The following is a 56,670-nucleotide window of genomic DNA, read 5'->3' on the forward strand; positions in this document are numbered from 1 at the left end:
CGAACTACAGGCTCGCCATGTCATCGCGGGCGATGAGGGTTCGTCAACCCCCGCGGCCGCAGCGGCACGGGTTGGGTAGCGCATGGATCCAAGTAGCGCGGCACAAATTCTCGCGTGCAGTGCTTATGGGTGACGAGCGGGCATTGACAGCTTTGTTCCTCTCCGCGTAGCGTGCGCAAGGACACACTCTCGATCAAAGGTTCGTATATGCGAACACGATGAGGTAGGGCCAAGCCCGAGTCGTATGCCATCTTCATATCTGCGTTCGCCGGGGTGTCCGAGTGCTGGCAGCCTTGTCCGCCCCGCGGCCACAACACATCACAGGAGTGATTTCGGTTGATCGTCAAGGATCAGATCTTCATCAACGGTAAGTGGGTCCCTTCGGCGGGCGCCGACGTCATTCCCGTCATCAGTGCGATCTCGGAGGAGACGATCGCGACCATTCCGGCAGGCACTGCGGAGGACGTCGATCTCGCCGCGCAGGCGGCGGCGGACGCGTTTCCGGCCTGGTCCCAGACGTCGATCGACGAGCGCGCCGAGATGCTGCACAAGATCGCGCGCGGCATGGAGGCGCGGGTCGACGAGATCACCGAGACCATCGTCTCCGAGCTCGGATATCCCGCCAAGATGGCGGAGGCCGCGCATGCACGTGCGGCGATCAAGGACTTCGAGATCGCCGCGGACAGCCTCCGCGACATCGTCTGGTCGGAGCAGGTCGGCGACACGACGGTGTGCCGTGCGGCCGCGGGTGTCGTCGGCGCCATCACGCCGTGGAACGGTCCGATGCGGATGGTGAGCCTCAAGGCCGGGGCGGCGCTCGCCGCCGGGTGCACCGTGGTGCTGAAGGGGACGGAGCTGGCTCCGCTGAGCTCGTTCCTGTTCGCGGAGATCGCCGAGGAGGCGGGGCTTCCCGACGGCGTGTTCAACCTGGTGTCGGGAACCGGTCCGGTGGTCGGTGAGGCGCTCGTGACGCACCCGCTGGTCGACATGGTGTCGCTGACGGGGTCGGTTCGCGCCGGTCGCCGGGTGATGGAGTTGGCGTCGCGGTCGGTCAAGAAGGTCTGCCTGGAACTCGGCGGCAAGTCGGCGAACATCATCCTCGAGGACGCCGACCTCGAGACTGCGGTCACCCGCGGAATCGAGGACTCCTTCCGTAACACGGGGCAGGCCTGCGGCGCACTCACTCGGATCCTGGTGCCGCGATCGCGACTGGCGGAGGCCGAGCAGCTTGCGGTCCGTGCGGCGGAGAGCTTCGTTCTGGGAGATCCCTACGACCCCAGCACGACGCTCGGTCCGGTTGCGAACGCGGCGCAGCGCCAGCGTGTCCGTGACTACATCCAGCTGGGAATCGACGAGGGCGCGCGTCTGCTGACGGGCGGTCCCGAGGCACCCGAGGGCATCGAGCGTGGATTCTTCGTGCGCCCCACCGTCTTCTCCGGCGACAACTCGCTTCGAGTCGCCCGGGAGGAGATCTTCGGGCCCGTCGTCGTCATCATCCCGTTCGACAGTGAGGAAGAGGCCTTCCAGATCGCGAACGACTCCGTGTACGGGCTTGCCGGGGCGATCTGGGCCGGCGACGCCGATCGGGCGAAGAAGCTGGCGAGCAAGCTGCGCGCCGGACGCATCCGCATCAACGGTTCGCCCGTGAATCTGAAGGCACCGCACGGAGGGTTCAGGCTGTCCGGAATCGGTCGCGAATCGGGCCGCTTCGGGGTCGAGGAGTACCTCGAGTACAAGTCCATCGGATAACTGCTTCAATCCGGCACGCGAACGGAGCAGCTGTTCGTAGCTCTCGATCCGGGCCGCTGGAGAAGCGACTGTGACGGCATCACGACAATCCGGATCATAAGCACCTTTAATCGTTCGACACTGCACGTCCTGCACTCCCGATCGAAGGCGACTTGCCGAACTACGGCCGACCGGCATCGAGGAGCTTCTCCGGTACAAGTTCATCGGCTTGTCGGCAAAGGGGGCGACTTCTTTGTCTGGCAGAGGATTACGCCCGAGGTCGAGGCTTTGACCGTCGAGATCGGGAGCCCAGGACGGGTGGAAAGGCCGTTTCGCAGACGACGACGACGAAGTGGGTCATCGATGCCGTGAAGCTCGGTGAGCTCCGCGACATCCCTGCCGAGAAGATCTACCTCGAGGACCATTCTCATCGCGGCCTTCGGCACGTTCGGTGTGGCGTTCGTCGACCGTCCCATCGGGGCGTGGATCTTCGGTCACTTCGGTGACCGGCTCGGACGCAAGCGAATACTGGTCACGACCCAGCTGCTGATGGGATGCGCAACGGTCATGGTCGGCGCCACGCCGACGGCAGACCAGATCGGGATCGCAGCCCCGATCCTGATCGTGCTCCTGCGTATCGTCCAAGGCATCGCCGCCGGAGGCGAGCTGGCGGGGGCGGCGCTTTTCGGCACGGAGAGCGCGCCAGCTGGGAAGCGCGGCTTCTGGACCATGTTCACGTCGCTGGGCGGAGGATTCTCGATCGTTCTCGCGAACGCGACTCTGCTCGCGGTTGGCGTCGGCCTCTCTGATGAACAATTCGTCTCGTTCGGGTCCCGTTCCTCGCGAGTGGCCTGCTCATAGCCGTCGGCCTGTACATCCGCCTGAAGATCGACGAGAGTCCCGTGTTCGAGGCGGAGGCCGAGTCGAGCCGCAACGACGAACGATCGAAGTTGCCGTTCGTCCGAAGCGTGGCGGTGCCAGCCGCGCCAGATGTTCCTCGTCGCAGGAATCTCGATCATGCAGGCGGCCTTCACCTATCTTGGCGCGACCTACTTTGCGAACATCGGCACGGCGCAACTCGGTCTGACCCGGAACACCGTCCTCGCCGCCGGCATTGCGGGCGGCCTGTGCTGGGCTCTGGGCGTGGTAGACGGGGCGACGGCGTCGGACCGAGTGGGACGGCGCCCGGTCCTCCTCGTGGCGACGCACCCGCGCCGACCCCCAGTTGAAGGCGCCTCGGCCGCGGTCGTTTGGGCACTGCTCGTCTTCACTATCTTGGAGTCGGCCTCAGGCGGCGAGTACCTGTTGCTCCTGGGCATGACGATGTTCATCGCGGGGCTCGAGATCGGTCCGATCAACGTCATGCTGTCCGAACTGTTCGACACACGGTACCGCTACACGGCTTCCGCGTTCGCCTACAACATGGGACTCGTCCTCGGTGGGGCCACGCCCCCGGTCATCGGTGGCGCGATCACGGCCGCCTATGGTGCTGTTGTGTTCGGTGTCGTCGTGGCCGTTCTGTGTCTGATCAGCCTGCTCAGCGCGATCGGTCTGCCTGAGACGCGCAATCGGGACCTGTGCGACGTCCTTGCCTCAGAGCGCTGATCCATGCCCATCCGAAAGAGGCATGGCCGGTGCGCGGAACGACCGAGCGTTGCATGAGAGGATCGCCGGTCGGTTCGTCATGTCGGAACCGCAAATCCGGGTCCGCGAGTATGTCGCGGGTTTGGTTACGGGTCTGGACCGTAAGGACGGGTAGACGCTGGCCGAGTGTGCCGGTGAGGTGAGCCCGGACGGGATACAGCGTTGCTGCGGCGGGCAGACTGGGACGTAGAGGGTGCGCGACTACGTGGTCGAGCGCCTTGGCGATCCGGCCGGGGTGTTGGTCGTCGACGACACCGGTTTCTTGAAGAAGGGCAGCAGGGACGCGCCCTGCGCACCGAGACCACCATCAACGACACCCGCGATCTCCACCTTGGTAGACGATTGACACATCTACCCACCCTGCGGGAGATCGGCTTTCACGCCAAACCGACACCTGGCTGCGCGTCCAACGATTCAGCCACGACCCGATCACCGGCGCCAACGCCCTCGCCGACCACGTCCCAGGCTTTCGATTCGCCGACCAGCGCAGCCACGCCCTGCTCTCCGCGGTGCTGGTCTTCCGCTGCGCCCGAACGGCTTCACCAACACGGACCTGCGCACCCTCGCCGTCGAGCTGCGCTGACTGGACTCGGACACGTTGTCCGCCGGGCAGATGACCTACGACCTGCGCCGGCTGAACCCCGCGACCTCATCGTCCGGATCGAGGGCACCCACCGCTACTGCAACCGCGGACTCGACACGGCGAAATTCCTCACCTGGGCACACGACCGGGTCCTGCGCACCGGCCTGACCGAACTCGCCACCCCGACAACCACTCCCGGTCGCCTGTGAGCGGCCGCCATACGCGTACCTTACCGCCGTTGGTGCCCTCATCGGCACAGCGCAGCTCGTGGCGCGAAACATCAAGCAAGCAAACACGATCCGAACACCACAAAATTGGTCCCGAAATCCGGCTACCCATCGGTAGCTACCTAGGTTTTGCGTGAGTCCGAGCGAACGACCGGGGAGAGGCATTGACAGGTTTGTCCGAATCCGCGTAGCGTGCTCAAGGTCACACTCTCGATCAAAGGTTCGTATATGCGAACACGATGAGGTAGGGCCAAGCCCGAGTCGTATGCCATCTTCATATCTGCGTTCGCCGGGGTGTCCGAGTGCTGGCAGCCTTGTCCGCCCCGCGGCCACAACACATCACAGGAGTGATTTCGGTTGATCGTCAAGGATCAGATCTTCATCAACGGTAAGTGGGTCCCTTCGGCGGGCGCCGACGTCATTCCCGTCATCAGTGCGATCTCGGAGGAGACGATCGCGACCATTCCGGCAGGCACTGCGGAGGACGTCGATCTCGCCGCGCAGGCGGCGGCGGACGCGTTTCCGGCCTGGTCCCAGACGTCGATCGACGAGCGCGCCGAGATGCTGCACAAGATCGCGCGCGGCATGGAGGCGCGGGTCGACGAGATCACCGAGACCATCGTCTCCGAGCTCGGATATCCCGCCAAGATGGCGGAGGCCGCGCATGCACGTGCGGCGATCAAGGACTTCGAGATCGCCGCGGACAGCCTCCGCGACATCGTCTGGTCGGAGCAGGTCGGCGACACGACGGTGTGCCGTGCGGCCGCGGGTGTCGTCGGCGCCATCACGCCGTGGAACGGTCCGATGCGGATGGTGAGCCTCAAGGCCGGGGCGGCGCTCGCCGCCGGGTGCACCGTGGTGCTGAAGGGGACGGAGCTGGCTCCGCTGAGCTCGTTCCTGTTCGCGGAGATCGCCGAGGAGGCGGGGCTTCCCGACGGCGTGTTCAACCTGGTGTCGGGAACCGGTCCGGTGGTCGGTGAGGCGCTCGTGACGCACCCGCTGGTCGACATGGTGTCGCTGACGGGGTCGGTTCGCGCCGGTCGCCGGGTGATGGAGTTGGCGTCGCGGTCGGTCAAGAAGGTCTGCCTGGAACTCGGCGGCAAGTCGGCGAACATCATCCTCGAGGACGCCGACCTCGAGACTGCGGTCACCCGCGGAATCGAGGACTCCTTCCGTAACACGGGGCAGGCCTGCGGCGCACTCACTCGGATCCTGGTGCCGCGATCGCGACTGGCGGAGGCCGAGCAGCTTGCGGTCCGTGCGGCGGAGAGCTTCGTTCTGGGAGATCCCTACGACCCCAGCACGACGCTCGGTCCGGTTGCGAACGCGGCGCAGCGCCAGCGTGTCCGTGACTACATCCAGCTGGGAATCGACGAGGGCGCGCGTCTGCTGACGGGCGGTCCCGAGGCACCCGAGGGCATCGAGCGTGGATTCTTCGTGCGCCCCACCGTCTTCTCCGGCGACAACTCGCTTCGAGTCGCCCGGGAGGAGATCTTCGGGCCCGTCGTCGTCATCATCCCGTTCGACAGTGAGGAAGAGGCCTTCCAGATCGCGAACGACTCCGTGTACGGGCTTGCCGGGGCGATCTGGGCCGGCGACGCCGATCGGGCGAAGAAGCTGGCGAGCAAGCTGCGCGCCGGACGCATCCGCATCAACGGTTCGCCCGTGAATCTGAAGGCACCGCACGGAGGGTTCAGGCTGTCCGGAATCGGTCGCGAATCGGGCCGCTTCGGGGTCGAGGAGTACCTCGAGTACAAGTCGATCGGATAGCAGTTGCGACAACAATGTCAACGCCATCCGGTCTCGCGCCCAGCGGTCGTTGCACACCACCGAATCAATACGAGGAATGAACAATGATGTTTCGCCGACTGGCCATGGTGGCCATTCCTGCACTCGCGGTTGCATTGACGGCCTGCGGCGCTCAGTCCGGGCCACTGAAGGCCGACGAAGCTGGCGTGACGACCGTCCGAGTCACAAGCAGCCAGTCGTTCAACACGGCGCCCGCAGCACTCTTGACTCAAGGTGATTTCACGCAGGACGGTCTGAACTTCGAACAAGTGAACATCGCTGGATCGGGAAGCTCGAACCAGATCGCAGCGATCCTCTCCGGCGATGCCGACATCGCAATCGCAGGCTCCAACGCGTTCGTCGATGCCGTGATCGGCGGAGCGGATCTTCAGATCATCGCAGGTACCAGCGACATCATCCAGAGCCTGGTCGTCTCGAACAGCGCGATCGAGAGGTTCAACGTCGACGTCAATGCCGGCCCGGACGAGCGAGTGCAGGCACTTCGCGGAATGACGATCGGCGCAGGAGTGACCGGCTCGGCCGGCAATTCCGCGCTGCGCGTCGTGCTGACCCACGCAGGGCTTGACCCCGACCGCGACGTCAAGCTCGTTCCCCTCGCAGACACCACGACTGCAGTAGGAGCAGGCCTCGAGCAGGGTACCTACGATGCAACGTGGGCTGCTGCCGGTTCTGGCGAGGTTGCCGTGGCGAGAGGTACTGCCACCACGCTCATCTCGGTGCCGGCCGGCGAAGCACCGGCACTGGACGGCTACGTCTGCAATGTGGTTTTCGCCCCCACCCGCTTCATCGAGCAGAACCCCGAGCTCGTCGACCGCATCCGCGAGGCACTCGCCGAAACCACCCGGATGACGAAGCAAGAGCCGGAGAAGACGGGGCAGATCCTGAAGAACTCCATCTACTCCGGTATGGATCAGCAGGTGTTCGACCTCGCGTGGACCGAAGCCGTCAAGGCGTACTACGAGGGCAACCTGTTCACTCGAGAGGACTGGAACACCTTCGTCCGAATCTTCGATCCTCTCTCCGAACATGACTATTCCGAACTGGAATACGAGACAGTCGTCAACCCGGTGGCGCGCGGAGAGAACTGACGGAGCTCGAGTCAACGCCTACCCCGAGCTATACCTCTAGGAGCCTGATCATGTCGAAGTTAGCCCACCATGCAAGACGAGCCGCCGCGAAATCAGCTACCAGCCCCGCATCCGGGCCGATCTTTGAGGTACGCAACCTAGCGATAGGTTTCGACGAACGTGAAGACGTTCTCCACAATGTGACAATGCAGGTCGAACCTGGCGAGTTCGTCGTCCTGCTCGGACCGAGCGGATGCGGAAAGACCACCATCCTCAACCTCGCCGCCGGACTGCTGAGCCCGCGCAGCGGATACGTCCGTTTCGACGGCGCCGAGATCAACGGTGTCAACACCAATGTCGGCTACATGACTCAGGACGACACCCTCCTGCCCTGGATGTCCGTCCAAGCGAATGTCGGTCTGCCTCTGCGCATGCGAGGAGTGAGCAAGTCCGAAACCAAGGCGCAGGTCGAGCACTACCTCTCGCTTCTGGATCTCTCGGAAGCCGGAAGTCTGTTTCCGAGCCAGCTCAGTGGTGGCATGCGCCGCCGCGCACTCCTCGCACGAAGCATGATCTACGATCCCCGCCTGCTCCTGATGGACGAGCCGTTCGCGGCCCTCGACGCCCAGCTTCGCCACCAGATGCATGTCGAGCTACGACGAACAGTGAAGAAACTGAACCAAACGGTCGTCTTCGTCACTCACGATATCGCCGAGGCAGCAAAGCTGGCCGACCGAGTGCTGATCGTCGGCGGAGGGCGACCCGGCCGCTTGGTCGCCGAGTTCCAAGTTCCCTACGGTGACGACAGGGACCTCGAAACCATCGTCTACACAGACGAGTACGCCCGGTTCGAGCGCGAGTTGAATGAAGGGCTCCGTGGCGCGCGTGACCCGAACATGCCAGCCGTTTGAGCGTGACGAATCCATCGAGCATCAACCCCTGACGAAGACAGGTGAAATATTATGTCCACACAAGTCCTCAGCGCACCGGCGGGTCCGGCGTCCCCGTCGGTGAAGCGGCGCAGTACGGTCTCACACACTCGTAGGATGCACCGTGCGAAAATCGCCCTCGCACAGATCGCGATCATCGCATTCCTGGTCACTACCTGGGAGCTCGTCTCGGGTCGGCTGATCAACGACATCATGATCAGCGCGCCATCGAAGGTGTTCCCGCTCTTCTGGGAATGGCTGCTCGACGGAACCGTCTTCGACGCCGCTCTCCAGACGTTCAGCAACGCCGCCCTCGGTCTGGTGCTCGGTGGAACCGCCGGCATCGCGGTCGGAGTAATCCTGGGTCAGTCACGGCTATTGGGCGACACCTTCGAACCATTCATCACCGCGCTTTACACCATGCCGAAGTTCGCCCTGATCCCGCTCTTCATCATGTGGGTCGGAATCGGATCAGCACTGGGAATCCTCACCGCGTCGGTCGTCGCATTCTTTCTCATCTTCTTCAACACCTTCTTCGGCATCCGGGAAGTGAAGCAATCGCTGATCAGCTCCGTCCGCATCATGGGCGGATCGACCCTGGACGTACTGTGGCGCGTCCGGCTTCCCTCGGCGCTGGTGTGGGTCTTCGCAGGACTCAAGCTCGCGGTGCCGCAGGCGATCGTCGGAGTCGTCGTCGCCGAGATGCTCGCCGGCGACCAGGGCCTCGGTCACCTCGTCGCACGTAACGCGTCGTCGTTCAACTCCGCGGGCACGTACGCGGCGCTGATCGCGCTCCTGCTTGCCGGATTCCTGATCGACAGGGTCATGACCGCGCTGACGAAGAAGCCGCTCGAATGGAAGAACTCCGGCAGCGCGATGTGATGCCGAGTCAGCCGCGACGCCGCGTCGCCGAAAGCCCCAGCGCCGCGTCGGACCCGGTATCCCGGCACCGACAGGAAAAATCGCGGTCGGCTGCGACCCGACGAGACCGGTAGCGGTCCGGTCCGGTCCGCGTAGCCCAAGGGCTGTGCGATCTGAAGGTCGACGGCATCGACCGATGGAACTCAACGAGGCGTTCGCCCCCCTGGCGGTGTCGCGATTGACATCGTCACGACGAAGATACGGAAAAGAATGCTCAAGCAACATGAAGTCGCCGCAGACACCCTGGTCGGCAGTGCCGCTTATGCATTGGCGAGCTACGCCACTGCCACCCAGTACGAAACACTGCCCGGGGAGGTGGCCGATCGTGCGAAGCTCATCGTGTTCGACCAGCTCGCCTGCGGGTTCGTAGGCGCCGAGCTCCCGGCAGGCCGGATCATCGGACGCTACGTCGCCGATATGGGCGGCAAACCGCAGTCAGTGGTGCTCGGAGCACCCGACCGAAGTTCAGCGCCCCTAGCTGCCCTCGCCAACGGCACCTCCGGCCACGCCGATGAGTTCGACAGCGTCCATGCAACGTCGGACTTCCTCGGCACCGGTCATCCGGCCGCGATCATTGTCCCGGCGGCGGCTGCACTGGCCGAACGCCAGTTCTGCACCGGCCGCGATCTGGTGAACGCAGTGACCCTCGGTTACGACGTCGGCGCACGAGTCATCTCGGTGACAGGTGGCCTTGCGCCCATGATGGGCAACCATGGGATCGATCCGGGTTCACTGCATTCGCTGGGTGCGGCATTCGCATGTGCGCGGCTGCTCGGTTTGGACGAGAGCCGTCACCTGTTCGCCGCCGCTTTGGCGGTCCAGCAAAGCGTTGCGCTCAACGCGCCCTACGGGGAACGCAGGCACATGAGTAAAGCGTTCGTCACCGGCCAGGCGGCATACGCGGGCGTCACCGGCGCGGTGCTGGCGGCAACGGGTTTCGAGGCCAGCGATAACATTTTCGAGGCACCGGGCGGGATCATCGACACTTGGGCCGAACAGGGCCGTGAGGGACAGCTGGCGAAGGATCTCGGCGCCGACTATGCGGTGATGGGCGCGAATTTCAAGTTCTATTCCGCTGGCTACCCCATCCATTCCCCGGTTGAAGCCGCCCTCGGATTGAAGAGTGAGCACGGCTTCGAGCTCGACGACATCGAGCGGATCACCGTTCGTATGCCGTCTCATCCCGCCAGCGTTGTCGACAACCGGTCGATGCCGACCATCTGTCTACAGCACATGGTTGCGGCCGCTCTGGTCGCTGGCAACCTTGGATTCGACGAAGCACACTCGGCGACGTTGCTCAACGACCCGAAGGTGCTGCACCTGAAGTCGCTCGTCCACCTGATCCGCGACGCGGAATTCGATCGCGTTCAGCCGCAAGGGCGAGGCGCCGAAGTGACGATCGAGTTCGCCGGTGGCTCGGTTTCGCGCAGGGTCGAGCACCCCCGTGGGCATCGATTCAGGACCCCAGCCCCGACCTGGGACGATCTGCGGGCGAAATGGGAAGACCTGCTGGTACGTCGGGTCGGACAGAGTCGTTTCGATCAGTTCTTCCAGGCGTGCGCATCCCTCGAATCGGTAGACGACGTCAATGAGGTGAGTAGCCTGCTCGCTGTAGGACCTGTGTCGTGACGTCTACACAACCCGACCTGTCCAATCCAGCTGAATCCTCGTCCGGTGCCGCGTCGAAAGGAGCAGTACAGGTCGTCGACGGTGGGATGCTCACCCTTGTCGAGCTTGATTCGTTGGCGCTCGGCGGTGACTGGCTGCAGCACGCCCACGACCCCACTCCGTGGACCGTAGTCACCAGCACCAGCACCAGCACCAGCACCAGCACCGAACCGTTGATCTCGATGGACGGAGTTCTCGGGCGAGCTACGACCGGACAGGCGTGTCGACGTTCACAGGCATTGCGGACGAGGACATGACAGAACAGCGGAACGAACCCGCCCAGGATACAGAGGAATCCGGATGGCCGCTCGTACTGTCCGACCAAGGCTGCTTCTATGTCGGTGGCCGGTACAACGATGACACGGACACCATGACGGGCCAGGTATTCGTGCAATACCAGCGACCCGCGGACCTGCGTTACCCGTTTCCAGTGATAATGATTCATGGAGGCGGACAGACCGGCACCGGCTTCCTATCGACGCCCGATGGGCGACGTGGCTGGGCCGACAACTTCGTTGCGCACGGATTCGCCGTGTACGTCGTCGACGCGCCAGGCCGAGGTCGAGCCCAAGGTCACGACCAGGTGGGCGCAGTACGCCCGGCAACCGCGGTAGCGGGCCGGGTGTGCGCCGACGGGTCGGCACCGGCCTGGCCGCAGGCGCACCTGCACTCCCAGTGGCCAGGGGAAGGAAATCGAGGAGATCCGACCTTCGACCAGTTCTACGCGTCACAGGTATCGAGTTCGGTCGACGCAGCGTCGGTGGAGCGTGCCATGCGCGACGCCGGCGCCGCGTTGCTCGACAAGATCGGTCCCGCTGTTCTACTCACCCATTCCCTGGGCGCCCCCTTCGGTTGGCAGATCGGCGACGCACGTCCCGATTTAACACGCGCAATCGTGGCGATCGAACCGAACGGTCCGCCGGTCTACGATGTACGTTTCACTCCGGAGCCGGACTGGTTCGACGATGCTGATCTCGCCCGGCCATGGGGAGTAACGCGGGCGCCGATCACGTACTCGCCGCCTGCCGAATCGGCGGACGAGCTGTCGTTCGAGCGTCAGGAAAGGGCGGACGGACCCGGATTCGTGCGGTACTGGCGTCAGGCAGAGCCTGCGCGCAGGCTGCCGAATTTGGCTCGTCTCCGAATTCTGATCGTGTCCGGCGAGGCTTCGTATCACGCGCCGTACGACCACGCGACGTCGGCGTACTTCGCCCAAGCTGGTGTCGAGCACGATTTCATTCGACTCGCCGAGCGAGGTATTCACGGCAACGGGCACATGATGATGTTGGAGAAGAACAGCGCCGACATCGCGCGCTTACTCCGCGAGTGGATCCTCGCCACTTCTGCATAAGGTGCAGCGAGTAAGTGGGAGCAGTCGGGTTTACCCAATGATAGTCGGCGCAAGGTAATTGGCAGCTGAGACCGTCTGTGTTGGGGAAGGATCGGACAACGATTGTCAGTCGGTGCAATTGGCTATGACCGACCTCGGGGCTCTGGTCACACTCCTTGGCCGGGTGGATCAGTGCTTCACTGATCGTCGGAACAGCCATTTAACTTCTGGTCACGGTGCCCGCCCACTCTGGGCGGGCACCGATGAGTTAGTGGCAGCCTCTCCGAAGGGCTTGTGCGACATCGGCACGAGGCAGATCTCATGTCAACGAACAACTTTAGGAAACAGGTGACGCCGTCGGCGGCGATGATGGCGCTCGCTGAAAATTCGCCGAGTGTCATCAGCGATACGTCTGGAGGGGGATCGAGGAGCCAGTCGCGCCGGCCGGCGACAACGTCCGGCTGCTCGTCCCTGTCGTCGAGGGCACGAACAATCCGGCGGCAGCGTCCTCTACGGGCTACTAGTAACCCGGCCAAAGGATCGGCAAGATCACCGCCTACAGTCCGAATATTCACCCGTCCCGCAAAGCGACAGGAAGGGTGGCGAACAAGCACCGCTCAGGTTCCGACCAACCAGGTGCCTGCTTGATCCAGTCTGATGGAGGGTAATCCGTCATAATGAGGAACTGAGAACATCGCCGAGTAGGGCCTCTAGACGCATCTCGCCCTCTCGCGTCGCACCACCGATGGCGAGGAATCGCTCCACGTTCGCCAAGGACTCAGACGAGGCCATGAGACGTTGGAGTCTGAAGTTCTCTTGTCGCAGGCCATCCTCGATGGGCCCGTCTGCCAGGGCGATGACTTCCTTCGTGAGACGAACAGCCTCCGCAGGGCAGGAGGCAATGCGTCGCGCGGCGCTGGAGACGAAGTCGTCGATCTCCGTAGGCGGAAGTGCGCGGTTGAGGTAACCCCAGCGTTCGGCTGTCAGCGCATCCAGATCGAGCCCTCCCATGATGAGTTCAATCGCACGCGACCGTCCGACGAGGCGTGGAAGGTATTGCGATGCACCGCCGCCCGGAACGCTGCCGATGGGAACCGACATCGTGTTGAAGACGGCTTTGCCGATGGCGCCGAACTTCATGTCACATGCCATCACCATGGCCGCGCCGCCGCCGCTCGCTCGGCCTTCTACCTGTGCAATCGTGATCTTGTTCATCGTCCTCAGGCGCTCGCAGATTTCGTGCATGTGGTTGAGGCCGACCTCACCTACTGACGCGGGGATTTCTGGTGGCTGCATACGGTAGAGATTTGCGAAGTCGTTGTGAGTGATAAAGATGTCGGGATCCCGACTCTTCAAGACGACGACCAGCGCATCGGGGTCGGCCGAGACGTGCCGGGTAAATGTGTCGAGGTCTTCTACCAGGTGGCGTGTCAAGAGGTGCAACGGTGGGTTGTCCACAGTCGCGATGACTATTCGCCCCAGGTCCTCTACCGTCAACGTGGTGAATGAGTCGTACTGCGGGCGGGTCATGATGTTCCCTAGGGCTGTCGGGTGTGGGATCGGGTGCAGTGAGATGCCCAGAACGCCGGTCGCGTCGCACATTCTCGTGCGCGGTGGGGCAGGCAATGTGACGGTCAGGCTGTCGCGCGATACTAGAAGGTTCCGGTCACGCCCAATGACGTGCGGACCGCCGACTCGGCGGGGTACGGATATACGCTCGCTAAAATGCGTATCTCACTTGGGAGACAGTTCGATTCAGGGATGACCTGCCACAATCGCTCGATGAACCGGCGCATTGTCATTCCGAACTGCACAAGGATTTCCTCCTCGGTTGCGCCCCCGAATGGTGCCCACTTGCTGGCAAACTCGATGAGACACTCCGCATCGGTGTCGGAATGAATCCGTTGACGGTTGACTTCGATCCAGGCGGCGCGACGCCGTTGGCGCCACTGGCGATACTCACGAGAGTTCATGCGAATTCAATCCAATAATAGGGACAGCCGTAGCCTTGGAAGTGTGGGGATCCTCGCCGCAGCGAGGGAAATACGCAGAGTGCCAGACGCTCTCGACTGTCACATCAGGCCTCGTTGAGAACCTTCGTACCTGATACTCCGACCCCGTGGTAGGACGATCAGGTCGATGTCGATCGTGACGAAGGGGCAGAGGCGGCCAACGACGGGACAGGCAGTTTTGACGATGCATGGCAAGGAGCGCCTTGACAACAGTCCACGGTCGCGATGGTTTGTTCTACTGGGTCAGTCCCACAGTCCCTCGCCGTCGCCGTCGGATGGCACCGGACGGCGACGGCGTGCGAGCGCTGGGTCGATGAGGGTTCGCGGATTATGCCGAAGCCATCGTGCTGATGTCGATGACGAAGCGGTACTTGACATCACCCGCAGCGACGCGATCGTAGGCCCGATCGATCTCGTCGGCGCCGATCACCTCCACCTCGGCAGCGATTCCGTGGGTGGCGCAGAAATCGAGCATCTCCTGCGTCTCCTCGATTCCACCGACCAGCGTTCCCGCGATCGACCGGCGGTTGTGCAGCAGGGAGAACACGTCGAAGCTGATCGGACGCTTCGGGACACCGAGATTGACGAAAGTTCCGTCGAGCGCGAGCATCTGAAGGAAGGCGTCGTAGTCGAGGTTCGCCGGCACGGTCGACACGATCAGGTCGAAGGTGTCGGCATAGTCGGTGTAGACCGTCGGATCCGTCGTCAGCCGATAGGCATCGGCGCCGCGTCGCAGAGCGTCGGCTTCCTTGTCCATGGTCAGATCCAGCACGGTGGTGTGAGCACCGAGAGCCTTGGAGATCGACACACCGACGTGTCCGAGGCCGCCGAATCCCACGATCGCGACCCTGCTGCCGGGGCCGGCCTTCCAGTGGCGGAGGGGTGTGTACGTCGTGATTCCGGCGCACAGGAGGGGTGCCGCCTCGTGCAGCGGGAGACTGTCCGGGATCCGGAGAACGTACGCCTCGTCCACCACGATCTTCTCGCTGTATCCACCCTGGGTGACCTTCCCGTCGCGGCCGACGGCGTTGTAGGTCCGGATGTGTTCCACCCGGCAGTACGACTCGAGGCCCGCTTTGCAGTGGTCGCACTCGCGACACGAATCGACGAAACACCCGATCCCGACGCGGTCACCCACAGAGAATTTACTCACCTCTCCGCCGACGGCGGACACGGTTCCGGCAATCTCGTGTCCAGGGACGAGTGGATAATTCGTCTTGCCGAATTCGCTGCGCGCGCGGCTGACATCGGTGTGGCAGATGCCGGCGTACGCAATGTCGATCAGTACATCCGTCGGGCCGACGTCCCGTCTCTCGATCTTGGTCGCTTCGAACGGCGCACCGGGTGCAGCCGTGGAGCGGGCGTTGACAAGCATCACTTGACCTTTCTATTCGCCATCGCCGACCACTGTGTGGCCGAGGCGGATCGGATATGAATCTGTTCAGGTCGGTCAGAAGACGAAAACGCCTTTGCCTGCGTCCTGTTTGTCGAACTTCGTATACGCCTCTTCTGCTTGGTCCAAGGACCAGCGATCGCTGAACAGGTCGTCGACCGGCAGCCCGTGACGATCGATGAAATCGGCACACTCCAGCTGCTGAACGCTCGACAGCGACCAGGACGTCATGACGGTCAGCTGCCGTGAGAGGTTCTGCCGCACATCGAGTTCGACGGTGCCACCCAAACCCACCACACACAGACGACCCCACGGCGCCAGAGCCGCCACGGCCGACCTGGCTGCTGCGGTGGCACCGGAGGTCTCCACGACGGTCGGGGCGCCCACGCCGCGGGTCAGATCCTTGAGCGCCTGGACGGCGTCGACGGACCCGGCGTCGACGGTGTCGGCAGCGCCGAATCGAGTCGACTGCGCCAACCGCTTGGGTTCGAGGTCGACTGCGATGACGCGGGCACCGCGCGCCGCGGCGAGCATGGTCGCGGAGAGACCGACCGGTCCTTGCCCGAACACCACGACATCGGTGCCACCGATGTCGCCGAGTCGTTCCAGGGCGCCCCACGCGGTACCCGTCCCGCACCCGATGGCCGCGCCGGCCTCGAAGGAGAGGGAGTCGGGAAGCCTCAGCGCCGACCTGGCCGCAACCTGCATGAACGGGGAGTGGGCGCCGTGCGCGTTCTTGCCGTATACGAGGGGAGCGCTGGTGGTGCACATCTGCGTCCACCCGGATCGGCATGCGACACAGCGTCCGCAGCCCGCGTAGTGATGAATCATCACACGATCGCCGATGGCCACGCTGTCGTCGGCGCCCTGTCCCAGCTCCTCGACGATTCCGGCCGGCTCGTGGCCGCCGATGCAGACGTCCGTCGCGTCGGGCGTCGTGTCGGCGGTTGCACGGTAGTAGTGCAGATCGCTTCCGCACATACCCGATGCGGTTACCCGAATGACGATTTCACCCTCGCCCGGCTTCGGGTCTGGAAATGGGCGCAGTGAAACCCGCCGATCTCCGTCGAACACCAGACCCTGCATTACTACCTCCTGTTACAGATGATTTTACGGGTGCCGACTACCCTCAGATGGCCCCAGCCGAGCGCAGTCTCTCGATCTCCTCGGCCGACATACCCAGCTCCTCGAGCAGGATCTGGTCGGTGTCGGCACCCAGACCGGGAGCCCTGGTCGGCTCCACGATCGGTGAGTCGGAGAGGAACAATGGGCTGCCGAGTGTCATCCACGAGCCCTTGTCGTCGGACATCCGGCGCAGGACGCCACGCTCGGCGATGTGGGGATCCACCATCAATTCGGCAAGGTCGATGACGGGGGCGGTGGGGATGCCGGTGTTCTGCAACAGGTCGGCCACCTCTTGCTTGGTGTGTGTGCTCGTCCACCGTTCGACGATCATGTCGACGTCGTCGACGTGATCGCATCGGCCCCCCATCGAATCGAAGCGGGGATCCTTCGCCTCGGGGTCACCCATGATGTCGCACAGCCGATCCCAGTGCGTCTGAGTGGGGCACAGCACGGTCACCCAACCGTCGCGTGCCCGGTACGCGTTGTACGGCACGACGGCCATGCCGCCGTGACGGTTCCCGGTCCGCTCCGGCATCGAGTTCTCGCTGTGGGCCATGCCCGCGATGTTCGAGGTGAGCGACGGCAGGATCGCGTCCTGAAGCGCCACTTCCACGTGTTGGCCTCGACCGGTGTGCTCGCGCTGATAGAGCGCCGCGAGGACGCCGCCGACGAGATGGGCTCCTCCCATGAAGTCGACCACCGAGGGGCCGGTGCGAGTCGGGGGCCCTTCCATGAATCCGGTTGTGCTCATGACTGCCGTGCGGGCCTGGATGGTCAGGTCCATCGCGGGTTGTCCCGCGTAGGGCCCGAACGAGCCGAATCCGCTGCCGGAAGCGACGATCAGTTGTGGATTGATCTTCGCCAACTCTTCGTAGCCCAGGCCGTAACGGTCCATTGCGCCCGGCGCGAGATTCTGGATGAGAACGTCGGCGGTTTCGGCGAGTCGCCGAAGCACGGCCTGTCCGTCGGGGTTCTTCAGGTCCAACCGCATGGCGCGCTTCCCGGAGTTCAACATGCTGAACTGGACTGACGAGCCGTCCTCGGCGGCGGTGGCCAACCTGCGATAGGGGTCGCCTGCGGGCGCCTCGATCTTGATGACGTCCGCGCCGAGCCGCGCGAGCAACATCGAGCAGTAGGGCGCGAAATAGAACTGCCCGACGCAGATGACCTTCACACCGTTGAGTGCGGGCATACCCACCCCTTCGTGATCGTAATTACGGACAAAAGTTTGTTACTGCGAAACGATAGGCGTGCCCCAGGGAGGTGTCAATGAACGAAAATGGGGCCGAGGCGGCAGTGTCGCGACCTCGCGCCGGCGGTCGGGGCGAGCCCTTGACTCGTGACGGGCGCCACAGTTATCGTCAAATGGATTGTTATTAGGAACACTCGTACTTATATACGAACTCTGTATCGAGGTGCGGGGCCGCGGCGATTCGGCTTCACGTCGGATCGCCCCACCATCAAGGAGAAGACCGGATGTCGCTGCAAGAGCAGCCGGTGGGAGTGGATTCCCCCGCTTCGCCCCCGAGTACGAACAAGATGCGCAAGGTGGCCCTCGCGAGCTTCATGGGCACTGTCATCGAGTTCTACGACTTCATCATCTACGGCACCGCCGCGGCGTTGGTGTTCTCCGACGTGTTCTTCCCAGCCCTGGGGAATCAGGCCGGCACCGTCGTCTCGTTCGCCACGCTGGGTGTGGCGTTCGTGGCGCGACCGTTCGGGGCGATCTTCTTCGGACACTTCGGAGACCGGCTCGGGCGAAAGCGCACGCTGATCGCCACCATGCTGACCATGGGTGTTGCAACCGTTCTCATCGGTGTACTTCCCACTGCTGAAACGATCGGTGTCCTCGCACCGGTCTTCCTTATTCTCTTGCGCGTTGCGCAGGGGCTGGCAGCGGGCGGTGAATGGGCCGGTGCCGCGCTCTTCACCACGGAGAATGCGCCGAAGGACAAGCGTGGTTTCTGGGCGATGTTCACCAACCTGGGCGGCGCTGCCGCCAATATGCTGGCCGCAACGACCTTCCTGCTGACCAGTGTGTTCATGACCGACGAGACGTTCGTGTCCTACGGCTGGCGGATCCCCTTCCTGCTGAGCGCGCTCCTGGTGGTCTTCGGCCTCTATGTCCGCCTCAAGCTCGATGACACGCCGGTGTTCACCAAGCAGATCAAGGGCGAGGGAGCCAGCTCACTTCCGTTCGCGGACGCGTTCCGCAACCAGGGCAGGCAGATCCTGCTCGGCGCCGGCACACTGCTGATGGCCTTCGCTCTCAACTACATGGGCGCGTCCTACCTGACCAACTACGGCACCGCAACGCTCGATCTGGATCGCTCACAGGTCCTCGGAGCCGGCGTGTTCGGTGGTGTGATGCTCGGAATCGGCATCATCTCAGGCGGAACCCGTTCCGACCGCGTAGGCCGGAGAAGGATTCTGCTGGTCACGAACATTGTTGCGATCCCCTGGGCGCTGGTGCTGTTCCCGCTGCTCGACACGAAATCGCTGGCCGCGTTCTGGATCGGTCTTGCGGTGAGCTTCCTCGTTGCCGGTCATGCCTTCGGTGTCGCGGGGTCCTTCCTGTCGGAGCTGTTCCACACCAGGTACCGCTACACCGCCGCGGGTCTGTCCTACAGCCTCGCCGGAATCTTCGGTGGTGCACTTCCCCCACTGATCGCCGCGAGCGTCATCTCGACGTGGGGAGGTCTCGCCTTCGGCGTCCTACTGGCCGGCATCGGCCTGGTCTCCATCGCGTGCACGCTGAGGTTGAGGGAAACGCGGGACTTCGAGTTGGACGACATTCCGGACGCCCCACGAGCCGCCTGATCCGTCGGTGCTCGACCTGGTACGAGACTGTGCCGGTACCCGTACGGGTACCGGCACAGTGCTGGCCCCAATTCAGGAAGAGGTCTGATCGGCGATCGGCAACCAGATCAGCGGACTGCCTTCCTGCCTTTCCATCCGTGCTTCGCGTTCCAGTCGCACGAGGTGGGACATGGTTTCGCCCAGGGCGGCGCGGGCGCCGCGCGGATTCAGCGAATCGAATGGGCGCGCCCACTTCACCGCATTCGCGACGTCCCAGGCCGTGCGGTGACCGTCTGCGACCGCATTCCAGATTTCGTCCAACCGCGCGAGGTGGTGCACTTCCACGTCGCGTACTCGTCGATCGACGCCGGTGAAGGTCCACTCGTGCCCGGGTGCGGCCATGGCGTCGCCGAATGGTCCTAACCTCGTGAGTGAGGCACGGTAGTCGCCGAGGGGGTCCTCTCCTGATGTCGGGCGCTGTGAGATGTTGGCCGACACGCGGGGCAGCAGGTGGTCGCCGGTGAAGAGAATGTTCCGGCCGCGATCGTGAAACACCATGTGACCTGGTGTGTGTCCGGGTGTGTGCACCGCAAGAAGTTGGCCGTCGGTGTCGGGGACCGTGGCTCCGTCGACAAGTTCGCGGTCCGGCCACTGCGACGACATTTCGAGCATGAGCTGGTCACGGTCGGCGAGGAGATCGGCGGACCTGTTGGGAGGCACTCCGACACGATCGAGCCACGACGTGATTTCGGCGAGGCGCCGGCGACGGTCCGCGGTGGTGCGCGCTATCTGGGGGTATTCGGCGGGGTGAAGCGCAATCCACGCCCCGGTGGACCGGTGGACTCGTGCTGCCAGGCCGTAGTGGTCGGGATGGCCGTGAGTCACCACCACACCCGTCAGGTCGTCCAGCGTTCCACCCGCGCGCTCGAGTCCATCGGTGAACGCCGTCCAGCCCTCGTCGCTGTCCCACCCCAGATCGACTGCAACATAACCGCGATCGGACTGCAGTAGATAGGCGAAGGAATGCCGCAACGGACTCGGAAACGGCATGGCGATCTGCCACAGGCCGGGAGCGATCAACGAACATCCTGAGGCGTCGGAATCGCTCATCGGACGGTATTCCGCTCGGTGAGTGAACTTGCGACTGGTAGAAGACTATTCGACTGTGTTCGCCGGACCATAGTGACGATGACCTCTCCGATGGTGATGAACCAGTGATGTTGCGCGCAACAAGATGGCGACTGGAAACCGCCCCAGGGCAACGACACTGGGTGAGTGGTGCAGACGCTACGCCATGGCTGTCACGACGTCCACGGTAGGCGTGCGGGGTCAACGGGGCGTTCGGGCAGGGTGTTCGTGGACCGATGAGCCGAGTCGCTATTGACGGGGGTTGTGAGGCGGGATACATTTTAGTTCACAAATGGAGCCGATAGTTCGTATATACGCACGAATGTGTTTCGGCTGCACTAGGTGCCGCCGCGGGGCCGCAACCGCCCGCTGCGCTCACTACTTCGAAGGCATTGAGGAGTTCTCGCGTGACCGACTACCTCCCCCCTCCGGCGCAGGACTCTCCAGTTGCCGAGCGCCCGACGGGGGCCGCCGATCCTTCCACGGCCAAGACGAACAAGATGCCGAAGGTGGCGTTCGCCAGCTTCATGGGAACCGTCATCGAGTTCTACGACTTCGGCATCTTCGGTACAGCAGCTGCTCTGGTGTTCGCCCATGCCTTCTTTCCGGCCCTGGGAACCTACGCAGGAACGGTCGTGGCATTCGCGACTCTCGGCGTAGCGTTCGTAGCCCGCCCGTTCGGCAGCATCCTGTTCGGACACTTCGGGGACCGTCTCGGCCGCAAGCGCACACTCATCTCCACGATGTGCCTGATGGGTACCGCCACGGTCATCATCGGTCTGCTGCCCACCGCAGCGACCGCAGGGGTCGTCGCACCGATCCTGCTCATCGTGCTCCGCGTAGCCCAAGGGCTGGCCGCGGGCGGTGAATGGGCAGGCGCTGCACTGTTCACGTCCGAGAACGCTCCCAGCGACCGCCGCGGCTTCTGGTCGATGTTCACCAACCTCGGCGGAGCGGTGGCCAACATCCTCGCGCTGTCGACCTTTTTCGTGACCGGCCTCTTCATGAGCAACGAGGCATTCATCGCCTGGGGCTGGCGTGTTCCGTTCCTCCTCAGCATCGTTCTCGTCACAGTCGGCCTCTACGCCCGGTTCAAGCTCGAGGAGAGCCCGATCTTCGCGAACGAGGTCAAGCGGCGCGGGCGAAGCAGTCTCCCGTTCAAGGATGCCTTGGCCAACCAATGGAGGGAGATCCTCCTCGGTGCCGGGGCGCTCGTGTCATCGTTCGCCTTCGGCTACATCGGGATCGCGTATCTGATCAACTACGGAACCGCGACGCTGCACCTGAGCCAGCACGGGGTGCTCGCGGCCGGGATCTTCGGGAACGTCGTGAACGGTCTCGCGATGATTTCCGGTGCGATCCTGTCCGACAGAATCGGCCGTCGACCTGTTCTGCTGATCGTCAACATGATTGGCATACCCTGGGCGCTGGTCCTCTTCCCCCTGCTCGACACCGAGTCACCGGTCGCGTTCTGGATCGGCATCACCGTGAGCTTCCTCATCGCCGGCCACGGCTGGGGAGTCTGCGGGTCGTTCCTCTCCGAGCTGTTTCACACGCGCTACCGCTTCACCGCCGCCGGTCTCGCCTACAGCCTCGCTGCCATCCTCGGTGGTGGCGTCCCGCCGCTGGTCGCAGCAAGCATCATCGGCAGCCACGGCGGCTTCGTCTTCGGGATCTTCCTGGCGGGCTACTGCCTGGTGGGCCTTGCGTGCACCGTCGTCCTTCGAGAAACCCGCAGCAGGGCACTGGACGAACTCCCTCCCGACATCGGATTCGCACGAGCCGACAACAACTAGACAACTACATCGGAGTGGTCCCATGAGCCTGACGATCAGAGCATTCTCTGTCGGCCGAGTATTCGGCCTCCCGAAGCCCTCGTTCACCTATCTGCGGGGATGGGGCGACACCATGGACCTCCCGCTCATCATGTTCGTGATCGAAGGCGGGGACGCGCCCGTGGTCGTCGACACCGGGGCCGACCTCAGCCGAGCCTGGGACACCCACCGCATCAAGATGGAACAAACTGTCGAGGAACGACCGGAGGTGGCGCTGCGGTCCGCCGGCATCGATCCGGACGACGTGCGCCTCGTCGTCAACACACACCTGCATTGGGATCACAGCTCGAACAACCATCTGTTCCCCAACGCACGCGTCGTCGTCCAGCAACGTGAACTCGACTTCGCCCGACAGCCCGTGCCCTGGCACTGTCGGCAATTCGAAGCACTGCCAGATATGGACCCCGCCTGGCAGCGAGCCGAGGACAAGATCGTTCCCGTCGACGGTGACACCGAGTTGGCTCCGGGAATCACACTGGTCGCGTTGCCAGGGCACACGCCAGGCTCGCAGGGCGTTCTCGTCGAGGCAGACACCACCCGCTACCTCATCGCCGGCGACTGCGTCTACCTGTACGACAACTGGGAGGGCGACGCCGAAGCCGACCACATTCCCGTCGGACTCTTCACCGATCTCGTCGCCTATCACGAGAGTCTGCTGAAGATCGAAGCCCTTGACTGCGAGGTCATCCCGAGCCATGACTTCCGTGTCCTCGAACGGTCGATTTTCAAGTGATCCCGCCGATTCTCGAGGGCGCCGAACCCCGGCTCCCTGCTGAACATCATCGCCTCACTCCGGAAGGAACCCAGTGACACGAGAAGCCGTCGTCGTCTCCACGGCACGAACCCCGATCGGCAAGGCCTACCGCGGCGCCTTCAACAACACCCAGCCGCAGCACCTCGCCGCCCACGCGATCACCGCCGCGGTCGAGCGGGCCTCGATCGACCCTGCCGAGATCGACGACGTCGTCCTCGGCTGCGCCATGCAGGAAGGCGCCTCCGGACTCAACATCGCCCGCCAGGCGTCGCTGCGCGCCTCGCTGCCGGTCACCGTGCCGGGTATGACCATCGACCGCCAGTGCGCATCCGGGCTGATGGCAATCGCCACCGCCGCGAAACAGATCATTGCCGACGGCATGACCGTCACGGTCGGCGGCGGCGTCGAATCGATTTCGCTGGTGCAGAATGATCACGCGAACCGCTACCGGGCCCGTGACCCGTGGCTGGTGGAGAACCTGCCGCAGACGTACATGCCGATGCTCGAGACGGCCGAGATCGTCGCCGAACGCTACGGCGTCTCCCGCGATCGCCAGGACGCCTTCGCGCTTCTGTCCCAGCACCGCACCGCCGCCGCTCAGCAGGCGGGGCTGTTCGATGCCGAGATCGTTCCCCTCACCACCACCAAGGCGGTCACCGACCGCTCCACCGGGGAGGCCGGCGTCGAGACGGTCACCGTGACCCAGGACGAAGGCAACCGCCCACAGACCGATCTCGCCGGACTCGCCGGGCTGCGCACCGTCCTCGAGAACGGGCACGTCACCGAGAAGGCCACCGTCACCGCAGGCAACGCCTCCCAGCTCTCCGACGGCGCCTCGGCCGCCGTGCTCATGGAAGGCCGGGAGGCGGCCCGCCGCGGCCTCGATGTCCTCGGCACCTACCGAGGGATGGCCGTCGCCGGCAGCCACCCGGACGAGATGGGCATCGGCCCCGTCCACGCCATCCCGAAACTGCTCCGCCAACACGACCTGAAGATCGACGACATCGACCTGTGGGAACTCAACGAAGCCTTCGCCTCCCAGGCGGTGTACTGCCGCGACCACCTCGGCATCGACCCCGATCGCTACAACGTCAACGGCGGCGCCATCTCCATCGGCCACCCCTACGGCATGAGCGGCGCCCGCCTCGTCGGACACGCACTACTCGAAGGGCGTCGCCGCGGAGCCCGATACGTCGTGGTCACCATGTGCATCGGCGGCGGCATGGGCGCCGCTGGGCTATTCGAAATCTGAACCACATGAACACCATGTGAAGCGTGCGCCGATCATCTCGGGGTGCTCGGAGGGCCGACTTCAACGGGTGATGGTGACGGCATCGGAAACGTCGCGATGTATGCGCACGCCGGTCTCGGCCAACGGACGACCGGCACCGCCCCACCGTGACGCGACGACCTCGGCCACGATCGATACCGCCGTTTCCTCGGGTGTGCGTGCGCCCAGATCCAAACCGATCGGACTGCGCAGCCGCGACAGTACGGTGTCGGTCAGGCCCGCTTGCCGCAGCCGCCGCAGCCGATCGGTATGAGTGCTTCGCGATCCCATCGCACCGACATAACCGACCCGGGGCAGCCGCAACGCGATGTCGAGGACCGGAACATCGAACCTCGGGTCGTGGGTGAGCACACAGATCACCGTGGTGGCATCGATCGCACCGTCGTCGGCTTGGGCCGCGAGGTAGCGGTGGGGCCACTCCACGACGACTTCGTCGGCGGCGGGGAACCGGGCGGGAGTCGCGAAGACCGGGCGGGCATCGCACACGGTGACCCGATAACCCAGCAGCGATCCTTGCTGTGCCAGGGCGGCGGCGAAGTCGACCGCACCGAAGATCAGCATCCGCGGCGGCGGCGCATGGCTGGCGACGAAGACCTCCATCCCGTCGCCTTGCCGCTCTCCCTCCGGCCCGTACGAGAGCACGGTGCTGCGGCCGACAGCGAGCAGACCACGCGCGTCGTCGCGCACCGCAGCGTCGGTGCGCGCCGATCCGAGCGTGCCGGCAACCGTGTCGTTCTCGATCACCAGCCTGGCCCCGACCCGGTTGTCGTCGGGGTGGGCGATGATGGTTGCCACCGCGGTCGGTCGGTGAGCGGCAAGGTTGTCGGCCACGGTCTGAAGCTGAGGAAAGGTGCGCTGCGACACCGCCTCGACGAAGATGTCGAGCTCCCCGCCACAGGTGAGGCCGACGTCGAACGAGTCATCGCTGCTGACGCCGTAGCGCCGCAGTGTCGGTCGCTGAGTGTCGGCGACTTCGCGCGCGAGTTCGTACACCGCCGCCTCGACGCAGCCTCCCGACACAGATCCTGCGACCACGCCGTCCGGGGCCACGGTCATCGTGGCGCCCGGCAGCCGTGGCGCCGACCTCAGAGTTCGCACCACGGTGGCGACACCCGCCGTGCCGCCTGCCCGCCAGACCGCCATCACATCCGCCAGCACTTCACGCATGCGGACCTCCCCGCCGACGAGCCGTCACAACAGTGTGTCCAGGGTGATGGGAAGGCTGGTAACCCGTTTTCCGGTCGCGTTGAACACTGCGTTCGCAACTGCTGCGGGCACGCCGACTATCACCACCTCGGCGAGCCCCTTCACTCCGAGCGGGTCGGCGATCATGTCCTCGGCGGGCAGGAATTCCGCGTCGAGGGCGGTGATGTCGGCGTTGACGGGGACCAGGTAGTCGGCCAGGTTGGCGTTGACGATCTTACCGTCGCGGTAGTCGAGGTGCGTGCCTTCCAGCAACGCCATCCCGATCCCGCCGACCATGCCGCCGATGGCTTGGCTATGGGCGAGTTTCGGGTTGATGATCCGCCCGGAGTCGTAGCAGGCGTGCATACGCCGGACCCGGACCGTGCCGAGCAGTTCGTCGACGACGACCTCGGCGAACACCGCACCGTAGGCCCACATCGAATACCGTTCGGCGGCGTCGCCGGCATCCCAGTCCTGCTGGGAATCCAGGGTGTTCCAGCCGCGGCGCCGCAGCAGGTCCTGGTACGTCTCGCCGCGGGCCTGGTCATCTGTCTGGAACATGCGGCCGTCGGCGACACCGACCTGGTCCGGGCGCAGACCGTTCAGCGGGGAACCTGGATCGACGACGGAGGTACGAATGAACCTGTCACGCAGCATGTTTCCCGCGATGTGCACGGCCGACCCGACGCTGGCCATCGTCATCGAGCCACCGTGCAGGGGCGCGGGAGGGAAGGTGCTGTCGCCGAGCACGAATCGCACCCGTGACATCGGCACGCCCAGTGCGTCGGCGGCCACCTGGGTCATGGACGTGTACGTACCCGGCCCCATGTCGATCGTGGCGCTGCGGACCTCGAAGGTGCCGTCGGCGTTGGCCTGAGCCACCGCGGAGGAGTCGGCGGTCAGTGTGTGATAGGCCGCAGCCGCGGTGCCGTATCCGATCAGGAGGTTGCCCTCGCGCCTGACTCCGGGCACCTGATTGCGACGCGACCAGCCGAAGACGTCGGCGCCGCGGCGAAAGCACTCGGTGACCCGCCGGGTGGAGAAGGGCAGTCCTTCGGACTGGTCGACCACCGGTTCGTTGCGCAACCGCAAGTCGATGGGATCCATGCCGAGCCGGTGCGCCAGGTCGTCCATCGCGCACTCCATGGAGTACGCGCCGGTGACGGTCCCCGGTCCCCGCATGGGCGCGGCCGGGTTGATGTCGAGCGGCACCAGGCGCGCGGTGGAGCGCATGTTGGGAGAGTTGTACATGAACCGCGCGTACGGCGCGTTGCCTTCCAGATACTGGTCGTAGCGCGAGGTCTCGATGGACACCTCGTGGATGATCGAGGTGATCGTTCCCGCCCGGTCGGCGCCGACGGCCAGGCGCTGGCTGCTGGCCGGGCGGAACCCGACCACGCTGTAGAGCTGTTTGCGAGTCAGGACCAGCTTGACCGGGCGAGCGAGTGTGCGTGCGGCGAAACACGTGATGAGTTCATGCGGCCACACCTTGAGCGCGTTGCCGAACGCGCCGCCGACGAACGGGCAGATCACCCGCACATTCTCGACCGGGATGCCGAAGGCCTTGGCCAAGCTCGCCTGCGACTGCGGAACGCCCTGCACCTTGTCGCGCACGGTGAGCCGATCGCCGTCCCACCGGGCGACGGTCGCGGGTAATTCGATGGGGTTGTGATTGTTGCGCGCGATGTCGTAATGCAGATCGCTGACCACTGCCGCCGACGCGAGGGCGCCTTCAGGGTCGCCTCGGCTGTAGTCGGGGGTGCGGGTGTTGGGTTCGGCCGGCGCCGTGGGGTCGTGCATGTCGGTGATCTGCGGTGCCTCGGTGTAGCGCGCGGTGACTAACCTTGCGCCGTGGATCGCGGCTTCCGATGTGGAGGCGAGGACCACTGCGATCGGCTGTCCGTAGGAGCGCACCTGCTTCGGGTCGAACGGCAGCGTGACGCCGGTGAAGTCGGTGATCACCTCCAGCACGCCGGAATGCTGTTGTGCAGCACTGGTATCTATGGAGTCGACCGTGCCGCGCGCGACCGTGCTGTCCACGAGTACGGCGTAGACCAGGCCGGGTTCGATATTGTCGGCGGTGTAGGTGGCCTTGCCGGTGACCTTGAGTGGTCCGTCGACGCGGGAGATGGGCCGGCCGCTCGCGAGGGTCATGGCAGTGCTCCGATGGTCGAGAGCTGACGTTGGACGGTCCGCGTGATCAATTCGACTTTGAAACCGTTCTCCGACAATGGTTGCGCACCGTCGGCTGCGGTGGCGGCCGCGGTGCGCCACAGTTCGGCGCTCGGCGCCTGCCCGACGAGAGCGCGCTCCACCGACGGCAGCCGCCACGGCACGGTACCGACCCCACCGACGGCAACCCGCGCGGTGCGGATCCTGCCGCCGGCGATGTCGAGGGCAACCGCCGCCGAGGTCAGCGCGAATTCGTACGACTCGCGGTCGCGGACCTTGAGGTAGCCGGACCGGCGTGCTTCCGGACCGACGGTGACCTCGACGGCGGTGATCAGTTCGCCCGGGCGCAGCGTGTTCTCGCGGTCCGGCGTCGTACCCGGCCGAAGATAGAACTCGCTGAGCGGAATTCGACGTTCCCCGTTGCTGTCTCGCGCGATGACGGTCGCGTCGAGGGCGGTCAGAGCCACTGCGACATCCGAGGCGTGGGTGGCGGCACAGCTGTCGCTGGTGCCCAGGATCGCATGGGTGCGGTTGCGGCCCCCGATCGCCGCGCACCCCGCGCCCGGTGTGCGGCGGTTACAGGCCGCGGTGACGTCGCGGAAATACAGGCACCGGGTCCGTTGCAGGAGATTGCCGCCGATGGACGCACTGTTTCGCAGCTGAGCTGACGCACTCAGTTCCAGAGCCTGCACGATCATCGGGAACTGTTCGCGCACCCCGGGATGTGCGGCGATCTCCGCCATCCGTACCAGCGAACCCACACGCAACCGGCCGGGTTGCACATCGATGTCGCGGTAGGGCAGCGCATTGATGTCGACGACCGCCTCGGGTCGCTCCACGGTTTCGCGCATGAGGTCGACCAGGGTGGTGCCGCCGGCGACGTAGCGTGCGCCCGACGCGGCGGCGCTGAGCGCGGCTTGCTCGTCGGAAGCCTTGCTGAATCGGAAGGGGAACATGCGGTCAGCTCTCCTTGGCGGCGGTGCCGATTGCGGCCGCGATGTTGGTGTAGGCCCCGCAGCGGCAGATGTTGCCGCTCATCCATTCCCGGATCTCGGCCGGTGATCCGGTGTGGCCCTCGCGGATGCAGCCGAGGCCGGACATGATCTGGCCCGGGGTGCAGGCGCCGCACTGGAAGGCGTCTTCGTCGATGAACGCCTGCTGCAACGGATGCAGTCGGTCGCCGTCCGCGACTCCCTCGATGGTGGTGATCTCGGCGCCGTCGTGCATCACCGCCAACGTCAGACAGGAGTTGACGCGCTGCCCACCCACGAGGATGGTGCAGGCACCGCACGCACCCTGATCGCAGCCCTTCTTCGTACCGGTCAGCTCGGCGCGCTCACGCAGCATGTCCAGCAGCGACGTGCGGTTGTCGACGGCCAGTTCACGTTCTTCGCCGTTGATCCGCATCCGCACCACCGATGTCTGTGCCTCGCTCGCCGCGTTCTCGGAGTCACCGCAGGCGGCGAGCAGCGGTGCCGCCACTACCGCACCACCGACCGCCAGCGAGGATCCGACGAAGGTCCTGCGATTGATTTCCTTCCGCCAGGGGGCGTTGCTACCGTCCAGCGCGCTCATAGGCGTTACCTCCTCGATTCGGGACAACTCACCGGCGGGCTTCGAAAATCTCTTTGAAGACCGGCATCGCGGTGAACACATACGGCCAGCCCGCGTAGAACGCGACCTGGGTGAGCACCTCGGAGGCCTGGTCCTGGGTCAGGCCGCTGTCCATCGCGCGGGTCAGGTGCGAGCGGATCTGCCCGGTGAGACCGGTCGCGACGAGCGCGCTGACCGTGACCAGGCTGCGGTCGCGGGGCGCCAGACCGGGGCGCAGCCACACATCCTGGAACAGCACGTCCGTGGTGAACCCGAGCACGCCGGGTGCCACCCGGCCGAAATCGCCGTCGACCCGGTTGCGGCGTGCGGTCTCCCACTCCTGGTCGACCGGCAGGAGTTCGGGTGAGACGTCCGGCAGCTGCGCGGCGTCGATACCGCGGGCATCGAAGACGGGTTCGGCGGCTTCGACGGCACTCATCGCGTTGGGCCAACCCGAGTAGAAGGCCAGGTGGGTGATGATCTCCGATACCTCGGCCGGGGTGACGCCGTTGTCGAGCGCTCGGTCGAGGTAGAAGGGAAGTTCCACGCTCTGGTTGCGGGCGATCAGGGCAGCGAGGGTCACGATGCTGCGGTCGCGGGCGGACAGCTCGGTCCGCTGCCACAGCTGGTCTTCGAGGACTTCGTCGCCGTAGCGTTGCAGCGCCGGGGAGACCGAATCGACAGACTCCACCTTCGCCGCGGGTGAAGGCGAGGACTCAGGGTTGTTCTCCGAGCATGCGGTGGCCAGCACCGACAGCGACACGATCGTTGCCGGGACAGCGAACCATCTGGTCAGTTTCATCAGAAGTTGCTTCTCTCAGAGGTAGTACTGTTCGGGGCCGACTTGCTCCATCCAGGTGACACGGCTGCCGTCGACTGCCTCGGCCACGGCGATATGCGTCATCGCGTCCACGGCGGTCGCCCCGTGCCAGTGCTTGACGTCCGGCGGAATCGTCACCACGTCGCCAACCGTCATCACCTGCTTGGGGCCGCCCCATTCCTGCACCCACCCGGTACCCTCGGTCACGATCAACGTCTGACCTGCGGGATGGGTGTGCCAGGCGGTCCGGGCGTGCGGCTCGAAACTGACCTCACCGCCCGAGGCTTCGAGGTGATCGGTGGCGCCGAACAGCGACCTGCTCTGCACCTGACCGGTGAAATTCTCCGGCGAACCGGGAGCCGCAGGCCGGGAAATCTCGGGGGAGACCCCGATCCGAGGGCTTCCGGCGTGGGCGGGCGCCGCGATGATCACGGCGCCCAGCACAGCTGACGTCGACAGCAGGGCGGCCTTGGAGGACAAACGCACGATGTATCGCCTTTCGCAAAGGGGAGTTCGGCTACTTGCCGTCGAGTTGCTTGTCGGCGAGGAATTTCGAGACTTCGTCGGCGATTTGGGTGTTGTTGAGGTCGGAGAACGGGAAGTGGGTGTTGCCGGTGATGCCGATCTCGGGCAGGTGGACGACGGTGGCGTCGCCGCCGTGGCGGTTGACTGCATCGGCCCACAGCCGTGCCATCTCGAGCCGGGCCCGCCAGCTGTCCTGATTCGGCTGATCGGTGGGCTCGCTGGGGATGTTGTCGCCGTAGTAGATGACGATCGGAATCTTCGTCAGCGCGGTGAACTGGTCCATCGGAACGGTTTCCGGGCTGAGGGTGTCGAAACCGTTCGGGATCGGTTGTGGTGCTTCCCCTTCGGGGAAGACGAACCCGCTCCCGGGCTCGAACGCGACGATACCCTTCACGCCGGGATTCTTCATCGCGGTCTGCCAGCCGGGCCCGCCACCTTGGGAGTGGGTGAAGAGGATCCCTTCGCCGATCCGGTCGAACAGGGCTGACAAGCTGTCGGAGATGACCCCGGCGTCGAAGGGACCGGTGTTGGGTGTCATCGAACGGTAGAACTGGTCCAGGGCCGCGGGGTCGCTCGAGAACTGCACCCCGGGGAACATGTCCGGCCAGGTCCCGAGGCGGAACTGGTTGAACCACAGTTGCTCGTCCGGGGTCGGGGTGATGGTGGTGCCGACCATGCCGCGGCCCGCGTCACCGCGCCGCGGCTGGTCGACGAGGTAGGTGGAGAACTGTTTGCGCAGGAACAGGTTTTGGAAACCTTCCCGGCCATCGGCGGTGGTCTCCCAGGTCTTGGAGAACTGGCCGGCGCCGTGCAGCATCACGATCGGCAGGTTCCGGGCGTCTTCGGGCACCTGGTAGTGGGTGTAGGCGTGGTCGCCGCGGTAGGTCTGTCCCTGTGGATCGGCGGGACGGCGAGGATCGAACTGACCGGGCGCGGTTGTCATGGTGCCGCCGACGGTGAAGCTGCCCTGCTCGGCGATGGTGAGTCCGGTAGCAGGTGAGTCACTTCCGCTGTCGCCGGAACTGCAGGCGGTGAGCGCAGCGGCGACGGCCACCGCGAGGGCGGCCATCCGTGTCCGCGTGCCGATCGTTGTGGTGTGCATATCGTCCGTTCTCCCGACTAGAGCGTGTTCTGCGAAATATTGGCGGGTCGACGTCTCCCGGTGGTGCGTGCCGGCGAGATATCCGATGCCCCGGGGCCTGCGGTCGACGGGGCCGCTGGGCGAGATCGGACCTCGCGGAAGACATCCCGAATCCCTGTCCCGCACCCCGGGGAGGTGTCACACCACGCATGCCGCATGACGATAGAGAAACTGTCGATGCGTTCTGTGTGAAAAGATGTGAGCTTCCTATGAAGTGCCCGAGAACCAGTCCACCCAGTGCGGTGCGGGTGCTCTGGATCGCCGTCAGCCGAGCTGGCCGGCGGGGCGGAGCAGGATCTCGTTGATGGCCAGGTGACGGGGTCGGGCGAGGGTGAAGGCGATGACCTCGGCGATCTCCTCGGGCTTGACCGTCGCCGCGTCGTAGCCCTGCTGCACGGCCTGCCTGGTGGCCTCGTGGGTGATGTGGGTGGGCAGCTCGGTGTCGACGACACCCGGTTCGATCAGCGTGACGCGGACGTCGGGCAGCAGCTCCTGGCGGAGGGATTCGGACCATCCGTTGACGCCCCACTTGGTGGCTGCGTAGACCCCGTTGGTTGCCCTGGCCGTGCGTCCGGCGACGGAGGAGATGTTGATGAGGTCGCCGCCGCCGTCCCTGAGCTGGTCGAGGAAGACCTCGGTGGCGGTGATCGCGCCGAGCAGGTTGACCTCGATCATGTTGCGGTAGTCGGCGCGCTGTTCGGAGGAGAACGGGCCCAGGAGCATGGTTCCGGCGTTGTTGACCAGCACGTCGGCCCCGCCGAGCTCGTCCTGCACCCGCTGGGCTGCGGCCACGAGTGCGTCGCGGTCGGTCACGTCGGCCTGGATCGCGATCGCCCCGTCACCGAGCTCGGCGGCGAGAGCCTCGATGCGGCCGAGGCGGCGTGCCAGGAGCGCGACGCGGTAACCGTCGGCATGGAGGGCGCGTGCGGTGGCCGCGCCGATCCCGGACGATGCGCCGGTGATGACCGCAACACGGGGAAGATTCTGGGAGTCAGTCATGTGATTGGGTTTCCTTCTGATTGGTCGGAGGGATCTCGCAGTGGCAGCGACCCGACATATGGAGCGATGCTCGCCCTGCTGCCTTTCCAGCACACCATGGTGACGCCGAATGCGGGAGTAACCGGCTATCGGTGTACTGGTATTACTCCTTACCGCCGTCGGTCGGGCGTGACGTACGCGAGCGGGCGCGTTGTCCGTGCCGCTTTCTCAGACGAGGTTGTTGGCGCTGAGCCACGTGTCGAGGTCCGGGGCCGCTTCTGCGACGGTCTCGCCCTGAATGGCCAGCCCGTCACGGACCTCGCTGTCGGGAAGGGCATCGCGGTAGTCGTCGTCGATGCCGCTCATGCCGCTGACGGCGTAGGTGACGAACGGCAGGATCGTCTTCCCTGCGAGGTCGAGGCCTTCGATGAAGGTGGACATGATCATCGGGGTGCGCATGTTCCACACGGGGCTGCCCAGGAGCACGATGTCGTAGCCGCTGACATCGGGAAGCGGATTCGCGATCGCGGGTCGGGCGTCGTCTCGTTGCTCTCGGCGGTTGCGCTCGACCGTCGGGTCGTACGCATCCGGATAGGGGTCGGCGGCGTCGATTTCGTAGGTGACACAGTCGATCCGGTCGGAGATCATCCCAGCGAGGACTTCGGTGTTGCCGACCTCCAGGTCCCGACGGCCCCGGTAGTAGTAGTTCTCGCCGGCGCGGGAGAAGTAGACGAGTAGCACTCGCGTGCCGGGGGCGGTGGTTCTCTCGGGATCGGGTGTCCTCGGGGTTCGCTCTCCGGTGGCCGGGCTCTCTTGCGGGCGCTGCTCGGTGGTGCAGCCGGTGAGGACCGCGGCAACGGCCGTGATCCCGGTGAGCCCCGCGGTCAGGAGTGTTCTGCGGCTGAGGGATTCGTTCATGATGCTGTCAGGTGCGGGTCGGCGGCGGCGCTCACGATGCTGCATCGGTGCTGCGGCTGAGTTGCTCGAACCGATCGACGTCGCGGGCAGCGTCGTCGGCGGCTGCACGAAAACCGCCGAGCGCGTCGCTACCGAGAACGAGCAACTTCGGTGGTTCGGCATCCTCGGCGGCCTGCAGGATCGCGGCCGCCGCTTTCTCCGGTGCGCCACGCTGCGGGCTGAGCGCCGAGTCGCCTGTCCGTCCGAGTATCTGGTCGTACGCCTCGATCTGGACGCTGGACCGGTCGGCGGAGCGTCCGCGGAAGTCGGTGCGGAACGATCCGGGTTCGACGACCATCACGCGGAGCCCCAACGGCTCGACCTCCTTGCGGAGCGACCCGGACAGTCCCTCGAGGCCTGCCTTCGCGGCGGAGTAGTAGCCACCGCCTGGAATGGTGATGCGCGCGCCCACCGAAGAAATGTTGACGATCAGGCCGTTCCCGCGGCGGCGCATACCGGGCAGGGCCGCCTTGATCAGCGCAACGGGACCGAAGAAGTTCGTCGCGAACAGGCGAGCCACAGCCTCGTCCTCGCCTTCCTCGACCGCGGCGGTGTACCCGTAACCGGCGTTGTTCACCAGCACGTCGATACCGGTCCAGCGCTCCTCGACCCTCGCTACGGTGGCATCGATGGAGGACGAGTCGGTGACGTCCAGAGACGTGATCAACGCGGTTTCCGGATAAGCCGTCCGGAGGTCGTCGAGGGCGTCCGTGTTCCTCGCGGTTGCGACGACCTGATGCCCGGCAGCGAGGACACGCTCGGCGAGCGCGCGGCCGAGTCCGCTCGATGCTCCGGTGATCAACCACGTCGTCATTCGTCGTCCTTCTCGATGGCGAAGTCGGTGGTGGCACTGACGTGCGCCCACTCGTCGATTTCGTCGATGCGTCCCTGGAGCTCCTCGCGGACGATCTGAATGGCGTCGGTCCCGAGCAGCAGGCGGAACGGGGCGTCCGTGCCTTCGACGGTGGCGACGATGACCTGCGCCGCGCGATCGGGGTCACCCTGCTGGGTGCCGTGGGTGTGGTCGTTCTCCTTGCGGCGCTTTCCAGCGGTGTCGGCGTAGTCGTCGATCACGGTGCTGGACTGGTTCAGGGAGCGACCGGAGAAGTCGGTCCGGAACGCGCCCGGCTCGAGCACCATCACCCGGATCCCGAGCGGCGCGACCTCGCGGTTCAACGCGTCGGACATGCCCTCCAACGCTGCCTTCGTCGCGGTGTAGTAGCCGGAGGCGGGGTTCGATCGGGGCGCGCCGATCGAGGAGACGTTCACGATGGTGCCCGACCTGCGGGAACGCATCTGCGGCAGCACCTGCTTGATCAGATCGACGGGGCCGAAGAAATTCGTGGCGAACAGCTCGTCCACCTCGTCCACAGCTGCTTCCTCGACCGCGGCCCGGTACCCGTGCCCGGCGTTGTTCACCAGCACATCGACGCCCCCGAACCGGTCGGTCCCGGCGCTGACCGCGGCGACTACCTGGGCGTGGTCGGTGACGTCCAGCGGCACCGCCAGCGCATTGTTCGGGTGCGCGGCGACGAGGTCCTGTACGTGGTCGGCGTTGCGGGCGGTGATCACCGCGTTGTCGCCGTGCTCGAGGACGGCCCGTGCCAGTGCGGCTCCCAGGCCGCTCGAAGCCCCCGTGATGAACCAGGTGGTCATGTTCGTCTCCTTTGTCGTGCGTAGTGCGTCCGGCGATCGCGCCGGGCCGCCGGGCAAGGAGGCTGTCCGGGCGCGGAAGCAGAAGCCGTATGCCCATTCCATCGCACCGTGCGCGCGCGTGGGAGTCACGTCTTATCCGTGTACTGGCAGTTCCTCCCACAGCACGGCCGCTGACGTTAGCGTTGAAGATATGGATCATCGAGCAGAAGTGGCCGAGTTCCTGCGGACCCGCAGGGACCGGATCACGCCGGACCAGGCGGGCATCATCGGCGGGGGACGCCGCCGCGTGCCCGGGCTGCGCCGCGAAGAGGTCGCCATGCTCGCCGGGGTCAGTGTCGAGTACTACGCGCGGATGGAACGCGGCGACCTCACCGGCGTCTCCCCCGAAATACTCGACAGCATCGCCAGAGCTCTCCAGTTCGACGACGCCGAGTGCGACCACCTGGCGGATCTCGCCCGAGCCGCCGGTCCACCGCCGCCGCGGCGACGCAAACGACCCGCCGAGCAGACCGTCAAGCCCACGTTGCAGCGGTTCCTGGACGCCGTGACCGGCGCGCCGATGTGGGTGCGGGATCGGCGTATGGACTTCATCGCCGCCAACCCACTGGGGCGGGCGCTCTACGCGCCCATGCTGGAAGATCCGGCGAACCGAGGGAATACGGCCCGGTTCACGTTCCTCAATCCCGCCGCGCAGATCTTCTTCCCGGACTGGGAACAGAACGCCGATAACATCGTCGCGACCCTGCGCACCTACGCCGGTCAGAATCCGCTCGACAAGCCGCTCACCGATTTGATCGGGGAGCTCGTCACCCGTAGCGACACCTTCCGGCACCGGTGGGCAGCACACAACGTCCGTCATCATCGCGGTGGGATCAAACGCATCCACCACCCCGCCGTCGGCGACCTCGAATTCTCTTACGAAGCAATGGATCTGCCGGCAAATCCGGAATGGTTCATGTTCGCCTATACCGCCGAGCCCGGCAGCCCCACCGAGGAACGCCTGAAGCTCCTCGGCAGCCTCGCCGCCACCGGCCAGACAACCAGCGACGCCCGCGCGCATCGCTCATTCTGATCGGCCCCGCCCATCTGTGGGGCGGGGATCCACACCGCCGAGTCCGGCAGCCGACCGCGAAGGGTGTACTCCCAGTTACTCCCTCATCTGACACCGAGTGTCTAACGTCAAGGAATATGAGTATGAACGTGACTTTGAACAATGGCGTCGAGATGCCCGCGTTGGGCTTCGGCGTCTTCCAGACCCCGCCCGAAACCACTTCCGCTTCCGTCGCCGAGGCCCTCCGGGTGGGCTACCGGCTGATCGACACGGCCGCCTCCTATTTCAACGAGCGCGAAGTCGGCGAGGGCATCCGCCGGTCCGGGCTCGACCGTTCCGAGGTGTTCGTGGAGACGAAGATCTGGATCAGCGACTACGGCTACGACAAGACCCTGCACGCCTTCGACAAGAGCGCGGGCAAGCTGGGCGTCGACCAGATCGACCTGCTCCTGCTGCATCAGCCCGTGCCCACGCAGTTCGACAAGACCGTCGAGGCCTACAAGGCGCTGGAGACGCTGTTAGACGACGGCAAGGTCCGCGCGATCGGTGTCAGCAACTTCATGCCCGACGTCCTCGCGAAACTGCTGGAGCAGACCGATGTCGTGCCCGCGGTGAATCAGGTCGAGGTGCATCCGTACTTCACCCAGGCGGACGTGCAGGCCGCGGACACGGAGCACGGGGTTCTGACTCAGGCGTGGTCGCCGATGGGCGGCATCACCAGCTACCGTGGCGACGGCGCTCGGTCGACCTTCGACGATCCGGTGATCGGCGAGATTGCCGCCGCCCACGGCAAGACGCCCGCCCAGGTCATGCTGCGCTGGCACCTGCAGGAGGGACGCTCGGCGATCCCGAAGTCCGTCAACCCCGAGCGCATCGCCGCCAACTTCGACGTGTTCGACTTCGAGCTCACCACAGACCAACTGGGCGCGATCGACGCACTCGATACCGGTGTCCGCGGCGGACCCGATCCCGTGACCGTCACCCCCGAGCTGTTCGCCCGCGATATCCCGGAAGCGTGAACCGCAGGTCAGAGGTGACCGGATGAGCGCCCATGTGCGAACGGATGGCCAACCGGTGAACCTCGAGGCCACATTCCGGTTCCAGGCGATCGGTACCAATTGGGAGATCGACACCGAACAGCCAATCCCCGAGCAGGTACGGCACAGAATCCGCTCCGTCACCGAGGACTTCGATCACGTCTGGTCCCGGTTCCGTGCGGATTCACTGGTCACGCGGATCGCGCGCGCCGAGGGCGGGGGACGGTTCGAGTTCCCCGCCCGGGACCTCGCCCTGTTCGAACTCTACGACCGCCTCGTCGCCGCAACCGAAGGGGCGGTCGACCCGCTCATCGGAAGGGACCTCGAACTGCTCGGCTACGACGCCCGGTATTCCCTCGTCCCCGACACTGCCGCGCTCGTGCACCGCCGTCGCGACCGCTGGCTCTCCGACATCCACCGTGACGGAACCACAATCGCCTCGGATCGTCCGACCGTGATCGACGTCGGCGCAGCCGGAAAGGGGTATTTGGTCGACCTCGTCAGCCATACGCTGACCGAGGAGGGAATCGACCGGTTCTTCGTCGACGCCAGCGGCGACATGCGGCATCGTGGAGCCGAGGCCGTCAGGGTGGGACTGGAACACCCCAGGGCTCCCGGCCGAGTGATCGGCACGGTGAACCTCCGAGACGGTTCGCTGTGCGCTTCGGCGACGACCCGACGAACGTGGGGTGCTGGACTGCACCACGTGCTCGACGGCCGAACCCGGCGGCGCCCGGTCGCGGACGTCGTTGCGACCTGGGTGCTCGCCGCCGACGCCGCCACCGCGGACGGGCTGGCGACCGCCTTGTTCGTAAGCGAACCAGCGAGCCTCAGGTCGTTCGAGTTCAGCTGGGTGCGCATGCTGGCTGATGGAAGAGTCCAGTGGTCCGATAACTTCGACGGGCATCTCTTCATCTGACCGGCGCTCCGATCGCACGCAGTCGTCCCCTCGCCGAAACCTTCGAATTCCGAAGGATGTTCGGTTCCGAAGGAGGAACCGCGGAGGGGTGTATCAGCAGTTCCTCCCTCCCTGCTCGAGCCGACCGTAACGTTGAATATATGAAGAAGCAACCTCACAAAAGACCGGGCGACACGCGTCCGTCCGCGAACCCGGTGCTCATCGTCGGCGCATCGGGAAGTATCGGCCGACTGGCGGTCGACGAAGCCTTGCGCGAGGGGTTCGAGACCAGGGCACTCGTTCGCGACCGCAATCAGTCTTCCTCGTTCCCTGAGGGCACCCGCGTCGTCGTCGGCGACTTCACTCAGCCGGACTCACTCACCGAGGCACTCGAAGGGGTGACCGGGGTGGTATTCACCCACGGCACCTATGGCGGTGCCGACGAAGCGGAACGGGTCAACTACGGCGCCGTCCGCAACGTGCTGAACGCGCTGAAGAAGCCCGCCCGGATCGCGTTGATGACGACGATCGGCGTCACCAAGCCCACGCCCGGCCACGACTGGAAGCGGCGCGGTGAACGCCTTGTCAGAGCCAGCGGGCTGCCCTACACGATTGTCCGTCCCGGCTGGTTCGACTACAACGAGCCGGATCAGCACCACCTCGTGATGATGCAGGGCGACACCAGGTGGGCGAGCGATCCGTCGGACGGTGTGATCGCACGCCGGCAGATCGCGGAAGTCCTCATCGGCAGCCTGAGCTCGGACGCGGCCGAGCACAAGACCCTGGAACTGGTGGCCGAGAAGGGCGGGGCTCAATCCGATCTGACGCCGCTGTTCGCCGCGTTGAAGACCGATCCCGTGCAGTCGTTCGACGCCGTCCTGGATCGAGACAATCTGCCGATCGCCGGCGAACCGGCCCGTGTGGTGAGCGACCTCGACGCGGTACGGGGACGGTTCTGAAAGCGGAGAGCGACGCGTTCACCCCGGGTGAGCCGACTTGCACACGACGAACCCCGGAGAGCCGGCGAACGCGTGCAGCCCAAGTCAGTTGCCGTCGGTCGAGCGCGCTTGCTCGCGGATCTGCTCGATGGCGTCGTTGAAGCCATCTGGGCAGGTGCTCGCGCCCGCCAGCTTCCCGACCTCGGCCTCGTCGAGGCTTTTCCCGATCACCTCATCGGGGACGGCGGCCGCGAACCTTTCCTGATATCCGAGGGACGTCTCGTTCTCCGCCATTGCCCCGACCGTGACATCGGCGATGACCTCGTCGCTGATGGTGACGGTGACGTCCAGGTAGGAGGGTCCGCCGCCGTACACACCGATCGCGTTGTAGGTCCCGTCCTCATACCCGGTCGCCGACCCTGTGCTGCTCTCCGGCGGCCGGGTCGACTCAGTGGCAGGAACAGATTCCGAAGGGGATGGCCCGCCGCCGAGATCGGAGCATCCTGCCAGCGGCACGAGAGCAACGGCGGAGGCAACGGTCGCCAGCGCGGCCAGTGTCAAGGTGTCGGTTCTCATCCTTCAAACGTAGAAGGCACCAGGCTCTTTCGGGAGGAACTGGCGGTACACCCCTGGCACATAGGAAACACTTATCTTTTCAAAGGGGACACATCGAATTGGGCATTATCCTCACGTGCCATGCGGCTTGCAGCGCCAAGCGAAACCGGCTCCAGACTCCCAACCGGACGGATCGACCTGTGACAAGACCAACTGCCCTACGGCCCACCCTTGCGGAACCGACAGCTCGGATCGCCGTGGGCGCGCTCTGCGCGATTGCAGCCTCCGCTGCGGTGTTTCTCCTGCTCGACCTGTATGCCGTAGTAGCGATGCGAAGCCGACTCGAATCAGCCATCAGCGCATATGGTGTCGGCAGCGGCCGTTGGATCTTTACCCTAGCCATCCTCTTCCTTGCTGCGGGATCCGCTGCGCTACTCGTAGCAGTTGTAGACCAACAGCTCACGAGGTGGAGATCCGGCGCTACCGTCGCTCTGACACTGTGGGTTCTCGGACTCCTCGCCATCGCAATCTTTCCCAAACAGGACTGGTCTCAACCCCCGAGTATCAGTGGCAGTATTCACCTCACCGCGAGCGGGATTGCTTTTGTCAGTCTTCCCATCGCGGCCGTTCTCCTCGCCAAGCCGTGGCTTCGGCATCGAACCCATGGTGTGCACGCCCGACGGACTCGGCTCTTCGCCTGGCTGGCGATCGCAAGTTTTTCGCCACTCCTATACGCGTTTGTCGTTGCTGCGGTGACCGGCGTTGCGTGGTGGGAGGTCGTGACCTTCGGTCATTCCGAGCGCCTACTGGCAGTGAGCGAAGTGGCGACATTGGCAGTGATCGGCACCTGGGTCCTGACGAGGAAGTGAAGTACAGAAGTTACGTGGGTGCTGCGTCCAGATAGGTTGTGACAACCAGGATCAGGAAGACTATCGCGAAGATGATCGCCCCCTTCCGGGTGATCATCGGTTCGAACTCGTGAGTTTCGTCGTCTATCTCGTTGCGTGAGTCCATGTACCGATCACTGTCCGTTCGATAGGCAGGCCGTTCCGGCAGCCCGAGTCGTACCTGTCAGTCCACACCTTGTCCCGCACCCGAAGAGGTTTGTCACACCACGCATGACGCATGACGATAAAGAACCTGTCGGTGTGTTCTGTGTGAAAAGATGTGAGGTTTCTATGAAGTGCCCGTGCATCCTTTGATCACGAGAGTCGATCAGGAATAATGGTCGCAGTGTCATCAACTCGTCCGGATATTCATGCTGCCGACTCGGGACGTCGCCGCGCCGTTCTGGCGCAACTGCCCCGGATGTATCGAGCGGACGGGTCGACGATTCGCGTGCTACTCGTCGACGACGAGCCGACTCTGACCGACCTGGTGGGCCTCGCCCTCGGGTACGAGGGTTGGGCCGTCGAGGTGGCGCACGACGGTTCGACCGCTCTGCAGAAATTTCGTGAGCAGCAATTCGACGTGGTGGTTCTGGACATCATGCTGCCCGACATCGACGGGCTGAGTGTGCTCCAGCACATACGGGGCTCGGGCGGGGGAGTGCCGGTCCTCTTCCTCACTGCGCGGGATTCGGTCGACGACCGGGTGATCGGACTGACCGCCGGCGGCGACGACTACATGACCAAGCCCTTCAGCCTGGAAGAACTCGTTGCACGACTGAGGGGTCTGCTACGGCGGGCGGCCGATTCGATCTCGGAGAACGATGCGGTACTGACCGTGGGCGATCTTTCGCTGGACGAGGGCAGCTACGAGGTGAAACGGGGCGGCGACAGTATTGCGTTGACCGCCACCGAGTTCGAACTGCTCCGCTACTTCATGCACAATCCCAGACTCGCGCTCAGCCGGGCGCAGATTCTCGACCGCGTATGGAATTACGACTTCGCCGGCAAGGCGAGCATTGTCGACCTGTACGTGTCGTACCTGCGGCGAAAGATCGACGCGGGTCGGGAGCCGATGATTCACACCGTTCGCGGCGTCGGATACATTCTCAGGCCCGCAGAATGACATTGCCGGGCCGTTTCCTCGCTCGGGGACCGTGGAGTTTGCAACGGAAATTGGTTGCAGCACTGACCACGGTGATCGCAGTTGTTCTGCTCGTCGTCGGAGTGGTCGGTGTGGTGACGCTGCGCGCGTCGGTCACCACTGTCGTCGACAAGCAATTGACCGGATCGATGTCCGTATTCAGTCACTCGGTCGACAAGTATCGTGACGGAAGCCCGGTCGCCACTCCCGGCGTCGACCCGAACTACGTGAAGCCGTTGACCGAGTTCGGCGGGCAGGCTCCGGGCACCGTGATCGTGCTCCTTGACGACGGAGTGGTCACCGACTCCGCGGTGTTCTCGGACTCGGAACCGGTCCCGCTCAGTTCCGAGGCAATCGCGCAGATCGAGAACAAGGAGTGGGCAGACAATCGCCGGCAGGACTTCGACGTGGCGGGTCTCGGCGATATGCGGATGGAAAGCCTTGCACACGATGAAGATTTGACTCTCGTCGCCGGAATATCGTTGACAGCGGCAAACGAGGCTGTGGTCCGCGAAACCGTTGTGCTGTCGATTCTCGCCCTTGCGGCACTCGTCGCGACGGTGATCTGCACGGTGCTCGTAGTTCGGGTCGCCTTCAGACCGTTGAGTCGCGTGGTTGCCACGGCGAAGAAGGTCACCGATCTTCCGCTCGGTACCGGTGAGGCGGCGCTCACGGTGCGGGTCGCGGACCCCGACACGGATCCTCGGACCGAAGTCGGCAAGGTCGGGGAAGCACTGAACCATCTGCTCAGTCACGTCGACGACGCACTCGCGGTCCGCGTGGCGGCGGATCGGAGGATGAAGCAGTTCGTCACGGATGCGAGCCACGAATTGCGGACGCCGCTGGCCGCTATCCAGGGCTACGCCGAGTTGACTCGACAGGACAGCGACCAGCTCCCCGAGATGACCGAGTACGCCCTTGCCCGGATCGAATCGGAAGCCAAGCGGATGGGCGCGCTTGTCGCCGATCTCTTGTTACTCGCCCGTCTGGACGAGGGCCAAGACCTGCACACGACCTGCGTCGATCTCGCCGACCTGCTGGTCAATGCGGTGAACGATGCTCGGGTCTCGGCGCCTCTGCACCGCTGGTCGGTGGTCGTGCCCGAGTCCGCGGTCATGGTGAATGGTGACAACGAGCGCCTGCATCAGCTCGTCGCGAACCTTCTGTCGAATGCGCGGGTACACACCCCGCCGGGTACCGCAGTGGTCGCAACGTTGACAACAATGACCGACGACCGGGATGTGGTGACGGCCGAATTGACGATCACCGACAACGGGCCTGGAATCGCGCCGGATCTGCTGAAGACTCTGTTTCAGCGTTTCGTTCGGGGCGACAAGGCCCGGTCCCGCGAGACCGACAGCACCGGCCTCGGGCTGGCAATCGTCTCGTCGATCGTCGACGCGCATCACGGTCAGGCGAGTGTCGAGTCGACTCAGGCCGGGACGACGTTCCGCGTTCGGATTCCTGCGATCGAACCCTCCAGCACTGCCACCGTCACCCATCAGCGCCTCCGGACGTCCGCGGTCACGCGCAACTAATGGGTTGGAGCCCTACAAAGGGTCCGTGCGCGGGTGCGGGGAGATCCATTCGGGCCAGACCTGACCGTTTCGTGCAGAGCGACGCGAAAACCGTCTTGCGGAAGAAAGTTTCATGTTGTTTCCGGTGCCGGCGGATCGTCCTCGGACGAGCGTCACCGCCGCGACAGGGAACCGGCCGGGCATCCTCACGCCGAGGCGAGGGTGAGGACGATCTTGCCGACCGCTTCACCGGAACGCAGCCGATCGGCAACTCTCTGGACCTGCGTGAGCTCCACGGTTTGGTCGATCACGGGACGGATCTCACCACGTGCGACGGCCGGGATGACCTCAGGTAGGAGCCCGGCGATGATGCCGGCCATCTCCCAGTCGCGGGTGAAGCCGAAGGACACGCCGTGGACGGTGAGGTGGCGGTAGGACAGGTGGTCGAGGTTGATCGTCGACTCGGCGCCGTCGAGGCGGCCGATGTTGACCACGTGGCCGTCCTCCTTCGTCGCGGGCAGGCAGTCTGCGAACGTCTGCCCGGCGATGTGGTCGAGCACGACATCGACACCCTCGCCATCGGTCGCCGCCAGGGTCGCCGCAGTGAGGTCCTGCTCGCCGGTGACGATGACGGTGTCGACCCCCGCATCGGTGAGCAGGGCCCGCTTGGCGCTGCTGCGGGTTGTGCCGATCACGTGCGAGGCACCCAATGCCCTGACCATCTGGGCGCCGATGAGACCGATCGCGGTCGACGCACCGGTGATGAGCACGCTCCGCCCGGCCGTGAATCCGGCGGTGGTGAGCGCACCGTGCTCGGTCAGCAGGCCGGTCGGCAGCGCACAGGCGATCTGCGGGTCGAGTCCCTCCGGGCGGGGCAGGACGAACCGGTGGTCGGCGACCACATACTCGGCGAATGCCGACGGGATCGACCCCATCACCGCGTCACCGACCTGCCAGGTATCCACGCCCTCGCCGAGTGCGGCAACCTCGCCGGCGTACTCGAAGCCTGCGATGAACCTCTTGCCGTGACCACCGTGGGTGGGATCGGCCTCGGCGAGCATCGGGATATCGGCGTTGTTGGTCGCCGCGGCCCGGTTCCGGATCAGCACCTCACCCGGCCCGGGCTGCGGGACGGGGACCTCATCGATGACCCATTCCGGGCCGATCCCGCCGACGAGGGCGCGCATCGTGTCAGTCATGTGTGGTCTCTCCTCCGGGAACGAGTCGGGCACGGTTGTCAGGAGCGGCGGGTGCGCGGCGCGTGGTACTGCTCGTCGGTGACTTCCTCGAGCCAGGTCGTCTCCGGCGTGCTGGACCCGTCGCCTTCCCAGATGGCCAGGTGTTCCATGAACCGGTCGTCGGTGGCGCCGTGCCAGTGCTCTTCACCGGCAGGGCAGGTGACGGTCTCCCCGGGCTGGGCTGCGAAGACGACACCGTCGCGGGTGCCGACAAGCGCGGTCCCGCTCACGACGTGCAGGGTCTGCCCGAGGACGTGGTGATGCCAGAACGTGCGGGCGCCGGGCGAGAAACGGACCATGTTCGTGCGCGCCCGCGAGGGTTCCTTCCCGGCGTAGATGACGTCGAACCAGACATCGCCGGTGAACCACTCGGCCGGACCCTTGCCGGTCGGGACGGGATCGATGAATTCCATGAGTTGTCTCCTGGTGATGTGTCAGTTGTCGAGGTCGAGGTCGAGGTCGAAGCCGAGTTCGCGGGAGGCCTCGGCCTGCGCGCTGATCTGACGTCCCTTGTCGATGACGGCGGGGATCGCGTCGGATCCGGCGACGAACCGCAGCGGCGGCTTGTCCAGCTCTGCCACCTTGACCAGTGCCTGGGCGAGCTTGAGCGGGTCGCCGGTCTGCTGCCCGTTCATCGACTGCCAGGCCGCCTTGGTCTGGGTGGTGCGCTCGGCGTAGTCGTCGATCGACTGGTCGGCCCAGGTGGTGGACGCCTCTTCGAGGAGTTCGGTGCGGAAGAACCCGGGCTCGACGATCGTCGTCCTGATCCCGAACGGTTCGAGGTCGTAGCTCAGCGACTCCATCCAGCCCTCGACACCGAACTTCGTGGTGGCGTAGGCGACGCAGAATTCCTGGCCGATGATCCCGGCCAGCGACGAGACGGTCATGATGTGCCCCGACCGCTGCTTGCGCATGTGGGGCAGGACGGCGCGGGTGACGTTCATGGGGCCGAACAGGTTCGTCTCCACCTGCGCACGCATCGCGGAGTCGGAGATTTCCTCGAAGTATCCGGCTTGGAAGGTGGCAGCGTTGTTGATCAGTACGTCGATCCGGCCGAACCGCTCCACCGCGGCGGCGACCACGGCCTCGGCGTCGCCGGGGTCGGTGATGTCCAGGGCGGCGGCCAGCAGGTTGTCGCTCTCACCCAGTAGTTCCTGCACTTTTTCGGGGCGGCGGCCGGTGGCGATGACCTGATGGCCACCTGCGAGGGCCGTGCGGGCGATGTCGGTGCCGAGCCCTCTGCCTGCGCCGGTGACCAGAATGACCTTGCTCATCAGTATGTGTCTCTCGAGTCTTCGGTCGTGCATTTTGTATGGATGAATTCGACTTCCGGCCACTCAGTCGGTTTCCGGAGGGAAGTCGGTGGAGGCGGCGAGTTCGGTCTGGGACTCGAAGTCGGCGACGCGTGTGCGGAGTACCGCGAGGGTGGACTCGAGTGCCTGCGAGCCGAGCATGAGGCGCAGCGGTGCCGGTTCCACATCCACGCTTTCGATGATGCGCGCGGCCATTCGTGCCGGGTCTCCGGGCGCCAGGCCGGCGGCGGGGTCGAGCATCTTCCGGAAGTTGTGCGCGGGTGTCGCGTCGTAGTCCGGAATCGGTTCGGCGATCTGGGCGCCGCGGTAGCGGAAGTCGGTGCGCGCGCCACCGGGTTCGACGAGCGTCATGCCGATGCCGAACGGCGCCACCTCCTGCGCCACCGATTCCACGAAGCCTTCGATTCCCCACTTGGTGGCGTGGTACATCGAGTTGCCGGGGAACGCGACCTGTCCGCCGTACGTCGAGAGCTGGACGATCCGGCCTCCGCCGGCAGCCCGCATGTGCGGGAGCACGGCACGGATGAACTGGATGGACCCGGTGAGGTTGGTGGCGATCATGTCGTCGATCTGTTCGTCGGTGAGCTCTTCAGCGGCACCGAACAGGCCGTATCCGGCGTTGCTCACCGCCACGTCGATCCGGCCGAAGTCCGCGACAATTCGGGTCACGGCTGCGCGCAAGGCCGAGGTGCCACGGACGTCGAGCACCTCGGCCCGGAACAGGTCCGGATGCCGGCTGGTCAGTTCGTCGACGGACTCCGGTCGGCGGACGGTGCCGACCACGCGGTCGCCGCGCTCGAGCAGTTGCTCGGTGAGGTGGCGGCCGAAGCCGCTGCTGACGCCGGTGATGAGCCAGGTACGTTCGGTCATGACTGCGATGAACGGTCGGCGGAGGGGGCGGACTCGTTCAGCACCCGCAGGGCGTTGAGCGTGCGCGGGTAGCCGATGAACGGCAGCAGGTGCGTGAGGACGGCGAGCAGATCGGCCCGGGTGTTCCCGACGCGGAGATTCGCCATCGTGTGTCCCTTGACCTGGGGTTCGCAACCACCGAGGGAGACCAGCATCGCGAACGTGAGCAACTCACGGGTCGGCAAGTCCAGACCACTGCGCGTGAGGTAGTCACCGAAGCAGTTCGCCGACAGGTAGCGCTGGATGTGGAGCTCGTCCGGTGCTGCCGCGTCGTACATCCCGTCGACGGCGTCTGCGCCGACGATCTCCTTCTGCTTGGCCAAACCCTTCGCCAACCGGTCCCCGGCCGTCGTCGTCGCCCGGCCTTCCAGGGGGAGGCTGATGCCACGCTCGGTGAGCACGTCGTTCGTCGCGTGGAGAAAGTCGAAGACTTTCGCCATGCCGACGTACGGGACCGCCTGATACACAACCTCCTTGGCCTCCGCGGGGCTCACTCCTACGGTGAGAGCTGCGCCCAGCACGACCCGGTACTCGGCCAGTGCCTGGCTCGCGATCATCGAGGCGAGTTGCACCATCAGACGCGTACGGGTATTCAGGTCGCCGTACTGCAGCACCTCGTCGAACGCGAAGTTGTCGAACACCTCGATGAGCTCCGGATCCGTATCTTTCAACGTCGAGACGTGCCCCGGAAACAACTCGTCGTGATTGTTCCGGGCTGCTTCGGTGATCGCCATGTCCAACTCTCTTCCGGGGGTTCGTCGTACTCGATGCCGCACCGGAGCGCGGCGTTCGTCAGGGGTGGCCGATCAGGGCTGTCGCGAGGATCGCCGCGGCGGCGCCGCGACCGGCGGTCGGTCATGCGAGGTGGTCACCATTCGAGCAAACGCGCGATCGGGCACTCGCGGGAGTCACTGCTCTTCCAGGTACCGGCAGTACCTCCCTCGGCCGTGCCGGTCCGCATACCGTGGAACGCATGGACGACCAGCGAGCACAGGTCCGGGAGTTCCTCACCTCCCGGAGGGCGCGGATCAACCCCGAACAGGCCGGACTGCCTGCCTTCGGCGGTACCCGGCGGGTTCCTGGGTTGCGCCGAGAGGAAGTGGCCCTGCTCGCCGGCGTCAGCATCGACTATTACGTGCGGATGGAACGCGGCAACCTCGCCGGCGCCTCCGCCGGCGTCCTGGAAGGCCTCGCCCGCGCCCTGCAATTGGACGAGGCCGAGCGCACACACCTGTTCGACCTCGCCCGGGCCGCCGAACCCGGACCCGTCCGGCAGCGCCGCTCGAAGACCGCGGGGGTCACGGCCGGTGTGCAACTGGTCCTCGACGCGATCACCGACGCACCCGCCTGGGTGCGCAACGCCCGCCACGACATGCTCGCCGCCAACCGGTTGGCCCGCGCCCTCTACGCGCCGGTGCTCGCCGACGCGCGCCGACCGGCGAACAACGCCCGGTTCGTGTACCTCGACCCGGCTGCGCGCGACTTCTACGTCGACTGGGACCGCGCCGCCGACGACATCGCCGCCATGCTTCGTTCCGAAGCCGGCCGTAACCCCCACGACAAACAACTCATCGAGCTGATCGGCGAACTATCCACCTGCAGTGAGGTATTTCGGACCCGGTGGGCGGCGCACAACGTCCGGTTTCACCGAACCGGGTACAAGAAGATCCGCCATCCCGCCGTCGGAAAGCTCGAGCTGAACTTCGAGGCGATGGAGTTCCCTGCCCATCCCGGCCTCATCCTCCTGGTGTACACCGCACCGAAGGACAGTCCAGCCGCCGACGGCCTCAAACTCCTCGCCACCTGGGCCGCGACCCTCGAAGAAGCCGGCGAGCTCGCCACCCACCGCGGCGCGGAACAGTCTGGCTGACGCCAACGCAGGTCGTACTTGCGTGGATCCTTGTTCAGGGGGCCGACCTCCCCGACTCCCCGGCACCACGCGCGTCTCCCGCGTGGAGGACGACCACCGCGACCGCCGACGTCGTCCTGGCTTCCCGGTAAAGAGGCACGACTCAATTACGTTTCCGCACTTCGTCCCGCAGACCACATCGCTCACCGACGTGACGGCCGCGGCGGAATTCGGGGGCTGCGACGGCCTGATCCTGTCGTCTACCGACGGGATCACACTGGTCTATGCGCGTCTACGCTTCGTGCGAATCGGCGTACCGGTTCTCGAGTTCCCGCATGGCAGGCAGGCCCACCAGGTCATTGAATCCTTCGAACGTGGGTGGCGAAGTCTCGGCCTCGACCGGGGAACCGTCGGTGGAGAGCTCTCGAAGTGAGCGCTGCATCGCTGCTGTGGCTGCGAGAAGCGTCCCGATGGGCAGGAGGAGAATCGAGAAGCCCAGATCGGCGAGGTCGTCGAACGACAGCGGCGGCGATTGCCGCCCTTCCGGGACCTTGAAGACCAGTGGCGCCAGCGGTGCGAGGCTCGATGCGATCTTCTCGATCTCTCGGACGTCATCCGGCGCTTCGACGAAGAGGATGTCGGCCCCGGCATCGGCATAGGCCTGGGAACGCGCGATCGCCGCGTCGGTTCCTTCGATGGATGCCGCATCCGTCCTGCCGATGATCATGAGGTCGGAATCTTCGCGGGCGTCGACGGCCGCCCGAATCTTGCCGAGCATTTCCGCGCGGTCGATCACCTGCTTTCCCGACATGTGACCGCAACGCTTGGGGGTCACCTGGTCTTCGAGCTGGATCGCGGAGACTCCGGCCTGCTCGTAGGTCTCTACGGTCCGCATCACATTGATGGCGTTGCCGTAGCCGGTGTCGCCGTCGACGATGAGAGGAATCTGGACTGCGGCAGCCATACGTCGTGCGTTGTCGACCATTTCGCTGCCAGTCAGCAAGCCGATGTCGGGCTTACCCAGCAGTGCCGCCGAGACCGCGTAGCCGGACATGAATGCAGCCTTGAACCCGGCCTGCTGGACCAGGAGGGCCGACAGCGCATCGTAGGCGCCCGGAACAATCAACGGGCCGGGTCCCGTGAGGAGTTGGCGCAGTGCCCGACGAGCCATCATGCCTCCATTCCGGGCTGGATGACCGCCTTGATCGGCTCATGGCGTCCGACAGCCTCGATTGCGCTCTGCGCGTCCTCCAGCCCGAATCGATGCGAGACGACCTCGGTCAGTGGCAACTGCGCGTGGTAGCGCTGCGCCAGTTGGATCGTCTTGAAGATGTGCCTGGGTCGCGAGAGCGCGGATCCGATGATTCGGACGTTGTCGTTGTTGATCTTTCGAGGTTCCAGCATCGTGGTCCCGGGGGCCGACCATAGGCCGACGATGAGGTAGCGGCCACCACGTGCCACCAGTTGGGTTCCCTCCCCGAACGCCGCGAGCTTTCCCGCGGCCTCGATCACGATGTCGGCGCCCCCGTCCATGACCTCCCTCGCGGCTGCAATGCGCTCCGCGGAGGTGGCGTGCACGTCGAGGTCGATGGTCGATGTAGCCCCCAGTCGCTTTGCCATGTCGAGTCTCGACGCCGGGGCTCCGATCACGACCACCTCGCCGGCCCCGGACAGGCTGGCGACCAAAGTCGCTGCCAGGCCGACGGGCCCAGCGCCCTGGACAAGCACTCTGTCCCCGAAGCGGATCTGGCCCAGGCGCTCCATGGCGTGCAGCACTGTCGGCATCGCGCAACCGAAGGCGATGACCGCCTCGGACGGGGTGTCCTCCGGGACCTTGAAGAAGGTCATTCCGTTCGGAAGAAGCGCGAAGTCGGTGTACGTCGCAAACGGCGTGAGCCGTGGATCCCGGAACCGGCCGGGGGACTGGTTAGGGCACAGGGACGTGTCTTCCAAGACCGTGCATGCGTGACACCGGTGACATGGTTTCAGGGGAACCCAGTAGACGCGGTCGCCCTTCGCGAGGGGATTACCGGCGCTGTCGGTTGTTGCTTCGGGCCCGCACTCGACCACTCGGCCGATGCCTTCGTGACCGAGGACCATCGGCCCGGGCATGGGCACTTCACCGAGGTAGAAGTGGTAGTCAGTGCCGCACACTCCGGCCATTTCCACCGCCACCAGCACGTCGGCCCCGGTGGGCGGGTCCACCGGGGACTCCCAGATCTCCAAGGGTTTGTTGGGCTCGACCAGGACGGCCCTTCTGCCAGTACGCATCTGCTGCATTACCGCCTTCTTCACGTGAGGTTTCAGATCGACAGGCCACCGTCAGCCACTATTGCGCTGCCGGTGATGTAGGAAGCGGCAGGGGATGCCAGGAAACCGACAACCGAGGCGATCTCGCTCGGCTCGGCCATGCGCCCGAGAAGCACCCGCGACACGAGGCCCGCCGCTCCATCGGCTCCGCCCGTAGCCTGCACGCGTTGCTCGCTCAACGAATTCATCATGCGCGTATCGACCGGCCCCGGGCAGACCGCGTTCACCCGAATGCCGTGGGGCGCCAAATCACTGGCTGCCGATCGGGTGAGACCCAGGACAGCGTGCTTGCTCGCCACGTAGGGCGCCAACAGCACCGACGAGCGGAGTGCGGCAACCGAGGCGACGTTGACGATGGAGCCGCCGTCCGCGAGCAACAGCGGCACCACGTGCTTGATGTTGAGCCAGGTTCCGCGTGCGTTGACGGCCCACACCCGATCGAACTCTTCTTCGGAGTACTCATGGATCGCGCAGACGCGGCCCTCGATACCTGCGTTGTTGACCAGAAGCCGGATCGGGCCGAGTTCGGCCCCCGCGCTCTGCATGTAGTGCGCCACTGCCGCGCCATCCGTCACATCGGCGACGTACGTCCGGAGCTCGGCAGTCGGAACCTCTGCGCGGACCAGATCCGCCACGCGGTCCAACTGCTGCTGGTCGCGGTCCACGAGCGCCAGAGCGTAGCCGTCGTGGGCAAGTTGGACAGCGGTGGCGGTCCCGATGCCACCACCGGCACCGGTGAGGATCGCCCCGCGCGAACGTGCCGATTCAGATTCAGTCATTCAGTGTGTCCTCCGTATCATCGTTACTTGGTGTCCCAGTCGGTGAGTACCGAACGCAGCGCAGAGAGCGCCCGCTCCGGTGCGTCCCATAAGACCATGTGGCCGGCCCCCGGCACTTTCACGAATCGCGCCTTCGGGTTGGACAGCTTTGCTTCTTCGATGGATTGCCCGGAAGCCATGGGGCTGTCGGCCCCGTAGATCAGCACGGTCGGCTCCGGGACTCCCGGCCAGAAGTCGAAGAAGTCGTCGCTCTCGAAGCCCTCGTGTGTTCGAGCGATGGCTTCGTCCGCGCAACTCGACAGCCAGCGAGCACGAAGTCCCAGTTCGCGTGGCGGCCAGGTCGGCCAGGTTCGCGCCATGTCCGCCGGATCCAAGCCGCGCCTCGCCGCGACGAGTTGATCCTCGAAGTCGTGCAGCGTGACGGGGTACGGCCCGCGGCCTGGGCCGCTCGTCATCGGTGGGTCGACGAGGATGGTGCCGGCCAGTTTCTCCGCATCGAGGGATGCTGCGAGTCCTGCTACTCGAGCACCCATCGAGTGCCCGAACAGGACCGGTGATTCAAGATGCAGGGAATCGATCACCGCTCGCGTGTCATCGACATAGTCCTTCAAGGAGTACGACTCGGCGCTGTCCGAGAGTCCTCGTCCTCGCATGTCGACGACAACGGGGCGGACGAGGTCGAGCAGCTCGCTCGCCACGAAGTCCAGTGTGATTGCAGGACTGGTGATTCCGGGCAAAATCACCATCGGCGGTTTGTTCCCGCCGTAGTCGAGCACGTGGAGCCTCAGTGTTCCTGTGTCGACCCAGCGGCTGGTCGCCCGCAACGATGCGAGGTCGGCGAGGGCCGTTTGGAGGACGGCCCTCGGGCGGCGGACATTATCTGCGGACAACGGCTGCTCCTCGTCGGAGGTCGGGCGAACCCGAAGATAGTTTGTCCACTGATCATCTTGCGTGGTGCAGTCGTTGTCAACCCACATGCCCAGCGCTGGAGGGATTGTTCAGGGTCGCGCGGCGCGGAAGTGGCAGCCCGCGTTGCGCCGGGAAAGTGGACCTATTCGCGCAATGATCAGTACGCAGAGCAAATCCGCGCGTTGCGGCCATCTGTGTTTGGCACTCGTCGTCGGATCGACTCGGTTCGGAAACCCCCCGAGTCAGAGACCTCCGGCGGGGAATCTGCGACTAAGGGACCATGTACCTGCATAGATGTGCGGACGGATAGGCCCCGCTGCCCGCAGGCCCGGTTCGCCGGACCGGCGGTGAGCCTGCGGAGATTTGATTGTCCAGATCCACCCCGCATCTCTTGCGGATGGAGATAGTCCGTGTTCCAATTACTTCCTGAAGCCGCGAGACGAACGTCACATAACTCGGGCGGGCGAAGGAAAGGCTGGCTACATCCAATGTCACAAACCGATCTTCCAAGGAGCGCCATGGCGACGGAATCAGCAGCGGCGAGGCCTGCCCTCGAGTCCGGTCCCAGTGCCCGCAACCAGCGCCGCGCGTACCTGGCAAGTCTCATCGGCAGTGTCGTAGAGTTCTACGACTTCGCCATTTACGGGACTGCCGCAAGCCTGGTCTTCGGTTCGATCTTCTTCTCCGGCATGTCCCCGGCCGCTGGAGTGATCGCCTCGCTGGCGACATTCGCGGCCGGATACCTGGCGCGTCCGCTCGGTGGGGTCGTGTTCGGTCACTTCGGCGACCGAACGGGACGAAAGTCCGTGCTGATGATCACCCTCGTCCTCATGGGTGTCTCCACGATGCTCATCGGACTCCTGCCGACTACGGCACAGATCGGCAGCCTCGCGCCGGTGCTGCTCGTGACCCTTCGCCTGATCCAGGGGCTCGCCGTCGGTGGCGAGTGGGGCGGTGCGGTGCTGATGTCGGTTGAAACCGGCCCGCAGAAGTCTCGCGGACTCTTCGGAAGCGCGACCGGCGTCGGAGCGGCGCTCGGGGCACTTCTGGCTACTGCGTCGTTCGCCGTCTTGGGACTTCTGAACGAGGATCAATTCATGACCTGGGGATGGCGCATCCCGTTCCTGGCATCGGTGGTCCTGATTGCAATCGGTGCCTACATTCGAATGAACGTCCAGGAGAGCCCGGTCTTCGAGGCTTCGGTCGACGAACGAGAGAATGAGACGAAGACCCGCAAGCAGGCACCCTTCGTCCACTTGATTCGCAACCACCCGGGACGGCTCGTGCTGGCGCTGTGCGTGTACGTCGGCCCGGTCATGGCTCAGTCCATCGTCAAGATCTTCGTCGTCTCGTGGGGAACGACCCACACCGACGCTTCGCGAGGACTCATGCTGAACGCCCTGACCGTGTCGCTAGCCGTGATGGTCGTCGGTGTGCCGCTCTTCGCCGCGCTTTCGGACAAGGTCGGGCGACGCGTTGTCTACGTGCCGGCAGCGATCCTGTTCGGAATCTTCTCGTTCTTGATCTTTCCCATGATCGGCTCGGGCTCTGCAGCACTCGTGTTCCTGGCCTTCTTCATCTCCATGGGGGTGATCGAATCCGCGTGCCTCGGTCCCGTCGGCGCGATCCTCAGCGAGGTGTTTCCGACCGAATCTCGTTACACCGGTACGTCCTTGGCGTACCAGTTGTCCAGTCTGATCGGTGGTGGATTCGGCCCCCTGGTCGCCGCGGCGTTGGCAACCACCCTTGATCTGGGCGTCATCGCGGTATCGCTGATGATTGCAGTGTTCTGCGCGATCAGTGCCGGCTCCACGATGATGCTGGGAGACACTCGAAAAGCCAACCTCACCCGGGTGTGAGAGTGCCGAATCGTGATGCGCCCGAGAGTTGACTCTCCAGGTTAGTCCGTGTGCAGAATATTCTGACTCGAGCGACGGAGTCGGGCGCCGCGGGAACAAACCGAATCCAGCCCTCGAGAGGCTGCAAAAGCGCGATCACTTCTTCCATCGAGGACGTCGTAGGGACGTCCGCGACGGGAATCCACGACGCGGGGACGGCGCAACTGCTGTTTCCTTCGTCGCGCTACGTCACGACATGCCCGGCCGTAGGGGCAGTATGAATTTATCGAAAAGACAAAGGGAGCTCGAGGAAAATGACGCATTGGTCTGCTGATTATGGTTGGCGTGGCAAGGTCGGGTTGATCTCTACACCGGTTATCGAGAACGCTCACGTCGAGCTCGCGCGTGTCGCTCCGGAGGGAGTGGGTGTGTACCAGACCTTCCCGTACGTACCGAACTTCCGCGTGGATGCCACGAATATCAAGCGGGCAGTCGAGCAGCTCGAGACCTCCGCCGCTGCACTCGGCTCGGCCGGCGTCGATATCGTCGGCCAGGTCGGCACGCCGTTTTCGTTCGCCGGCGGTACGGGTCTCGAGTGGGCCGAAGACATTTCCACAAAACTGGAAAAGGCCTCCGGGAAACCCGTCGCATTGATGGGCCTGTCCATCGTCGAGGCACTGCAGGAGCGGGGGTACAAAACCGTTGCCATCTCATCGACTTACTACAGCCGAGAGCTGAGTGAGCGGTACACGCAATTCCTGGAGGCCGGCGGCATTCGTGTGCTGACCATCAAGAACTGGGTCGACCAGAAGCGCTTCCCCGACGAGGAGTCGGTGGACGGTAGGAACCTCTGGTACCCGGCCAGCTACGCGTACAAGAGTGCGCGTGAGGTCGCGGCCGAGGCGCCCGAGGCAGACTGCATCATCATGTCCGGCGCCGCGGTTCACACGATGGACATCATTGCGCCGCTCGAGGCAGATCTTGGGAAGCCCGTGATCTCCAGCGACTCCGCATTCTTCTGGAAGATCCTCAGTCTCCTCGGCGTTCGCGAGACCTCCGGTGGCTGGGGCTCCCTTCTCGACAGTCTGTGATGCATGTGCGGCGCTTCACCATCCGTCGAGCATCGCACGGGCCCACCGCGCGCTGACACCATACGACCCTGTTTGGCGACGGGCGCACTCGTACCGGAACCTGTTGCGCAGGAACGTATTATGGGCCGTGAACACAAGATCGTCGAAAATCCTTACTGCTGAGCATCGGCGAGGTGATGGGCCGGCGCCTGGCGGTACAGCAGTGGATGTCGTATCGCCCGGGCCGGCCTCGGTCCAAGTAGTCAGGGCACTGATGGCAGCGGCTGGTGACTGCGATTGTGGCAGGATCGCTGAGGTTCTGAGCGGGCACAGCGCCGGGAAATGCGGTGATCGGGCGCACGTCGGTTCCGCTTGCGGCCGGAGATAGTGTGTGATCGGATTACCTCTGAATCAATTGCTGGTCAGCATGTCTCGGTAGCGACCTGGACAGGACGAATCGGGACATATCGCGCCCCCGGGTCAGGAGTGGCCAGGGGGCGCGGTAGCAACTGAAGGAGGCACAGGGTGGAAGTCAATGATGCGCGGACCATCGAGTCCGAAGCGGAGGGGGTCGCGTTCCCCCGTGGGCAGGCCGCCCGGATCTATGCCGCGAGTTTCGTCGGGACCACCATCGAGTTCTTCGACTTCATCGTCTACGGTACGGCGGCGGCGTTGGTGTTTCCCCAGGTCTTCTTTGCCGGGGTTCCCTCCGCCATGGGCATCGTGTTCTCCTTCGCGACACTTGCGATCGGTTACGCTGCCCGACCGCTGGGGGGCATCATCGGTGGTCACTACGGCGATCGGTACGGCCGCAAATCCGTGTTGGTCGCCACGATGGCGGTCATGGGTGTGAGCACGTTCCTCACCGGGTTGTTGCCACCGTCGACAAAGATCGGCATCCTGGCACCGATCCTCCTCATCGTGCTGCGCGTGGTGCAGGGTGTCGCGGTTGGTGGTGAGTGGGGCGGTGCTGTGCTGATGGCGGTCGAGCACGCCGGCAAGAAGAAGCGAGGTTTCTCCGCCACCGCCGTTGCCATGGGCTCGGCATGCGGTGTATTCCTGGCCTATGCGTCGTTCGCTGCTCTCGGCTTCCTTTCCGAGGAGCAGTTCGAATCGTTCGGGTGGCGCATCCCGTTCGTGGCGTCGATCGCGCTGGTG

53 protein-coding genes and 1 pseudogene (1 of these 54 cut by a window edge) are annotated in these 56,670 nt (G+C 64.9%); 26 read left to right on the forward strand and 28 right to left on the reverse strand.

The window, feature by feature from the left end; genetic code table 11:
• Positions 1 to 336 precede the first annotated feature (336 nt).
• From CJ177_RS10830 to CJ177_RS10880, 11 genes and pseudogenes are all read left to right on the forward strand, one after another.
• On the forward strand, positions 337 to 1,749 hold the full coding sequence (locus CJ177_RS10830) for an aldehyde dehydrogenase family protein (RefSeq protein ID WP_061043246.1): 1,413 nt from the start codon (positions 337 to 339) through the stop codon (positions 1,747 to 1,749).
• A 357-nt stretch (positions 1,750 to 2,106) separates the two neighbouring features.
• Complete coding sequence (locus tag CJ177_RS10835; protein WP_095867721.1) at positions 2,107 to 2,589, forward strand: MFS transporter; 483 nt, start codon at positions 2,107 to 2,109, stop codon at positions 2,587 to 2,589.
• Between the two features lie 129 nt (positions 2,590 to 2,718).
• Complete coding sequence (locus CJ177_RS10840; RefSeq protein WP_061043952.1) at positions 2,719 to 3,333, forward strand: MFS transporter; 615 nt, start codon at positions 2,719 to 2,721, stop codon at positions 3,331 to 3,333.
• Between the two features lie 22 nt (positions 3,334 to 3,355).
• Positions 3,356 to 3,658 (forward strand): annotated as a pseudogene (locus tag CJ177_RS10845) (transposase); the annotation flags it as partial.
• An 881-nt stretch (positions 3,659 to 4,539) separates the two neighbouring features.
• The gene (locus tag CJ177_RS10855; RefSeq protein ID WP_061043246.1) at positions 4,540 to 5,952 is read left to right on the forward strand and encodes an aldehyde dehydrogenase family protein; all 1,413 of its coding nucleotides are present in this window, start codon (positions 4,540 to 4,542) and stop codon (positions 5,950 to 5,952) included.
• Positions 5,953 to 6,035: 83 nt separating this feature from the next.
• Positions 6,036 to 7,079, forward strand: coding sequence for an ABC transporter substrate-binding protein (locus CJ177_RS10860; RefSeq protein ID WP_061044961.1), 1,044 nt, complete (start codon positions 6,036 to 6,038; stop codon positions 7,077 to 7,079).
• Between the two features lie 50 nt (positions 7,080 to 7,129).
• Entirely contained in the window at positions 7,130 to 7,969 is an 840-nt protein-coding gene (locus tag CJ177_RS10865; protein ID WP_061044962.1) for an ABC transporter ATP-binding protein, read from the forward strand.
• A 135-nt stretch (positions 7,970 to 8,104) separates the two neighbouring features.
• Positions 8,105 to 8,869 (forward strand): ABC transporter permease, encoded by a 765-nt coding sequence (locus tag CJ177_RS10870; protein WP_231914467.1) that lies wholly within the window; start codon positions 8,105 to 8,107, stop codon positions 8,867 to 8,869.
• 249 nt (positions 8,870 to 9,118) lie between these two features.
• Positions 9,119 to 10,537, forward strand: a complete 1,419-nt coding sequence (locus tag CJ177_RS10875; RefSeq protein ID WP_095867722.1) for an MmgE/PrpD family protein — start codon at positions 9,119 to 9,121, stop codon at positions 10,535 to 10,537.
• Positions 10,534 to 10,833 (forward strand): hypothetical protein, encoded by a 300-nt coding sequence (locus CJ177_RS46760; protein ID WP_143548677.1) that lies wholly within the window; start codon positions 10,534 to 10,536, stop codon positions 10,831 to 10,833. The genes CJ177_RS10875 and CJ177_RS46760 overlap by 4 nt, the downstream gene beginning before the upstream one ends.
• Positions 10,834 to 11,012: 179 nt before the next feature.
• Positions 11,013 to 11,927, forward strand: a complete 915-nt coding sequence (locus CJ177_RS10880; RefSeq protein WP_257014576.1) for an alpha/beta hydrolase — start codon at positions 11,013 to 11,015, stop codon at positions 11,925 to 11,927.
• 651 nt (positions 11,928 to 12,578) lie between these two features.
• Here CJ177_RS10880 and CJ177_RS10885 read toward each other — a convergent pair.
• From CJ177_RS10885 to CJ177_RS10905, 5 genes are all read right to left on the reverse strand, one after another.
• Positions 12,579 to 13,436, reverse strand: a complete 858-nt coding sequence (locus CJ177_RS10885) for an enoyl-CoA hydratase/isomerase family protein (protein ID WP_095868198.1) — start codon at positions 13,434 to 13,436, stop codon at positions 12,579 to 12,581.
• Between the two features lie 122 nt (positions 13,437 to 13,558).
• Positions 13,559 to 13,879, reverse strand: coding sequence for a hypothetical protein (locus CJ177_RS10890; protein ID WP_061044966.1), 321 nt, complete (start codon positions 13,877 to 13,879; stop codon positions 13,559 to 13,561).
• A gap of 367 nt (positions 13,880 to 14,246) precedes the next feature.
• The gene (locus tag CJ177_RS10895; RefSeq protein ID WP_095867723.1) at positions 14,247 to 15,293 is read right to left on the reverse strand and encodes an NAD(P)-dependent alcohol dehydrogenase; all 1,047 of its coding nucleotides are present in this window, start codon (positions 15,291 to 15,293) and stop codon (positions 14,247 to 14,249) included.
• Between the two features lie 75 nt (positions 15,294 to 15,368).
• Positions 15,369 to 16,397 (reverse strand): zinc-binding dehydrogenase, encoded by a 1,029-nt coding sequence (locus CJ177_RS10900; RefSeq protein WP_095867724.1) that lies wholly within the window; start codon positions 16,395 to 16,397, stop codon positions 15,369 to 15,371.
• A gap of 43 nt (positions 16,398 to 16,440) precedes the next feature.
• Complete coding sequence (locus tag CJ177_RS10905) at positions 16,441 to 17,628, reverse strand: CaiB/BaiF CoA-transferase family protein (RefSeq protein ID WP_095867725.1); 1,188 nt, start codon at positions 17,626 to 17,628, stop codon at positions 16,441 to 16,443.
• Between the two features lie 284 nt (positions 17,629 to 17,912).
• On the opposite strand from CJ177_RS10905, the gene CJ177_RS10910 reads away from it, so the two are divergent.
• A complete protein-coding gene (locus CJ177_RS10910; protein ID WP_257014475.1) occupies positions 17,913 to 19,256 on the forward strand; it encodes an MFS transporter in 1,344 nt (447 codons plus the stop codon).
• A 72-nt stretch (positions 19,257 to 19,328) separates the two neighbouring features.
• On the opposite strand, the gene CJ177_RS10915 is transcribed toward CJ177_RS10910, so the two are convergent.
• The gene (locus CJ177_RS10915; protein WP_095867726.1) at positions 19,329 to 20,345 is read right to left on the reverse strand and encodes an MBL fold metallo-hydrolase; all 1,017 of its coding nucleotides are present in this window, start codon (positions 20,343 to 20,345) and stop codon (positions 19,329 to 19,331) included.
• A 425-nt stretch (positions 20,346 to 20,770) separates the two neighbouring features.
• Here CJ177_RS10915 and CJ177_RS10920 point away from each other — a divergent pair, with 425 nt between their 5' ends.
• The 3 genes from CJ177_RS10920 to CJ177_RS10930 all read left to right on the forward strand — a co-directional run bounded on the left by CJ177_RS10920 (position 20,771) and on the right by CJ177_RS10930 (position 24,204).
• A complete protein-coding gene (locus CJ177_RS10920; protein ID WP_095867727.1) occupies positions 20,771 to 22,159 on the forward strand; it encodes an MFS transporter in 1,389 nt (462 codons plus the stop codon).
• Positions 22,160 to 22,181: 22 nt separating this feature from the next.
• Positions 22,182 to 22,931, forward strand: a complete 750-nt coding sequence (locus CJ177_RS10925) for an N-acyl homoserine lactonase family protein (RefSeq protein ID WP_095864512.1) — start codon at positions 22,182 to 22,184, stop codon at positions 22,929 to 22,931.
• A gap of 73 nt (positions 22,932 to 23,004) precedes the next feature.
• Positions 23,005 to 24,204 carry an acetyl-CoA C-acyltransferase gene (locus CJ177_RS10930; RefSeq protein ID WP_095867728.1) on the forward strand — a complete coding sequence of 400 codons (1,200 nt, stop codon included), beginning with the start codon at positions 23,005 to 23,007 and terminating at the stop codon, positions 24,202 to 24,204.
• 60 nt (positions 24,205 to 24,264) lie between these two features.
• Here the strand turns inward: CJ177_RS10930 and CJ177_RS10935 are convergent, their stop codons facing one another.
• From CJ177_RS10935 to CJ177_RS10985, 11 genes are all read right to left on the reverse strand, one after another.
• On the reverse strand, positions 24,265 to 25,410 hold the full coding sequence (locus CJ177_RS10935; protein ID WP_095867729.1) for an XdhC/CoxI family protein: 1,146 nt from the start codon (positions 25,408 to 25,410) through the stop codon (positions 24,265 to 24,267).
• A gap of 24 nt (positions 25,411 to 25,434) precedes the next feature.
• Positions 25,435 to 27,582, reverse strand: a complete 2,148-nt coding sequence (locus CJ177_RS10940; RefSeq protein WP_095867730.1) for a xanthine dehydrogenase family protein molybdopterin-binding subunit — start codon at positions 27,580 to 27,582, stop codon at positions 25,435 to 25,437.
• Positions 27,579 to 28,556, reverse strand: a complete 978-nt coding sequence (locus CJ177_RS10945; RefSeq protein WP_005250255.1) for a xanthine dehydrogenase family protein subunit M — start codon at positions 28,554 to 28,556, stop codon at positions 27,579 to 27,581. The genes CJ177_RS10940 and CJ177_RS10945 overlap by 4 nt, the downstream gene beginning before the upstream one ends.
• 4 nt (positions 28,557 to 28,560) lie before the next feature.
• Positions 28,561 to 29,175 carry a (2Fe-2S)-binding protein gene (locus CJ177_RS10950; protein WP_095867731.1) on the reverse strand — a complete coding sequence of 205 codons (615 nt, stop codon included), beginning with the start codon at positions 29,173 to 29,175 and terminating at the stop codon, positions 28,561 to 28,563.
• A 28-nt stretch (positions 29,176 to 29,203) separates the two neighbouring features.
• The gene (locus CJ177_RS10955) at positions 29,204 to 29,995 is read right to left on the reverse strand and encodes a carboxymuconolactone decarboxylase family protein (protein WP_257014476.1); all 792 of its coding nucleotides are present in this window, start codon (positions 29,993 to 29,995) and stop codon (positions 29,204 to 29,206) included.
• Positions 29,996 to 30,010: 15 nt separating this feature from the next.
• Positions 30,011 to 30,499: a cupin domain-containing protein gene (locus CJ177_RS10960; protein WP_082764841.1), complete on the reverse strand. Its 489-nt coding sequence runs from the start codon at positions 30,497 to 30,499 to the stop codon at positions 30,011 to 30,013.
• Positions 30,500 to 30,530: 31 nt separating this feature from the next.
• Positions 30,531 to 31,640: an alpha/beta fold hydrolase gene (locus tag CJ177_RS10965; protein ID WP_061044976.1), complete on the reverse strand. Its 1,110-nt coding sequence runs from the start codon at positions 31,638 to 31,640 to the stop codon at positions 30,531 to 30,533.
• A 303-nt stretch (positions 31,641 to 31,943) separates the two neighbouring features.
• Entirely contained in the window at positions 31,944 to 32,678 is a 735-nt protein-coding gene (locus tag CJ177_RS10970) for an SDR family oxidoreductase (protein WP_095867732.1), read from the reverse strand.
• 207 nt (positions 32,679 to 32,885) lie between these two features.
• Positions 32,886 to 33,575 (reverse strand): flavodoxin, encoded by a 690-nt coding sequence (locus tag CJ177_RS10975; RefSeq protein WP_095867733.1) that lies wholly within the window; start codon positions 33,573 to 33,575, stop codon positions 32,886 to 32,888.
• Positions 33,576 to 33,606: 31 nt separating this feature from the next.
• Positions 33,607 to 34,428, reverse strand: a complete 822-nt coding sequence (locus tag CJ177_RS10980; protein WP_095867734.1) for an oxidoreductase — start codon at positions 34,426 to 34,428, stop codon at positions 33,607 to 33,609.
• Positions 34,425 to 35,270, reverse strand: coding sequence for an oxidoreductase (locus tag CJ177_RS10985; protein ID WP_095867735.1), 846 nt, complete (start codon positions 35,268 to 35,270; stop codon positions 34,425 to 34,427). Before CJ177_RS10985 ends, CJ177_RS10980 begins: the two co-directional genes overlap by 4 nt.
• 190 nt (positions 35,271 to 35,460) lie before the next feature.
• Here CJ177_RS10985 and CJ177_RS10990 point away from each other — a divergent pair, with 190 nt between their 5' ends.
• The 4 genes from CJ177_RS10990 (at position 35,461) to CJ177_RS11005 (ending at position 39,215) form a co-directional block, all read left to right on the forward strand.
• A complete protein-coding gene (locus CJ177_RS10990; RefSeq protein WP_095867736.1) occupies positions 35,461 to 36,342 on the forward strand; it encodes a helix-turn-helix transcriptional regulator in 882 nt (293 codons plus the stop codon).
• A 116-nt stretch (positions 36,343 to 36,458) separates the two neighbouring features.
• Complete coding sequence (locus CJ177_RS10995; RefSeq protein ID WP_005250268.1) at positions 36,459 to 37,340, forward strand: aldo/keto reductase; 882 nt, start codon at positions 36,459 to 36,461, stop codon at positions 37,338 to 37,340.
• 22 nt (positions 37,341 to 37,362) lie between these two features.
• The gene (locus tag CJ177_RS11000; protein ID WP_095867737.1) at positions 37,363 to 38,277 is read left to right on the forward strand and encodes an FAD:protein FMN transferase; all 915 of its coding nucleotides are present in this window, start codon (positions 37,363 to 37,365) and stop codon (positions 38,275 to 38,277) included.
• Between the two features lie 140 nt (positions 38,278 to 38,417).
• Complete coding sequence (locus tag CJ177_RS11005; protein WP_095867738.1) at positions 38,418 to 39,215, forward strand: SDR family oxidoreductase; 798 nt, start codon at positions 38,418 to 38,420, stop codon at positions 39,213 to 39,215.
• Between the two features lie 84 nt (positions 39,216 to 39,299).
• Here CJ177_RS11005 and CJ177_RS47360 read toward each other — a convergent pair whose 3' ends face one another.
• Positions 39,300 to 39,770, reverse strand: a complete 471-nt coding sequence (locus tag CJ177_RS47360) for a hypothetical protein (protein ID WP_061044983.1) — start codon at positions 39,768 to 39,770, stop codon at positions 39,300 to 39,302.
• Between CJ177_RS47360 and CJ177_RS48260 the strand changes: the two genes are divergently transcribed.
• On the forward strand, positions 39,671 to 40,618 hold the full coding sequence (locus CJ177_RS48260) for a DUF998 domain-containing protein (RefSeq protein ID WP_095867739.1): 948 nt from the start codon (positions 39,671 to 39,673) through the stop codon (positions 40,616 to 40,618). The genes CJ177_RS47360 and CJ177_RS48260 overlap by 100 nt on opposite strands.
• Positions 40,619 to 40,628: 10 nt before the next feature.
• Here CJ177_RS48260 and CJ177_RS48265 read toward each other — a convergent pair whose 3' ends face one another.
• Positions 40,629 to 40,763 (reverse strand): hypothetical protein, encoded by a 135-nt coding sequence (locus tag CJ177_RS48265; RefSeq protein WP_257014477.1) that lies wholly within the window; start codon positions 40,761 to 40,763, stop codon positions 40,629 to 40,631.
• Between the two features lie 210 nt (positions 40,764 to 40,973).
• On the opposite strand from CJ177_RS48265, the gene CJ177_RS11020 reads away from it, so the two are divergent.
• Both CJ177_RS11020 and CJ177_RS11025 read left to right on the forward strand, forming a co-directional pair.
• A complete protein-coding gene (locus CJ177_RS11020; RefSeq protein ID WP_005250277.1) occupies positions 40,974 to 41,762 on the forward strand; it encodes a response regulator transcription factor in 789 nt (262 codons plus the stop codon).
• Between the two features lie 71 nt (positions 41,763 to 41,833).
• Positions 41,834 to 43,318 carry a cell wall metabolism sensor histidine kinase WalK gene (locus tag CJ177_RS11025; RefSeq protein ID WP_306453387.1) on the forward strand — a complete coding sequence of 495 codons (1,485 nt, stop codon included), beginning with the start codon at positions 41,834 to 41,836 and terminating at the stop codon, positions 43,316 to 43,318.
• A gap of 185 nt (positions 43,319 to 43,503) precedes the next feature.
• Here the strand turns inward: CJ177_RS11025 and CJ177_RS11030 are convergent, their stop codons facing one another.
• From CJ177_RS11030 to CJ177_RS11050, 5 genes are all read right to left on the reverse strand, one after another.
• Positions 43,504 to 44,496 carry a zinc-binding dehydrogenase gene (locus CJ177_RS11030; RefSeq protein ID WP_061044986.1) on the reverse strand — a complete coding sequence of 331 codons (993 nt, stop codon included), beginning with the start codon at positions 44,494 to 44,496 and terminating at the stop codon, positions 43,504 to 43,506.
• A gap of 38 nt (positions 44,497 to 44,534) precedes the next feature.
• Positions 44,535 to 44,948: a cupin domain-containing protein gene (locus CJ177_RS11035; protein WP_061044987.1), complete on the reverse strand. Its 414-nt coding sequence runs from the start codon at positions 44,946 to 44,948 to the stop codon at positions 44,535 to 44,537.
• Positions 44,949 to 44,969: 21 nt separating this feature from the next.
• Positions 44,970 to 45,809 (reverse strand): SDR family oxidoreductase, encoded by an 840-nt coding sequence (locus CJ177_RS11040; RefSeq protein ID WP_095867741.1) that lies wholly within the window; start codon positions 45,807 to 45,809, stop codon positions 44,970 to 44,972.
• 63 nt (positions 45,810 to 45,872) lie between these two features.
• Positions 45,873 to 46,718, reverse strand: coding sequence for an SDR family oxidoreductase (locus tag CJ177_RS11045; RefSeq protein WP_061044989.1), 846 nt, complete (start codon positions 46,716 to 46,718; stop codon positions 45,873 to 45,875).
• A complete protein-coding gene (locus CJ177_RS11050) occupies positions 46,715 to 47,491 on the reverse strand; it encodes a carboxymuconolactone decarboxylase family protein (protein ID WP_095867742.1) in 777 nt (258 codons plus the stop codon). The genes CJ177_RS11045 and CJ177_RS11050 overlap by 4 nt, the downstream gene beginning before the upstream one ends.
• A gap of 239 nt (positions 47,492 to 47,730) precedes the next feature.
• On the opposite strand from CJ177_RS11050, the gene CJ177_RS11055 reads away from it, so the two are divergent.
• A complete protein-coding gene (locus tag CJ177_RS11055) occupies positions 47,731 to 48,627 on the forward strand; it encodes a helix-turn-helix domain-containing protein (protein WP_095867743.1) in 897 nt (298 codons plus the stop codon).
• Between the two features lie 271 nt (positions 48,628 to 48,898).
• Here the strand turns inward: CJ177_RS11055 and CJ177_RS11060 are convergent, their stop codons facing one another.
• The 4 genes from CJ177_RS11060 to CJ177_RS11075 are packed head-to-tail and all read right to left on the reverse strand — an operon-like array spanning position 48,899 to position 52,585.
• Positions 48,899 to 49,780 carry an oxaloacetate decarboxylase gene (locus CJ177_RS11060; RefSeq protein WP_061044992.1) on the reverse strand — a complete coding sequence of 294 codons (882 nt, stop codon included), beginning with the start codon at positions 49,778 to 49,780 and terminating at the stop codon, positions 48,899 to 48,901.
• Positions 49,777 to 50,886, reverse strand: coding sequence for a zinc-binding dehydrogenase (locus CJ177_RS11065; RefSeq protein WP_061044993.1), 1,110 nt, complete (start codon positions 50,884 to 50,886; stop codon positions 49,777 to 49,779). The genes CJ177_RS11060 and CJ177_RS11065 overlap by 4 nt, the downstream gene beginning before the upstream one ends.
• Before the next feature lie 23 nt (positions 50,887 to 50,909).
• Entirely contained in the window at positions 50,910 to 51,695 is a 786-nt protein-coding gene (locus tag CJ177_RS11070) for an SDR family NAD(P)-dependent oxidoreductase (RefSeq protein WP_061044994.1), read from the reverse strand.
• Between the two features lie 23 nt (positions 51,696 to 51,718).
• Complete coding sequence (locus CJ177_RS11075) at positions 51,719 to 52,585, reverse strand: alpha/beta fold hydrolase (RefSeq protein ID WP_095868201.1); 867 nt, start codon at positions 52,583 to 52,585, stop codon at positions 51,719 to 51,721.
• Positions 52,586 to 53,122: 537 nt separating this feature from the next.
• On the opposite strand from CJ177_RS11075, the gene CJ177_RS11080 reads away from it, so the two are divergent.
• The 3 genes from CJ177_RS11080 to CJ177_RS11090 all read left to right on the forward strand — a co-directional run.
• Positions 53,123 to 54,463 carry an MFS transporter gene (locus CJ177_RS11080; protein WP_257014479.1) on the forward strand — a complete coding sequence of 447 codons (1,341 nt, stop codon included), beginning with the start codon at positions 53,123 to 53,125 and terminating at the stop codon, positions 54,461 to 54,463.
• A gap of 293 nt (positions 54,464 to 54,756) precedes the next feature.
• Complete coding sequence (locus CJ177_RS11085; protein WP_005250297.1) at positions 54,757 to 55,533, forward strand: hypothetical protein; 777 nt, start codon at positions 54,757 to 54,759, stop codon at positions 55,531 to 55,533.
• Between the two features lie 504 nt (positions 55,534 to 56,037).
• Positions 56,038 to 56,670: the 5' portion of an MFS transporter gene (locus CJ177_RS11090; protein WP_095867745.1), read on the forward strand. Its footprint extends 702 nt past the window's final position; only the first 633 of its 1,335 coding nucleotides appear in the window; the start codon lies at positions 56,038 to 56,040; the stop codon falls past the right edge of the window.

Source organism: Rhodococcus sp. ACPA1, from assembly GCF_002300195.1.
GTDB lineage: Bacteria > Actinomycetota > Actinomycetes > Mycobacteriales > Mycobacteriaceae > Rhodococcus_F > Rhodococcus_F opacus.

Excerpts from the sequence above, each read along its gene's own strand:
- CJ177_RS10840 (WP_061043952.1), top strand. The coding sequence starts at position 2,719 with ATGTTCCTCGTCGCAGGAATCTCGATCATGCAGGCGGCCTTCACCTAT.
- CJ177_RS10860 (WP_061044961.1), top strand. The coding sequence starts at position 6,036 with ATGATGTTTCGCCGACTGGCCATGGTGGCCATTCCTGCACTCGCGGTT.
- CJ177_RS10865 (WP_061044962.1), top strand. The coding sequence starts at position 7,130 with ATGTCGAAGTTAGCCCACCATGCAAGACGAGCCGCCGCGAAATCAGCT.
- CJ177_RS10870 (WP_231914467.1), top strand. The coding sequence starts at position 8,105 with ATGCACCGTGCGAAAATCGCCCTCGCACAGATCGCGATCATCGCATTC.
- CJ177_RS10875 (WP_095867722.1), top strand. The coding sequence starts at position 9,119 with ATGCTCAAGCAACATGAAGTCGCCGCAGACACCCTGGTCGGCAGTGCC.
- CJ177_RS10880 (WP_257014576.1), top strand. The coding sequence starts at position 11,013 with ATGATTCATGGAGGCGGACAGACCGGCACCGGCTTCCTATCGACGCCC.
- CJ177_RS10885 (WP_095868198.1), bottom strand. The coding sequence starts at position 13,436 with ATGACCCGCCCGCAGTACGACTCATTCACCACGTTGACGGTAGAGGAC.
- CJ177_RS10890 (WP_061044966.1), bottom strand. The coding sequence starts at position 13,879 with ATGAACTCTCGTGAGTATCGCCAGTGGCGCCAACGGCGTCGCGCCGCC.
- CJ177_RS10895 (WP_095867723.1), bottom strand. The coding sequence starts at position 15,293 with ATGCTTGTCAACGCCCGCTCCACGGCTGCACCCGGTGCGCCGTTCGAA.
- CJ177_RS10900 (WP_095867724.1), bottom strand. The coding sequence starts at position 16,397 with ATGCAGGGTCTGGTGTTCGACGGAGATCGGCGGGTTTCACTGCGCCCA.
- CJ177_RS10905 (WP_095867725.1), bottom strand. The coding sequence starts at position 17,628 with ATGCCCGCACTCAACGGTGTGAAGGTCATCTGCGTCGGGCAGTTCTAT.
- CJ177_RS10910 (WP_257014475.1), top strand. The coding sequence starts at position 17,913 with ATGTCGCTGCAAGAGCAGCCGGTGGGAGTGGATTCCCCCGCTTCGCCC.
- CJ177_RS10915 (WP_095867726.1), bottom strand. The coding sequence starts at position 20,345 with ATGAGCGATTCCGACGCCTCAGGATGTTCGTTGATCGCTCCCGGCCTG.
- CJ177_RS10925 (WP_095864512.1), top strand. The coding sequence starts at position 22,182 with ATGAGCCTGACGATCAGAGCATTCTCTGTCGGCCGAGTATTCGGCCTC.
- CJ177_RS10935 (WP_095867729.1), bottom strand. The coding sequence starts at position 25,410 with ATGCGTGAAGTGCTGGCGGATGTGATGGCGGTCTGGCGGGCAGGCGGC.
- CJ177_RS10940 (WP_095867730.1), bottom strand. The coding sequence starts at position 27,582 with ATGACCCTCGCGAGCGGCCGGCCCATCTCCCGCGTCGACGGACCACTC.
- CJ177_RS10945 (WP_005250255.1), bottom strand. The coding sequence starts at position 28,556 with ATGTTCCCCTTCCGATTCAGCAAGGCTTCCGACGAGCAAGCCGCGCTC.
- CJ177_RS10950 (WP_095867731.1), bottom strand. The coding sequence starts at position 29,175 with ATGAGCGCGCTGGACGGTAGCAACGCCCCCTGGCGGAAGGAAATCAAT.
- CJ177_RS10955 (WP_257014476.1), bottom strand. The coding sequence starts at position 29,995 with ATGAAACTGACCAGATGGTTCGCTGTCCCGGCAACGATCGTGTCGCTG.
- CJ177_RS10965 (WP_061044976.1), bottom strand. The coding sequence starts at position 31,640 with ATGCACACCACAACGATCGGCACGCGGACACGGATGGCCGCCCTCGCG.
- CJ177_RS10970 (WP_095867732.1), bottom strand. The coding sequence starts at position 32,678 with ATGACTGACTCCCAGAATCTTCCCCGTGTTGCGGTCATCACCGGCGCA.
- CJ177_RS10975 (WP_095867733.1), bottom strand. The coding sequence starts at position 33,575 with ATGAACGAATCCCTCAGCCGCAGAACACTCCTGACCGCGGGGCTCACC.
- CJ177_RS10980 (WP_095867734.1), bottom strand. The coding sequence starts at position 34,428 with ATGACGACGTGGTTGATCACCGGAGCATCGAGCGGACTCGGCCGCGCG.
- CJ177_RS10985 (WP_095867735.1), bottom strand. The coding sequence starts at position 35,270 with ATGACCACCTGGTTCATCACGGGGGCTTCGAGCGGCCTGGGAGCCGCA.
- CJ177_RS10990 (WP_095867736.1), top strand. The coding sequence starts at position 35,461 with ATGGATCATCGAGCAGAAGTGGCCGAGTTCCTGCGGACCCGCAGGGAC.
- CJ177_RS10995 (WP_005250268.1), top strand. The coding sequence starts at position 36,459 with ATGAGTATGAACGTGACTTTGAACAATGGCGTCGAGATGCCCGCGTTG.
- CJ177_RS11000 (WP_095867737.1), top strand. The coding sequence starts at position 37,363 with ATGAGCGCCCATGTGCGAACGGATGGCCAACCGGTGAACCTCGAGGCC.
- CJ177_RS11005 (WP_095867738.1), top strand. The coding sequence starts at position 38,418 with ATGAAGAAGCAACCTCACAAAAGACCGGGCGACACGCGTCCGTCCGCG.
- CJ177_RS48260 (WP_095867739.1), top strand. The coding sequence starts at position 39,671 with ATGGCCCGCCGCCGAGATCGGAGCATCCTGCCAGCGGCACGAGAGCAA.
- CJ177_RS47360 (WP_061044983.1), bottom strand. The coding sequence starts at position 39,770 with ATGAGAACCGACACCTTGACACTGGCCGCGCTGGCGACCGTTGCCTCC.
- CJ177_RS48265 (WP_257014477.1), bottom strand. The coding sequence starts at position 40,763 with ATGGACTCACGCAACGAGATAGACGACGAAACTCACGAGTTCGAACCG.
- CJ177_RS11020 (WP_005250277.1), top strand. The coding sequence starts at position 40,974 with ATGGTCGCAGTGTCATCAACTCGTCCGGATATTCATGCTGCCGACTCG.
- CJ177_RS11030 (WP_061044986.1), bottom strand. The coding sequence starts at position 44,496 with ATGACTGACACGATGCGCGCCCTCGTCGGCGGGATCGGCCCGGAATGG.
- CJ177_RS11035 (WP_061044987.1), bottom strand. The coding sequence starts at position 44,948 with ATGGAATTCATCGATCCCGTCCCGACCGGCAAGGGTCCGGCCGAGTGG.
- CJ177_RS11040 (WP_095867741.1), bottom strand. The coding sequence starts at position 45,809 with ATGAGCAAGGTCATTCTGGTCACCGGCGCAGGCAGAGGGCTCGGCACC.
- CJ177_RS11045 (WP_061044989.1), bottom strand. The coding sequence starts at position 46,718 with ATGACCGAACGTACCTGGCTCATCACCGGCGTCAGCAGCGGCTTCGGC.
- CJ177_RS11050 (WP_095867742.1), bottom strand. The coding sequence starts at position 47,491 with ATGGCGATCACCGAAGCAGCCCGGAACAATCACGACGAGTTGTTTCCG.
- CJ177_RS11055 (WP_095867743.1), top strand. The coding sequence starts at position 47,731 with ATGGACGACCAGCGAGCACAGGTCCGGGAGTTCCTCACCTCCCGGAGG.
- CJ177_RS11060 (WP_061044992.1), bottom strand. The coding sequence starts at position 49,780 with ATGATGGCTCGTCGGGCACTGCGCCAACTCCTCACGGGACCCGGCCCG.
- CJ177_RS11065 (WP_061044993.1), bottom strand. The coding sequence starts at position 50,886 with ATGCAGCAGATGCGTACTGGCAGAAGGGCCGTCCTGGTCGAGCCCAAC.
- CJ177_RS11070 (WP_061044994.1), bottom strand. The coding sequence starts at position 51,695 with ATGACTGAATCTGAATCGGCACGTTCGCGCGGGGCGATCCTCACCGGT.
- CJ177_RS11080 (WP_257014479.1), top strand. The coding sequence starts at position 53,123 with ATGGCGACGGAATCAGCAGCGGCGAGGCCTGCCCTCGAGTCCGGTCCC.
- CJ177_RS11085 (WP_005250297.1), top strand. The coding sequence starts at position 54,757 with ATGACGCATTGGTCTGCTGATTATGGTTGGCGTGGCAAGGTCGGGTTG.